The sequence below is a fragment of the Sphingobacterium sp. MAE genome (assembly GCF_056711605.1).
In genome coordinates this window covers 2,479,875-2,537,545 of sequence record NZ_CM160044.1, presented here as the reverse complement: position 1 = coordinate 2,537,545, position 57,671 = coordinate 2,479,875, and the positions used below count along the sequence as shown (strand labels likewise).

Sequence of the window (57,671 nt, the reverse complement as noted above, 5' to 3'; positions counted from 1 at the left end):
AAGAGAGTGCAAAGCTATCCAAACCTCACCAGGGGTTTTTCAATCAGTTCAAGATGGAGACTATCCAGGACTTTAGGATCTTAACTGATTAAATTGAAAATAGCCTTTACCGGATAAACCTGGTAAAGGCTATTTTTATTATTTTTTTTCAATGATCAGCCGCTCATGTTCAGCAGGTTTTAATGATAGCTGAAGACCATATGGCAAAAGCGCAACGTTTATGTCTTCAATTGAATTTGTTTCATAACAAAATTCAATATCAAATCTTTTTAGAAATCCAGTCTGATCCACAATGGGCCATTTTGCGTATCTAAATATAACCGATTCTAAAGTAGTGCGAAAGCTGCTCATATCACAATTTTTGTTAGAAACACAGTTACCGTTTACTTTAAATTCACTTAATCTGGATTTGGAGTCGACCACATAATTTTCGATATCATTATTGATTTTTTCTAGTACCAGACAACTGTCCCTTGCTACGATTACTTTTGCAGTAAATTCAGGCACTGCAATTTTCAGATCCTGTTGCATCTTTTCAAAAATATGATCATCTGCTGATACGATTTCATAGCAAAATGTTCTCTTTTCTATGATGGGCATTGCCGCCATTCCCGACACGTTAAATCGTCTTACCAGAGTGTCGTTAGAAAGAATATCGACAGCTCCATCATTAATATATGTCCTCATCTTACCATATGCCATTTTATACAGTTTCACCAGATTGATATTCGTATTGGTGATACGCTTAATGTTGCCCAAAGAATCCCATTCTAGAGATGTACCTCCACTATAGCCCAGTTCTGGAATAAATTTAGTGAATATGGAATAATTAACCACTTTTCCCTTCTGTTCCCTTTGCTGGGGATTATTTAGAAATTGAATCAGCGGAGTTTTATCTCTGTCATAATCTGCTTTGATCATATCGATCTTTGTTTGGGTAGTTACCTTTTCCCCTACAATGGCTTTTTTGACCTGCTCCCTATCAACAGACTCCGTAATCGCTATAACAGAGCCATTCCTGATCCATACATAGTGAGGTATCGTATTGTGCGGAAAGAGATTTCTTAATAATGTATCCCCAAATACTTTAGGTAGTTTTGGAACAGGAAAACCATTTTTTATCCTGCCTTTAAAAAAAGTCTGCACCTCTTTTTCACCTTGGTAAGTCACTAACATCACTTTCAATTGATCTTTAAATTCCTGCTGTATACTATCCATTTTAGGTAAAGCGTATAAGCATGGAGCACACCAAGTAGCCCAAAAATCCAATATCAACAATTGATCTTGGCTCATTTGATGTAAGGATGCCGAACTGTAGGTGGCATCTGTTATATCTTTAATCACCACATCGGGAACTTGCTCTCCAACAGCGATATTCACCAACTGTTTCTGCGCCATTAAACCGTTACTTAAAAGCAACATAAAAAGTGTGTATAATAAATTTTTCATAATTTTATTTCTAACGAATATTTTGCTCTATACCAGAAATCTCGATCTCTGTTTGGGGTATTTCAAAAACGTATCGATTACTATTTGCTGGCAATAGAAAAGTTTCATTCAAATAGGTTCTTGAGAGATCTATTTGCGTAGCAGCCTCTAAATTTTGACGTTTCAGATCAGACCAGCGTGTACCTCTACCGACTAATTCTTTATGTCTTTCATTCAAGACCAAGGACAGTGCCTCTTGATCATCATGAGGTGTAAACGTGGGTAGTAGTCCATTTTTGTACCTTTTCTTGAGCAACACCTGTAACACGTCAATCCCTTCTTGCCACCTATTCGTTCTCATCAGGCTTTCTGCTTTTACCAGATATAATTCATCGGTAGCCAGGCCCGTAAAGTGATAGAGAGAATTTCCAGAATACGTACCTATATAAAGTTTATTTCCATCAAAAAGAGCCTTTACCCGCAGATCGTGTTCACTGTAGGTAGATAATAAATCATCAGCCACTTGAACTCCAGCCAACGATACTAAGGATAAGCCCGCATTGGTGAAGAATATAATTTCTGGATTTGTATGATAATTAAACATAGAAAAAGGAAATGCAGCAGAAAAATTAAGATCATTATAATCCAGTACATGATGATCGATATCCAATGCCTTATTGACCTCTACCAGTGCCAGATCATGTTGATGCTGATTCTGATAAATCCGCGCGAGTAAAGCATGTGCCGCTTGCTTGGACGGTCTGGTCTTTATATCTGTTTTTAGTGGCAATTCACTTATTGCCCTTGTTAGATCATTTATTATAAAATCGTAGCATTCCATTAATGCTGCTCTCTGAATTACTTTTGGATATTTGCTATCCGCAATAATGGGTACCCCCAACTGATCTGAGCCTTTGTTAAATCCTGGAGCAAAGTCCTGCAATAGTTGATAATGCGCCCATGCCCTATAAAAAAGTGCGCTGCTATACAATCGTTGCCAAAGTGAGCGGTCATTACCATAATTGTTCATGGCGTCTAAAGTCTCCATGGCGACATTGACGTACATGATCTGCTGATAAGGTAAATCCCAAGGCGAGGTGTTTTTCCCCGTAGGATCAATTGTTTTATTCCACAGATACAGATTACGCTGTAATTCTGATACCGATTTAAGTTTGTTTTCCGTGAATGTCAGATCCCCATCCGAAATCAACCGGAAGTAATCGGTACGATTCAGCACCTCGGCATTGTCCAATAATGCGTTAACATCTTGAAGTGTCTCTACCACAACTTGCTGTTTCTGTGGCTTGACATCTAAAAACTCCTTGCTGCATGCGGTCCATGTCAGGACAAGGGAGAGACTGATGATATAAGTATTTCTATGACTCTTTCTCATGATAGTTATATTAAAAAAAACGATTAAAGGATGATACTAGCGCCCAGACTGAAAGTTCGAATAGGAAGATATTCAACATGTCCGTAATCTGGATCGTATGAGGTGTCAGCCTTCTTCCAGATCAATCCTAGGTTATTAGCATAAACATAAAGACTGCATCGACTGATCTTCTTCATATTCCAACGATGCAGCGGAAGACTATACGCTATACGCACATCCTGTAACCGAACATGATCAGCCCTTAAAATTCGAGCTGATGAGTATGTGTATATTTGAGCACGTGGGGTATTAATGACCTCTTGAAAAGACGGAATGTCGGTGAACTTCTCATCGCCAGTTTTTTGCCATCTTCGATCATAATCACCATGTGTCGTGACGCCATTAAGTAAATCATAATAGCTCAACGTCTCCTTTTTAAAATAATAACCACCCCTATAACTCATGTTAAAAGAAAAAGCCAGTTGTTTCCATTCTATGGTATTTCGAAAAGATGCATAACGTGTTGGCCTCACTGGTCCATGATAAATGAGCGCATCCATGTTCACCGCTTTCATGATCGCCGCATAATCTTTTGACTCTTCTCCGTTAAGATAGCCTATAGGATCTCCATTTTCCGGATCCAAACCACCCCAAGGTAAGCTATACAATGCCCATAAAGGACTTCCTACTATCGGATAGGCTGACTGGCCATCAGAAGCTCCCATGACATTTAAAGCCGATAAAGCTGGACCTTGATAACTTGTCACTTTATCTTTGACCGTATTGAACAGCAACTGATTGCTCCATTTCACGCTTTTATCAATCGGTACCGTGTTCAGTACCAGTTCAAATCCCTGTGCATTTGTTTGCGCATAATTTCCTGTTTTTGTTTTGATACCCGCTGTACCAGGAGTTGGTATCGTACCGATCACATCATCACCATCTTTATTGTAATACTCCGCAGAACCTGAAATTCGAGATCGGAATAATGAAAAATCGAGTCCTATATTCGAAGTTGAGATTTTCTCCCAGCGCAGATCAGGATTTCTTGGCGTAGCAATACTAGCAAATGGCAACTGTGTCAATACATTGGCCTGATTATAATAGGCGGTCGTGTAAGCGGTCAGTGTTTTATTTATATTCCCACTTCTGCCGTAGGTTGCTCTTAGGTGTAGTCTATCAATAGCCTTTACATTAAAAAAACGTTCATTGCTGATATTCCAACCTAAGCCAATCGAATATAAAGGGACACGTTTTTGGTTGGCATCCACTCCAAATAGATTGCTCTCATCAAAACGCAGACTTCCGGTAAAGGTATAACGACGATCGTAGGCATAAGAGAAATTGCTAAAAACAGATCGAAAACGATCGATAGTACCCGTCTCGAGATCCATAAACGGAATCACATTAAAAGTATTATAGGCATTGAAGTAACTGGTGTAATAATCCTTATAATTGACCGCTTGGCTGATCCCTATACGTTCATCATATCCATAAGATCTTGTTTTGTTTGCATCAGCATGCTGATCACGGATTTCATAGCCCATGATCCCATTAATCTCATGCAATGATGCCACTTGAAAATTAAAATCAGCTTGCAAACGCAAATTATGGGCTTGTGAACGGATGTATTCCAGATCTAAGATGCCCCCTTTTGGAATGGCGTAAGCAAGTTGATTGGTCGACAAATTGCGCTGTGTAAATCGGTTGATCATATCACGGGTATAGTAACTCTCCATGCTATTCAACTGCCTATTAGCAGTGTTTCCATTCCAGTACTGATATTGAGCATGTACATGTATTCCCTTCCTGATATGATAACGAATAGCTGCATCCATACGGAGATCGTTGCCTTTACCTGTCCTATCCTGCTGATCACGGTCAAGCAGCGGTTTATAAGACCAATCCAATAGACCATCATTGGCTACAGATTGGAGATAGCCCAAACGGTAATCTTTGGTTACTTCCAGTGGCTGACCACTTTCGTCAGCAAGTCTAGCATAGGGATATATTTTTGAAGTTGGGATATTACGATAACCCATATAATTAATCTCGGACAGTCCATTAAGTTCCGTACGCTGTGCTGTAAAAGCCGCTTGTCCTGTGAGTTCCAGCTTTTTATTCAAGAAAGACCAATGATTACCTATAATACCTGTCAACCGGTTATTGTTGTTGCCGACAACCTCCGTTTGATTACGGTCATATCCCACAGAAGCATGATAACGATTGGTTCCATTACTACCCTGTGTACGAAAAGCATACTGCTGTGTTACAGGCGCCCGATAAAAATATTGTTCATAATCTGACCGTATGTCATATCCTTTCAACTTTTCGATCTCCGCTTCAATAGCTTCTTTTTGTTCAGGATGATCCCGTTGACGGATAAACAGCTCTACTGCCGGATTCAAAGGTGTTCTGCTTAGCGATATTTCGAAATTATTATAAAAACCCCGATCAAACAGCATCCGCTCGATTTCTATAAAATCAGCACTCGAGATCATAGGTTGATAATGTAGATCGGGAGTATTTCCGATGGTTGTATTGATATTTATTTCCACCTGTTCACCCCCTAAGCTATTGCCTTTCTTCGTATTGATTACAATAACACCATTCCCTGCCCGAGCACCCCAAATCGAAGCTGCCGCAGCATCTTTCAAGACGGTCACACTCTCTATATCATTTGGATTGATGTTATTGATATCTCCTTCATACGGAAAATTATCAACGATAATCAAGGGAGATGCATCAGAAAATATGGTATTTTGCCCTCTTATGCGCATTTGGGCAGCCCCGCCTTTACCATTATTGAAGATCAAGCCCGGAGTGACATCCGCTAGTCTTTCCAATACATTGCTCCCCACCTTTCTATTAAAGAGTTTATTGTCGATCTGAACAAAGCTCCCTGTCGCTCTTTCCTTTGGTATTTTCTGGTATCCTGTAGACACTACTTCGACCTCATCCAGTTGATTTTCCAAAGGAGTTAATTGCACATGCAATGGTACATCTACGGTATAATCCAGCTCAACGGTTTTGTAACCGACAGAAGTAAACTTTACTTTGCCATTTCGCTGTGGGACCATGATGCTAAATGCACCATCTTTATTAGTCGAAGTCTTCACCTGATCAGCTTCAACACGCACGGATACAGCCTGTAAGGGCTTCTTATCTACAGCAGAACTGACCTTACCTTGCAGGGTATAACTTGGTTTGGTCTGCGCCTGGCTAGCTCCTGCTCCAAAGGTCATCACGAGCAGTGCGATCATCGAAATGGAAAATTTAGATTTTAACAAAAAATCCTTGCGGCACGTCTTCAAGACATCCTGAATAGATCCAACCTTTTTATTTAAGAAGCATTTTAAGCGATTTGAAGGATTATTAATCCAAAACCACCCAGACGCTTGATAAAATAAATTGGATCGCTTAAAAGTGCTTATTTGAGATAAAGCACTCTTCAGGCATCGATCAAGTATAGATGAAGCATAGATAGTGCGTTGATAGTGCATGGATAGTGTATCAATGGGTACCGTTTTACGCACTATCCATGCTTGACCATTACTTAGCATATGCACTACGCATGCTTGGGAGATACAGGAACAACCGTGTTCCCGTGCTGGTCTAAGCTCCGCCTGTAGATCCTTAGCCAATCTAGTGGCTTGAGTAGCTCTTTGGTATCTTCTCAGTAGCTTCTCCATACATTCTCGGTACAGGATTGGTACAATCCCCGTGAATAGCCCGTACACTAACAGTACACTCTTAGCCACTTTAAAAACTACTTTTTGCATCAAAATCAATAAAAAATACAAAAAGCCTATTTGGATCTGATTCGTACTTTGTTTTAACCTTGTTCGTACCTTGTTTTGAACTTTCCTGTCCCTGCACCGCAGTTGCAAAGTCCCTGCACCGTCCATTTCCCGGGTCAGGGACGGGAAAAAGGCGGTGCAGAAGCGGTGTACAGACGGCTTTCGGTAAAACAGTGTCCGAATCTGTTTAGGAGCTGTTATGGATCTAGTTCCTGCCAAAAACTGCTCCAAAACATCCATTTGGTGTTTTACTGCATTTCTCCCACCTTTCTTCGACCTCTCTTCTAGCCTTGTTCTACCTTCCCCTGAGTCTCCTTCGAGTGGGCTTCGACTCTCCCTGCACGTACGTCGAAGCCCAGTCGAAGCCCACTGGGAGCCGACTCGAAGCGACCTAGAAGATGGGGCGAAGTTGGTTGGGAAAAGACTGGAAGCAAATCCATCTGGACTTTGCCCCTCTGCTCCTGCTTGGATTTTATGCGACTGACCATCGGGCACTTGTCGGGTAGCAGTTGTATCCTTTTCGAAGGTATATGAACTACTGAAATCATCATTAGTTGCTTGTGCAATATTATTTTTTAGTGCATTTTTAGTAGCAAAATATTCAGGTGATATGTCCTGTTGAGTGCACTTGTTTTTTATAGTATAAATGGATTGGAAGATACCCTTGAAATAGGCATGTATTCTCCCATCCCTAATAAAATTCATCATTTTTTAAGGTTTAAAAGAAGTGCTCTCAAATGCCCTACTTATCGTCACAGATACCGATTCAAGATATCTTTAGAGGTCGATAGGAACACAAGATCACACTATCATATGTTGTCATTCATTAACTTCAGATGCCGTTTTAAATCAGGATCACAGGTTATATAGGGCTACGTCACGGACATCAATGAAAAAATAAAAAAACCGGCTTGTCTTATCGTACAACAATAAGTTTTAATGTATACAACTGCTTTTTGATGATATGCCTATGTATGTGTCAAGATAATCAAAGCAATGGTAGATGTCAAAAAGCGGGGGAATTGTAATCATTAAATACAAGCCGGCTAAAACCTGAATAAAATAGACGACAGCACTCATTCAATAATTATTGAAAGATGTATTGCAGCCATTTTAAATGGGTTTTAATACTTTAATATCAGCTTGGTGCAGGGATTTTACTGTGAGCACATTGCTTAAATAGCTGATGGAGATATCCCCAAAGCTTGGTGATATATAGGTTTTCTATTTTCATTTTAGTTTTTTTTGTTTAAAGTTCCCCTTTTGCTACCGAGGGTTGATTTATAATCATGTCAGTTGTGATCCCCTCGGCAGCATCTGGAGTTCACAGGTAGAAACTCTTTTTAATACTTTTCTAATGTTAATTCTTGCTTTTCTCTTACCACTTCTTTGGCATTCATGATCATCATCAGCTGCTCTTCCCAGATCAGCTCCAAAGACTCGCCTGCTATGCTCAATACCTTGCGACTATCTTTTACGATGGTCAACCTTTCTAAGGTCACTTCTATTCCAAAGTGCTTGTTGAGATCGTTCAGTATCCGTTGTCGGTACTCTTCCCTTTCTGTCCGTGCAGGTACCGCCAGTTCATAGCAATATGAAGACACACAATCCCCTTTCTCTGTTGGTATAAACTGCTCCTTATGTTCTCCCAACACCAGTATTTGGTTAATCGGGAAGTTAGCAGGCAGTCCCAGAGCAAAGAGATAAATCTCATATACGGTCATATTGATCAGTGAGATCCGCAGTAAATCGGTATTGTCATTGCGCACAACCATACTGAAAGAATCCGAAGGTTCTAACAAGCGGATCATGAACGAGTAATAACGCTGTTCCGGTCTTTCCTTCATGACATACTTCATCGCCGATTGAGCGGAGCTTTCGGAAATTGGTAACGACACATTTTTAAAGAATCGTTCGGGTAAAAGAGTTATCATAACAGGTTTTTTAATAACTGGAACACGATTTTCACTCAGATAAGAAGACATTTCCTCTCGTAGGGTTAGCGCATAGCTATCCCGATTGCAAGTATTTTGCATTGTCTAAAAGTTTAAATTGGCTCCCTTAAAACCGAACTATTTGGACATAGCTCGCGCTGTAAGGAAACCAGTTAAAAAATAAAATCAAGAAAATGCAATTTTACGTCAGCGTCAATTGGTTATATCATGGTCTTCTTATATTGCATTCTTTGGTTAAAGAACAAAAACCGACTTTCCATTATTGATGTAATTCAATAAAACTTGATGACAATAATTTGCTTTATGACTGGAAAAGTGTAATTTTAGGTTACGAAGTCTAAAATCCGATTCAATTTAGCCTATGCAAGCAATTGTATATCAAAATGAAAGTCGGTAAACATAAGCCATTAAGGATGGTAAGAAGCTGATATTAGCCTGTCAAGAGCTCGCATTTTTTAGTATGAGGTATGGTCATCACACCATGCTTTCTACTATCTGCGCACCTTTTGATTTAGGACTAGCTTTCCCCTTCCCTATTTGCACTTAAGTTTTACTAAACGCCTCATTCTGGCGGAAAGAATTTGTTCTTTATTAAATGGGAATGTGCGAACCGGAGACAATAATCCTGGATTATGTCGTTGTTGGTTCTTTGGGTGGTTTTGAATCGTTTCATAATTTTTAGAGTTATGCAAACAATGTCAATCTCGAGCAAATTTGTCTCTCTTTGGAAAAAGCAAGGGACGGCATCACACTTTAGACCCGAAGGCGAGCTAAGCCCTTGTCACTTCTAAATCTTCGCGAGATTCCTGAAGGACCCATCTAAAGCATTGACGTGAGCCGCCCCAATGCTATATGGTAAAAGTACAAAACTTTTTCATTAAAGCACGGAGCGATCTACACGGTGCTCTCGGTGGTATTTTAGCTCTTTACGGGCCGAGAAAACATCGTTCAATTAGGGCTATGCCCTATTGTATAATCGCTTAGACAAATATATAAAATGGTTTCTATAAAAACAAATATAATTTATAGAAACCAATGATTAGAAATTATGGATGCTATTGAATTACTTAAACAAGATTTAAAAAACTTTAAGGCATATTTGCTTTCAAGAATATCTCTATTAGGATTAACTCACGAAAATTTTGCAAAAAAGGTTAATATTTCAAAAGGAGAAATCAGCAAGATTCTAAATGATAATCGTCAAGGTGTTTCTCTGACATCATTCTATCTTATTGCTGTGAACTCTGGCGATACTATAGAAAATGCAAGAGACTATATTTATCCCCACAGAAAATTTAATCTAAAAAAAGTTAAAATCGATACGAAGGAAAAGAAAAGTACAAATAAGTTCGGATTATATATGAAAGAAAACTTCGATTCGGACACCATTGAATATGTCGGTGGTAAAAACTCCTTTGACATCATCCAGCAAAAGACTGGGATCGAAGAAAAGCGATTAAAAGACATCTATTACAAAACAGGTGCACCAGAGCCTTTCGAGTTCTTACTCATCGAAAAAGCAGTCGGAAAGAAACCAGGTGAAATGATGAAGGACTATATAGAAAAGCATCCAGTAGTTAAGAAGACAAAGGACGAGTAAAAATCATCCTAACTACAAATCTAATGCTTCAAAGGTGGTATTTTTGCCTATGTACACATTAATTAGAATTATGATAGAAACGTTTACTGACCTGACCAATAAATTTATATTGGTAAAAGACATAATAACTAAACACAGTATTAGAGAAAAAAGAGTTGTTTGCAGATTTATGAATAAAAGATTAGGTTTTATTGTAAAATAATTTTAAAATATGAGTGAAATTATTCACAACTGGTTTGATGATTATAAATTAATTGCTCAATTATTATTGCGAAGAACTAGCAATAGTAATTGAGCAAAGGATCTTTATTACCATCTAAAAAACAAAACATTACTCAGCTTTTTAGAAACATTGGCTACTTATGCAAAACATACCTGAAGTTATCACTATAATTTCAACGCGAACATCAACGCAGATACACCAGCATGGTCAACATTTTCTGACATTTTTAAAGAAGCTATGAATAGTGAATACGATTGATTTCAATAAAAGACACTTAAATAAAACCATAGTATAACAAAGATAAAAATACACTTGAATTATGATAGCAAGTCAAACAAGAAACTCAAATGGAACCTACGGTCCTACCAAAAAGGGAAGATTATACTTACCAAAGCCGGACCACCGTACCTGTTCCACGAATCAGGGAAAAAGTAAATGGCTAATAAAGGAGAGCCAAGAGTTATCTATTTTTGAAATAGCTGAAAGCCCAACAAAAGAACTATTTTGCAATGAAAACAATTGCTATTTCGCTCTTGTGAACGATGCAGCAGAAATAATTGGCAGAAACAGTGAGCGCATAGCTAAATTTCCCAGTCCACAAAATACGTCAGATCCTTGGCATGGATATCCTGTAACTTGTCATGAAGAGCATAATTCCCCGTCAGACGATCTATTAGATATTATGGTTGAACAATCTGTAATTTCAAAAACAACCCGTAGAAGAATAGAAAGAAAGAAAATATGAAACCTATCACAATTAAAATATCAAATGATATCTCAGACTCATATTTCTACATGGGAAAGCTGTTTATGTTAACAGGAGATCGAGACTTAAAATTTATTGATAACGACAAGCTATTCAAAAAGTATATTCAAAACGGAAATACTTTAATAAACTATTGGTTGGAAAAGGTTCTATTTAGTAACGATACACTTCCTAGCTACAATGAGTTTAATTCCAAAACAAATAATGCAACTGGTTTTATTTCGTTTTGGAACATGATGGAGAATGAAAAAATTGAATTTCATATTAAAGATGAAGATCTTACATTTATTTGTAAACTTCCCGAAAATGAGTCTTTAGATTTCATCATATATGCTCAAAGAGCTTATTTAGCCAACAGAGATGGACTTTTCGAATGTCAACTTGACATAAATGGAGAGAATGTTACAAGTGCATCAAACGGTTTTCAAAGAATTTTTGACAGCAAATCCATCAATTTGAATCCAAGGGCTGGTAAAGTGTTAATTAGCACAAAAAAAAGACGGTTTATTTGTAGGTTCAATAGATAACCACAACGCACTAATGCAATTAAGTGAAAAACAAATAGCTGTTTCATCTTTAAGAACAGGTTGGGCCGAATACAACTTTATCAACTACGACTCTTCAACTGGAGGCGACTTCTTCGAAAATGAAACGGAAGAACAAACCAATGATGCTTTAAATTTCAGTATAGATGATGGGTCAAATATGAATCGAAAAATAAAAGAAATTGGAACAGAACCAATTACTCTTAATGAAATGTTTTCAAAGAGGAATGATTTAGAAAAAATAGTATTTTCATTTAACTCTTTACGTAATTCTTTTAACATTTCAGAATCTGGAAAAATATATTTTAACTCTTTTTCTAAGACAAATGAATATAAAAGCTTTGGGCAACTATCTTTCGATTTGGAGAAATTAGGATATCCATTGTCAGCCCACACCATCCCCGGAGGTACGCTATATGAATTCTTTGAAAAAATAATTTTCGTAAAAAATGGCCAAATAAACATTTTAAGTGAAATAGAATGCAAACAGATAAGAACTTTCACTTCGTCAAGATGGTTTAAAAATATTGTAATGGCAATATCCGATGATTGTCTAGAAATACATAGTATACCTCCACAGGATTATAATAGATTCCATTAATAAAGAAAACTACAGTAATATACTCCAATTTCGCTAACAATTTACTTCTCTATAACCTAATTAAATATTTGCCAAATAAAATAGTCATACTATAGCCTTACTTTTTAAGTTTCAAAGTAAGGCTATAGACTTCGAACCGATACTTAAATTAAATAATAATGTCCCTTAAACGATAAGCTTCTCTTGAACCGACTTGAATAAGAGCATTAAGCATCAGTAAATAGTAATCCATTGCTGCTTTATTTACCCTCAAATAACTTAGATGGTCATCGTAAACCTGTTTTACGTAAAGTTCCGCTGCCGCAACTGCTTTCACATCTAAGTTCTTAGTATAGGACGCGGTATCAGGAAAACTAATCATGAGCCAGCCAAGACTCTTGGGCTGGTAAGTTGAACCAACTCCGGAAAGAAAACGGAATAAATCCGTTGCCAAATCTCTATCAGCCATTCCTTTTTCCTTGGTTAGTGTTTCGTAAATCATTTGATTTTCAGGTGTCGGAGATATTTTGCGAGCAGTTTCCGGGTGTCGCAAAGAATAAAGAAATATTATCTTCAACAACATAATTCTGGGGCTAACTTCAACAACATAGTAAAGAACAATTTGTAACTGTCTCCAGAATTGAAGTGGATAATCTGTATCATGTGCGATTGCGGTCATGAGTTCATAAACCCCTACTAATAATTTGGGCTGTTTCACGATTAGCATCAATAATTTATAAGCAGAACGAACGGTATTTTCATTTTGATCACTTAACAGATGATCAACCAATAACTGTTCTAATACACTCTTAAAATGTGTCTCTGAATAACTTTCCAGATTGGAGTAACTTTCCAATTGCGTTATCAAGGTTTCCAAAAATGGATAATAATCAGTGGCAAGCATGTTCAACGGAACAGCAGACAATGCCTGGATGAGCTTCAAGCCTTCCGCTTTACCAAGATCGATATCTACAGCTTCAATATCCTGATCATCTCTAATTGCTTTTTCAAATTCCTCAGCATAAGCCTTTTGCTCATCCTGGTTCAATTTATAATTATGGATAGGTTTGAGTGGTGGATTTTTGTAAAATGATTTTTTGAGCAATAATTGGAAACATTGCCTAGCAAAATCAAAATCATTCGTCCATCCACACTCTCGAAGCGCTAATAAAAGTTGTGAAAATGTCTCATCATAACCGTATAGCAATATGGTTTCAATCGTGCTCTTTACTTCCTGGATATTACATTTCTCCGCACATTTTTGGCTGAGTAAAACAGGTAGTATTCTGGTGATAACTCCATCTTCCCGTTCACTTGCTCTTGTAGCGGCAGATTTTGCCGATTCAGTTATTGGCTGTAACTCCGGGATAATCTTATTTAAGCAAAATTCAAGCTCTTCTTCTGTTAACTGCTCAGCAAAAAAACGCAGTCCGGCTGTTGCAAGTTCTATATCGGGGCGGTTAAAAAGCCATACTTGGCTAAAATCTATTGTTAATAATTTTTTATAGTTGACCCGCCATTCATCAACGAGTGGTGTCTCTGACTGTAAATCTTTTTGCAATTTATTTGCATAAAGATGGACGCTTATAGCATTTGTATCATGGTTGTACTCGGCAGCTGAATCCACAACCTTTTGCAGATCCTCCGGCAATGGTTTTGGAATAAATTCTATCCGTTGCTCATCTTCATTAATTTCGGGTTCGGTGTTTCTGATGTCCATGCGGGCTAATGCCAGTCTCCAAAGTAAATCACCCTTATCAGCTTCAGTTAAATGCTGGTCAATAATCTGATTTATACGAGCCGTAAAATAAAGTTGACGTTGGGTAACTAGCATTTCCATATGTCGCTGCCGGTGTAACAACTGATTTGAACGATGGCGTTCTCCAGTATAATAATGATCATTTCCCATCGTGGATGAATGGTGACGCCCGCCATAATCACAAGAAAAACGAGTTAAATCCCAGCTAAAAAATTCGCGTACCGAAAACAACACATCGATCTCGTTTCCGAATGTAAACGGATAAGCTGTAGCTATACTGACCAATACTCCGGTTAGCATTACCGTTTCTGCCTGTAGCATGATTTTTTTAAATACTTCTTCCAACTTATCACCATTGGCCGCTCGTTCTAATAAAACAGTTTCAAGCGCCATTAGTGACGACTGTATCAAATATGGAACTCGGCTTTCACCCCTGTATCCTGAAAATAAATCGTAATTACCTAACTGTACCGTTTCTTGATCATCATCCAACCTAATTATTAACGAGGCTAAGTCTTTCGCATAATCGGAAAGCTTATAAAACTTCATTGCCCGATTGGTAATTTCAATAAGAAAGTCCAAAGCTGTGTCAAAATGATACTTGAACAGATAGAGAAATGGCGTTTGAAAAGCACTTGCACTAAAGTAATCATATGGGTAATCTACCAGCCCGAAGCTGGCTTCCATATAATGAGAAGTTTCTAGACGAGGGTTTTTATTGCTAAACCATTCTGATCGAGCAATCTCGATAATCTTATCGGGAAAATATCGATATACTTTTTCAATACTTTCCGGCTCTTTCAATAATAACTTATTTACAGATTTTACAAAATTCACGGGATAACCACCATCGAATTTACGAGCAACAGTTATATTTTTTATTTCTTCTATGAAAATTCCAATTTCAGGCTCCGCAAATGGGATTACCCAAAACAGCACCTCAAATAAATCATTCAATTTGTATGTAAAATGATCAGTACCAATAGAATTCAAAATATTCAAACAAATTCGAGCAACTATTTCAGACTCGCTTGGTAGTTCATCTTGTGGCTTGAACTGGGCTTTCCAATGTTGCAGTAAATCAAACAACAGGCTATCAAAATCTTCTTTATGTGATTCGTAATGTTTGCCAAGAAATTTGACAAGTGCATTCCAACCGGGTCCAAACGTAACTAATGATATTTTGCTATCAACCAGAGCCTGTGGAAGCGCGTATGCAAGTTTCGCCAGGTTAAATAATTTAGAATACAGCGTCAGATGGTTAGAAATCAACGATACCTCATTTATTTCCATTAATTCAAATGCCTGTTCAGAGCCAAGAATACCGATTAACAATTCTTCCACAAGTGATTGACTTGCATGCCCGATACTAAGTGTTTCCGTAAGAAAGCGGCGTCCTACATCTGGTTCGGCCAACATAAGTTCTTGAACCCATATTCGCAGACCGCGACGGATTACCGGGCTGGTATCAATGTCAGCCAGGAATTGTGCTGTATCGGTTTTTACTTCAAATCGCGCCTGCAAATCGCGACTTACTACGAGATCTTCGAGTACATCATGCTTGGGTGCATACTGATACTGTGAAGGATGTTTCAATAACAAACCATCAGCTGTAAGTTCTTCAGCAAATTCCAGAGCGCCTTCATCACACCCTATAAAAGCCTGTCTTTCAATCGCACGTTTAAGTACAAGCTTGCTAAAAATAGAACCTCGCCTCGCACTTTGACCAAGCTTGCCATGTCCCCTCTTTTCAACTACCCGTTCCCATATAGCTTTTTTGAACTCTCCTTCAGTGATGGTTTGAGCATCTTCAAACGTTTCAGCAAGAAAAATAGCTTGACTAAGGAAGTACGGTAAAGACAGTAATTGTAGGAGTTTCGGATTGGTCAGCAAGCCGGAAATTTCTGGCTTTGCCTCGGCAAATGCATCAAGTTGCTCGTGTGAAAGCGGGCTAACGATAATATTGAATATTTCCTCGTTTTTAATGCGAAACTTCTTCCTTAGCGTTTCAAAGGCATAACTTCGACAAGTAACAATAATTGTGATATTTTTTCGCTCACGAACTTTCCTTAGTAATTCATTGAACGCATCGGAATAATCACTTTCGTATAATTTCTCAAAACTATCAATATAAATAATCAGTTTAGATAGATGCTGCCACTGGCTTAAAAGTGTTTCTATGTCACTGTGCACACCTATTTCGGCTAAACTTTGGGCTATACTGCTTTTGTCTAAAATATCACCCTTTAGTGCTATAAAGCCGATATCACTCCCATATACGCCGTTTAAATAATCCTTAATAACACCTGACTTGCCAGCACCACCTTCTCCTGTAAGCGCTATTATCTGATAGCGTCTTATCGCATCGTCTATCGCAGGAAAATAACTATCACGGCTTATATGATAGTCATCAATATGATTCTCTATAGCTGAAACCAAGCTATGGCTTTTCTTTAACAGCTCCTGTAATTCACCACTTAACTTGTTGCTTTCGTCGGCGCTGAAAAGCGCTTTTACATCATCGGGAACATTCTCAATAGTTAATGTCGCTCCATGTTGATTACATTGTTCCGCAAAATTCAATAAACGTAAAAGTGTGTCATCTGGCGTAATCGCTTGGCGTAGGTGCGGCTTTAAAAACCACTTAAGAACTTCCTGATCTTTACTGGGAATTGCAAGGTAGTCGTAAGCTTTTACATAGAAGCACTTTAAAAACTTCCAAATGTCATCTGCGCCAACAGCTCCTCCAGCCGCTTTGTTAAGGGCATCTTTAAAGTATCCGTATTTGTTAAATTTTGCTTTGTTGAGTTTGAGCTTATTTGCCAAGTCGGTAGCATCTTTGCTGAAACGAGACCAATCAAGCACACCTATGGCATCATCGGCATCAACCTTGCTTAGTGCATCGGTAAAAACAATAAATTTGTCACGGCTTGGGTCAAAAACACCGCTCGTAAAATCAATATATGCTTGCTGTATGACTTTCTCAAATGTTTCATTTTTATTGATTTCAAAGCCTTTTTTGGATTGTAAATAATGCTTATGTTGTCCTGATACATTTTTCAACGTAACGAGCAAATCATCGGTTTCTACAACGTGTTTAGCCTGAAAACCAAGTTCTGTAACTTCTAATCTATCTGAAAATGGTACAGGTATGCCGACTATCAAAGATGCAATATATGAAACCTGCACATAATGTTCTAAGCGGAATCCGACTCCGCTTGTCGATATAGGGTTAAATGTAGTAGTGCTCATTTTAAGGTAATGCTTAGGCTATTTCAAATCATTATTATTACATAATGGTGATGTTGACCGCTCCGCTGAACATACTGAACCCCTCTATTGGGTATTCTTTCAGTCCAACTGATGACCTGACAATATTACTTCTTTTTTCTTACACTTTCGCCTTTAAGTTCAATTCGATATGAACTATGAATTAGTCTATCGAGTATTGCAGACTGGGTGGGTTATTCAGAGATTTTGGAACTTGACGGTTTTAATGCCCTACTTTACAATTTCAAAAAATTTGTCCAATAATTAGAACAAAATCCTGATGAGTCGCAGAACTACAGCATCATATCAGTGTTTCAGGAAAAAAATAAGCACTTAAAAGTTTACAATAAACACGCCACTTCTCAACTGTAAAGTTTTTCTAGGACGACACAGGTATATCTACCAAAATCCTGACACTAGATTCTATATCACATTAACAACCAGCGTCTTTTTTGCTGTTCTATTTAATAATCAAATTCACAGACTTTTATTTTGGCTTATGATCAAATTAAGGAATGCTATTCACAATCAACTACCTATCCTTTGAAACTATATGGTATAGTGAAAGTGACACAAAAGATAAAGCCATATTACAATCATTTGTTACTTTTATAGCTTTTGACCGAGCATTGACCTTGTTAAAAGACTTAAAATTTAACCTTCAGATTTTCTAAGGATGATAGTTCGATCTTTCTTGAATAAATGGGAGAACTTAGCAGCAGAGATAGAGAAAGTAAATGAAAATGAAAATAAAAATAATTGAGATAGTTTTGAACGAGTCTCAATTTACAGGCTCCGGCGACACTCAAACCGTGATCTAGGACAATTTCCTGAGTTAACTGTTTTTGTTGCCGGAGCCCCAACCTTTTTTTGTGATGACTTCTTTTAGGATATCATGGTTCATACTCAGCTCGGCAAACATCTTTTTCAGGCGTGCATTTTCTTCTTCAAGTTCCTTCAGGCGCTTGACATCAGATGCTTCCATGCCACCGTAACGGCTTTTCCAGTTATAAAAGGTGGCTTTGCTAATCTCAAGCTCCCGGCAGATATCATCCTTCTTTCTACCTTCTTCTCCCTCTTTGAGAGCTCTTACAATCTGTGTTTCTGTAAAACGTGTCTTTTTCATCTTATTACTTAAATCTAAACATTTATGTCCAGTTTTAAGCTGTTTGATTTTTTGGGATACTTACAGATGATAGTAACATCAACAGAAGTAGATATAAGATTCTTTTCATAATTTAGTCCGGATTTCTAAAAAACAAAATGGATATCTAGAAATCAGATACAATATAAACTAGAATAAAAAATTAAAAGCAAAATAGCTTTGTAATTTGCGATTGCGCGCAATGATAAGTAATCTTATTATGCTTAGTATACGGGAAACCGTAAAAGGAGATAAAAAGCATATTTTAAATATTTTTCAGTTGCATTTATATTAAATATTTTACATCTTCGTTATTAAATGATAAATTAAACCTCTTAAATGGCCACACCTAGAATATTTGTTAGCTCAACATGCTATGATCTACAAGAAATCCGATTTCAATTACGAAGCTTTATTCAAGAATATGGTTACGAAGCTGTTTTGAGTGAATTTGACGATATATTTTATGATTATGATAAACATGTTCAAGATTCCTGTCTTGATGAAATACCAAAATGTCAGTTATTTATTTTAATTATTGGTAATAATTACGGTAGCTTTTATCATAAAGAAAGCTCTAGAAATAAAGTTCCAGATAGTGTTACATTGCAAGAATTTAGGAAAGCCCTGAATCACAAAATTAACAAACACCTATTTATAAATAAGTTTGTAGATTACGACTACAACAACTATAAAAGAGCACTCAACAGTTATATTTCTGAATTTTTCAGAAAAAACGATATTGACGAAAGTGAAGTTGAAAATCAATCACTTCAGCTCCGTAATGACTTTAATAAAAAATATTATTTTCCTTCAGAATCATACAAATACATTTTCCCATTTTTGGATGTAGTATATGAACTCAATGAAGGAAATTCTCGAAATACATTTGAATCCTTTGCTGATATCAAAAGCAGTTTAAAAAAACAATGGGCAGGTTTAATTTATGAAGCACTTACCTCAAAAAGAAATGCTACGGTTGCTCAAGTAAATAATTTAGAGGTTAAATTAGATCACATAGAAAAAAGTTTAAACAAACTAATAGGTTCTGGAACCTCAAGTGAAGACGGAAATATCACATTGAATGTTAACGATTTAATAATGGATATTAAAATTGATAACTTAGAAAAATTGCAAGATAAACTTCATAATATAATCGATAGTATCTGTAATTATGAAGTTTACAGCGATTTTGACGGAAGTTCATGGTCTCACCAGCGTTTTTATTTTAATAAAAAACCAGATATAAATTTTACAAAAAATTGGTTGAAAGGTCTAAATAAACTAGTCAAAAATTTTAAGTGGTCTAAATTTATAACATTAGACACACTATTTCCGGAAAATCAAATTCAAATTCGAGATAGCCATCACAATGACATTCCCTATACTGTCATATTAGAGCTATCAAATCTATACAATTCTTTAAATGAGGATGAAAAAGAGAGTTTTACAAATACTATAGCAGCTTTATTGCGAAAAAACTATGACAAAAATACAGGATTATCCTCATCGCCACCTACAACTATTCAAGATGATAACAATTTGCCTTTTTAATCAAAAGTTAGTACTATACCTATTTTATTATGGATAAAACAATCGAACAAATTTTCAAGGCATTTAATCACATAGTTAGAGAGCTTCAAATCTACGTCTTAAATGGCACCTTAATACTAATAAATATCTATATCCTTGACTATTTCTATTTTGAATCATCTTTAATGAAAACTCTGAATCCTAAAGAGTTTTATCTACCCTTAATAATTATAGCTTATGTTTTTGGCCATTTTTGTATGGCCATATTTTATTGTATTTTCGAAAGAACTGTTCTGGAAGGAAAAATAAAGGAGTTACTAAAATTTAATTATCAAGTCGATTCCGGCTTACTTCCTAAAATATATAATATTGAAAAAGACACTTATATTCATTTTATTGAGCGTTATGTTGTTTTAGTCATGATGCGCTACATTATGAGTGCAGCATTTTTTGTAATATTTTTGACAAATATATATTTCGTAGTTACAGATAATAAGTGGCAAATTTGTTTAATTACTACTTTTAGTTTTTTCGCATCTCTATCCCTATATATTCTTACTTGTAGAACCGAAAATGATTACGCAGATAGGATAAAATCTATGAGACCCTAACACAGTTTAAGTTACACTCTCTTTGATTTGTATCTGGTTCTTAACTACATTCATGGCAGCTTCTACTTATTGTTTAGGAATTTCCATATACTATTATTCTAGCTCAAATAATAAATAGCCAAACTCCTTATTCATATCTATTTTATCTTCGATTTGTGTAGTAATAATTGAAGTTTTGAACTTGTATTTGTTGGTATATTTTTTATTGTTCAAGTCGTAATATTCGACATTCATTTCAACTTTTGGAAAATCGTCAAAATCAAAATTATAGCTATTCTCATTAATTTCTCTAATTAAGTTATTCTTAAAAATATAATATAAAAAATGCAAAATAGTTATCTCTCTTGGTATTGAATGATAATGTGTATGTTCCTTTACATTTATGGGTGTTATATAATCTGTTGTTTGTACTATCCTCTTTTCATTAATAAATGTCATCTGAAAATTATCATTACTTCTCCTCTTTAAAAGGTAGTATTTCAAAGGTTTATATTCACTAAAGTAAAAATCTTCTGTAAACTCTTTTTCCAATAATTGCAAAGCCTTTTCCATCTCAAATTTCCATGTGACCTTTATATTTTTCGCAATTCCAAAACCTAAGTTTTCAATTTTATACAATGAGGAAATTCCAAATTCTTTTTTTTGAGTCTTATCATCTTTATATTCATTGAAATTTTCCGCTTTAAACAATAGTAATTCATCTGTTTCTAAACACAATGGGCTTTTATGAATAGTTACTAAAAATGATTTTAATAATATTAGGGGTTTATATGTTGAAAGTCTCTGATTTTTGACCTCTAGAAGCGTATAAAGTGCAATTGAATATTCCGCACCATACTACACCACTGTTCCGCTTCAAAGTGCACCAGTTATTACGCTCCAAAGTACACCACTTTTGATGGTTATTTAGGGGTTGTTTGATGGGTACTGTCGTTTAAGATATTTTCTTCGACAACTGCCATTCCGACACAAAGTACACCAATTATTCCGCAGCAAAGTACACCACTGGATATTTTGAGAAAAAAAGATTGCTAAGTTAGGTATCAGTTAGATTCCTAAGATATGGCAAACAAACCTCTAAGTATGCAAAAGATAAAACAGCTATTACTTTTTATGGAACGTGGGTTTTCACAACGTTCCATTGAAAAAGAAACAGGTATCAATAGACGTACAATTGCCGGATATATGAAACGGTTTTCCGCATGTGGAATGAGTATCCAAGAACTGCTTCTATTTGATGACAGTGAGCTATATGCATACCTTAATGCCGATAAGAAAGAGCTAAATAAAGATCCCCGACAATTGCACCTGGAGTCACTCTACGAATACCTGACTTCTGAACTTCGCCGTGTGGGCGTCACCCGGCAGCTTCTATGGCAGGAGTACATTGCAGAATATCCCGATGGCTTTGGGTATTCAAGATTCTGTGAACTGCTGCAGGAACACATCCGTAAACGTAGTGCCACCATGCATTTCGAACATGATCCAGGAAAGCTCTTAGAGGTGGACTTTGCAGGAGATAAACTGCATTATATTGATAGCATTAGCGGTGAACCCGTCGAATGTCCCGTATTTGTCGCCGTTTTACCTTTTAGTGGTTATAGCTACGTTGAAGCCCTGCCTAATGCTTCTTTACCGCAAGTTGTACGTGCACTGAACAATGCTCTGAGCTATTTCGGAGGTGTACCTCTTTCGGTAAAATCAGACAACATGAAGCAATGGGTAATCCGTAGCAACCGTTACGAGCCAACATTTGCAAATATGCTGGAACAGTGGGCAAACCATAACAGTATTGCGCTATTGGCAGCACGTCCAGCAAAGCCAAAAGACAAACCATCCGTGGAAGGTGGAGTAAGGACAACCTATCTCCGCGTGTACGCACCCTTAAGAAATGAAACTTACACAAGCCTCTTTTCGCTAAACGGTGCAATCCGGGAAAAGCTCAATGAACACCACGAAAAAAACTTCCAGCGTAAAAGCTTCAGCAGAAAAGAACGCTTTGAAGGTCAGGAAAAAGCTCTGTTAAAGCCTCTACCGGAAACAAGATATATTATTAAGTATTATACAAAGGGAAAGATACAGAGCAACTACCATATTGTACTGGGTGAGGATTGGCATTTCTATAGCGTACCTTATCGCTATATAGGCAGTAAGGTTACTGTCATCTACTGTACGGATATTGTTGAGATATACAGCGATAACAAGCGTATTGCTCTACATAAACGTAGCTATAAAAAACATGGGTATACGACTGTTGCGGAACATCGTCCCCCGAACCACCAACATATGTACGACAGTTCATTATGGAATCCGGAGGATTACATTACAAAAGCAGAAAAATATGGAACTGCAACCGTGGAATACTTTCAGAAGGTCATGGACAGTAAACTGGTCATAGATCAGTCCTATCAATCCTGTCAGGGGCTTCTGCGCTTAGCTTCACTTTACCCAGATCGCATAGAGAATGCCTGCCGAAGGGCTTTGAAAGGACATCGTTTCAACTATATGGTCATCAAAAATATTATTGACAATAAGATGGATCTGCTGGAAAACGACAATAACAGAAAATCACAGTACAGTATTCCCGCGCATGAAAACATCAGAGGTGCGGATGAGTACAGATAAAAAAAGAAACATATGAATATAGATCAGACAATCGAACAGCTGAGATCGCTACGTTTGGCCGGGATGGCCAAACGTTATGAAGCGGTCGCTTTTTTACCTGTACATGAGCTACAGGACATCCATGAACTGCTTGGCTCAATGGTACATGCAGAAGTTGAATACCGAGAACATGGAAGAACACAAAAATATCTAAAAGCCAGTCGCTTGAGATATAATGCACTACCTGAGGAGATACTCTGCAGTTCTGAGCGAGGGATAACCCGAGAAATGATCCTCAGGTTATCTGACGGAACATTCATACAGAGAGGAGAAAATGTCCTGATAACCGGTTCAACAGGATCGGGCAAAAGCTTTCTGGCATGTGCGCTTGGAAGATCTGCCTGCTTGCTTGGTTACAGAACGCTATACTTTGGAATGAACCGATTCATGGATACGGTAGTTCAGACAAGATTAGATGGAACCTACCTGAAATGGATAAAGGGTATTGCAAATCAAAAACTACTCATACTGGATGACTTCGGGCTTAAGTCTATCGATGCAGACACTAGACTTGCACTTCTGGACCTTTTGGAAGACAGGTACGGTAACAGCTCTGTAATTATTACATCACAGCTACCAGTCGAGGCTTGGTACAACTTTATAGATGAACCAACTCTTGCGGATGCTATAATGGACAGATTGACAGCTTCATCTCACAGGCTACCGTTACAGGGCAAGTCTTTAAGAAAGAAAAAAAATAACTAAGTTTGAAAAAGTTAATATAAATCCAGTGGCATAAGGCTCGAATTATTGGTCTTTAAAACTGGTGCACTTTCACTCGGAATGGGTGGTGTACTTTCTCCGGAATATTTAGCAATTATCGCAGATATAAACGTGCCGATACTAGCAAGTAGGTTTAATATTTCTTTATGCTTAATAATGAATTCACTCATTTAAGTTTTGTTTATTTTTGGCTATCACTGGTAAAATTGCTTTATCAGTAATAATTTACTAAAGTATGTCTAAAATCATGTTAAATGTTATCAATGAAATCATCTCGCAGTTCTTGTTCAATCTCGTCTTTAAGATAATGAATTCGATCTTCAACACATTTAATATGCGCAAAATAATCCAATAAATCAGGTAAAGATTTAATCATTGTCAATAAATTAATAGAGTAATCAATCTTTTTCTGCAACACAGGCACTTTACTTCCTGTCCACTCCTCTACCCTATCGAAATTTATATCATTCAAGATCTTTACGTCATTATTTAAAAGCAAAAAAGATTTTAAATGTTCAATAAACCTATGTCGATCCACCCTATAGATAACAGTTAATAAAAGTACCATTTGATCATGATTACTGTTGTATTTTTGTATATAATGATGGAAAAAATCGTTCCTTTTTAATTCAAAATTTGAATCTTGTACCTGAAAGATAAAAATACGACAAGCACTCTCATCAATTGATAGATATTTATGTTGTTTTAAACATGATAAAAATAGTTCTTCAATTATTCTTTTATAATCTAACAAAGACCAAATTGGATCTAATACTAGGTTTTCGAAAGGAAAATCACCTTCTCCAAAATTTAATCCAAAAAAACCATTTTCCACACATTCAATTACAAATTCTGGGGCATATTTTAAGACAGCCTCCAATTCTTTACCATCATGATCATAATTTTCGCCGTAATTTACTTTCAAATAGAGATATGCTGTTTTAAACAAATCGATGTGATTTTTGAAATATGACGTACACTCCTGACAAAATTCATAACCTAAATAAATACTAAATTTATTACTTTTTTTCAAAAGTATGTCAGTCAGATAAGTAATAATATTATGGCCAATTGCGTTGCTATTATTATCCCGCAATTTATATTCTTTAAACACCTCTTTATATCGAGCATAATTTGCTATATTTATAATCGGTAATGGAGTAGAAGAATTTTCAAATATATCCATTAAGAGTTCTAAACACTGCAAGTCAATTAATTCATCTGAAATATTATCCAATAAAATAATCGTCCAATAATTCTTGCTTTCAATACTATAACAACTAAATATTGTAATCAATTCTGCAACAGAAAATATTTTATCCTGTAAAATCCGAGAAATCACCCAACTTTGTAAAGTTGACACAAACTGCCCCTCTCCATATAATTCTAATGCTCTTTTTAAATGAAGTGGATTTTTAATAGCTCCAAAAACTAACGATAGAGCATTCTGAAATTTCCATATTGACGTCTGCTGCTGTTGATCATATAAATCATCTACTCCATAAATAAACTGCTCTAATTCAACCCATTCCACCTTACCAGAAACTATTGTTTGAATTTCCAGACTTTTAAGTTCTGCAGCTTTTACTCTATCAATTGCCTTTCGCTCATAACTATAATCGAATAAATCGGCTAGATTCATAATATCAGATTCGACCCATAGTTTCCAGTTTAAGGGATAATCACCCTGTATCTTTTCAATTTTTATTGATATCTTTTTAACAAAACTACAATGAAAGTAATTTTTTTTACTTAATTTATCATCAATCAAACTCTTGTAAATAGGTAGCTCATCCTTATAAATATTATCATCAATCTTAGCTCCTGGTTCTATTATTTTTCCCAGAAGATTATTCGTTAATGCATCATCGAAATCGAAATTTCGATATAAATAATCTAGAACCTTTCCCCTTAATGTCATCAATTGGTTATTATAATATAAATCAAAATTTAAAATTGTAAATTTTGATCCCTTACCAGATTGTATTTGACTGAAATGCCAACCTAAAAATTGTTCGCCAACTTTTAATAAAGTACCCTTAGCAATCTTACCTTCTATATTATCGTTGTCATATTTTGACAAACCGTCAATTAGTAAATGTTGTCGTTTAAAACCTCCGTGTATATCCTCTATTTTAATTTTAAAATAATCATCAATATATTTCAGAAATTCAGGCAATCTATTAGGCTTCTTAATAACTAACTCTATGCCTAATTTTACAGCAGTAAACATCAATTCATCAGGATGATTCCAATATTCAACAAGTAGGTCCAATGGCCTCAAAGGACTGAAGTGATGGTTACGTTTATAAAGAAATGATAATTCTGCTCCCTGCTTTTCTTCACCTTCATTAAGAATATCAGATTGTATAAAAATCAATGTATCATAACTTAAATAATACCAAAATGTGGAGTAAAACTTATACTTGCTGTCGTCGTCACTAAGCGATTTTGACACAATATCTAGATGAGGTTTTACCAAATCACTTACATGTTGGTATGAAAAAGTATTATTAATATCGACTAAGGAAAGTTTGATCCTATAAATATGGCTTCCCATAAAGGCTAAGATCCATTTTGCATAATCAATAGTTTGATGTTTTTTATCCACGAAACATCTATAAAATGCATAAGTACCAAGTACTTGATCTGAAACCTTCACTAGATTATTTGAATGCAATTCAAGTAATTCATGGTAATGTAGAGATTCAATATTTGTCCAGATATCATTCCAATTCAGACCAAAATCAGTTTCCAATATTTGTTTCTTTTTGGTATCATTTCTATCTAGAAAACCAAAAAAGTAAATAATAGATAAGACTTGCATTGCTATAGATTGAGAAAATGAATCCAATTCATTAGAAATTTTTTCGAAATAACGCTCATATAACGTTACAGGATTTTCTAAATATTTAATGTCAGCATGCGATCTAAGTGAATTTGCGGCCATTAGTGCTACTCGTGCATTTCCTTTTGATAGACCTATTATCTTCTGTCTAATTAAATAATGATTTGCCAAAGGTGGAATAACCGATACAATTATTCTTTTGATGTCTTCTTCCGAAAAAAAAGAAATATACACTTCTTGAAATCTTATATTTGACAAAGAATTCATTATCTGTCCTTTTACATAGTCTCGTACAGTAATAATCAGTTTAATTTCAAAGTTTTTGGGCTTTTGGATAAAGTCAAGAAGATACTCAACATTCTTAAGGGACTTATTGGCATCATCAAAAAGTATTATATAATTTTTCCCATTTTGAAAGAGATATGTAAAATCATCCCATAGTGGAACTGCGGAACCTTCGATAACAATTGGTACATAATCTATTGAGAAATGTTGTAATATTTGTATAGCTAACTTAGACTTTCCTGTTCCTGCAGCACCAGTAAATAATAGGATATCATTTCTTTCTAGATATCCAATAGACATCTCCAATTCCTGATCGCGCCCTATAAAAGGGTTAATTAGGGATGGTTGTAAACCTTTAGTTGTTTTAATTAAATAATCTTGCAGATTAAAGATATTCCCCTTAATGGTGATAATCCGCAAATAATTTTGACAAAGTATAGGGTAACTGGATATTTCCAATGGAAGATTCTGGATATTGAAAATTTCGAGTTCTGTGTTGTGATTAATAGAACTTACTAATTTTCGTAAGATTTGGTCATCATCAGCACTTATCTTTTCATTGCAAGCAATAATAATTTTCCCTACTTTATCTATCGTGATCTTGGTTTTATTTTGATCAAAACAATGTTCAATATCGTCCTGTAGCTTATTGATAAAAGTTTTTGAAGTGCCAACTTTCTGCAATGTTGTACACTCAACAAAGACATATTTATCTCCATGAATAAAAAATGAATCAGGAGCACCTTTACTTGTCTTCTCCTTACCTACCACAGAACCAGGTGCCCCGATAAAATCATAACCTTTTAAAAATAAAAAATGATTAATAAGATCTTGAAAGTTTGCCTGGTTAATAGTTATAAGTGCACCTTCAATTTGTTTAACAAAATTCATAACTTATTTTTACATTATCATTTAAAACCATTGTTTTCAATTTTTAATCTAAAATCCCGATCCTTTTACAAGATAATAACACTAAATCAAGGGTATGATATGGATTAATTTCTACAATATCACTTTCACTTGACTCTTCAATTGTAGCTTTAGAAAAAGAAAAGGATACACAATCATAATCATAGATCTCTTTTGTATTAAAATGAATATACGCTTTAACTAAGCTGCTGTAGGAAACTTTATTTACATGATCTTCCCAAGTTCTCTTGAAACCATGATCATTATGTATAAGAAATGGAATACACATAGAAATAACCTCAGTGCCAAAACTATTTCTATAGCTATTATTGCGAGAATGAATTCGATTTCTATCATATAAGCTTGCTAAAACATTCAATTTCTCACTTAAAATCTCTAAACTGGGATAATATCCTAATAATACTTGAAGCAAAAATATAACGGGATAACCTTTAGCGGACAACTTTAATCGCGAACTTGAAATATTTATTTCAATGTCTTTAATATCGACAGAGGAGACTTGTATAAGTGATCGTAAATTAAGTTGGCGATTATTTACTAAACTAATGAGAATCCATTCAAAAACAGCACTTATACTATGCTGAAAGATGTCGTTTTCTTCAAAACCCTTAACTTTACCAAGTATGTGATGAACATGATTATTTATAAATATCCGGTTATCAAAATCAAATGGTTGTTGTGAGTAAAATTTATCTAAATAACCTTTAAAATCCACTCCTGCACCATATTTATGTCGGTATATTTTTCTAATATTCTCAATATCACAAACAAATAGAATTCGGTCAAATCCAAACTTATTATAACTTGAACTATGTTCACCAATATTTTCAAAATGTGTAGAAAAAACATTGAATAATCGAAAAATATGATCAGGATCTAATCTATCCAAATCATCTATTACTAGTATAACAGACTTATTTGTGTTTTCTTTTAACCTGTTTACAAATTTTTTTGTCATTTGGGATATAATATCCATTTCAATTGCAGAACCTGGACTATTAATGAGTTTATCAACAAATGCATCAATATCCTTTACCTCATTTAGTTGTACCTCCTGATGAAACGCTTCAAAATCTTGAATTGTTTTTTTCATTGCTTCAAGAAAACCCTTTGCAGACTTCCCAATGGATCCAAAGCATCCTAGTATATTTTCCAGCCACGGTACAAAATTCATTTTATCCCTAATGAATAATTGAGCAGTAAGTATCTTACTAAAATCTTCGTTTTCAAGATTGAGTTCATCTCCATAAAAACCAATTATCTGAGTTAGTATATCAAATTTGATAAGCTCAAAAACATCTTCATTTGAAGAAACAGCGTAATTAACTGGGTACAATTTAATAGTTACGTATTTGTCTCTCTGATCCTGAAATACTTTATCTAAAAAAGTTGTCTTTCCTTGGCCAAATGGTCCTGAAAATAATATTCTGTAGTTATTTTCTATTTCAAGGTGATTGTTAAAACTTTCTTCTAATGAACCTTGTGGTATCTTTAATATATCTGTTGTCTGCATTGTAGTGTTCATAATTATAAATTCACATCTCGCTAATTTTCATAGTGAAAAAAGAGAGATAAGTGTAAAAAGTATTCGATTTTTATGTTAATGATTGATATAACTCTATCGATCGCTTTAAAGAAAATCCTTTAGTTTTAGTGCTATAAAAAGCCTGACTAAATCGTTCATGTCTAAATCGAAGTGAATGAGCGGCTTTTTCATCTTCGAAACTTGCTGCTATTGATATAACCTTTTCAGAAACTTCTAAGAAGAATATTTCATCATTTTCCGAAAGAATTTGCAACCAACCAAATATTACTTCATTGACATGACCTGTTTCAAATCGTTCTGAATATAACTTTCGTTCGTACGATTTTACCAAGGCCTCAAGCAATAAATTTTGTACAATATCTTTTGGCAATAATTTTAGGCCCTCTGTAACTGTCCCCCAATCATCACCAATAAATGATATTCCTTTATTTAAAAAACAGTCATGCCAGTAACAAAATGCATCAATATAACCAAATGAAATTAACTCCTGAGCGACTACCATTTTTGAAAATGACTCTTCACTTTTATCAAAATAACTTATTAATAACGCTTTAACATTATCAGGAAAATCTGTCTTTAATTCTTGAACTAAATACCAACCCCAAGAAATTTTAAAGCTCCACTTATCTTTATTTTCTTGAAGTACTAAAAAATGTAAAAAATCAGAAGATTCACCTCCAAGTTTTAAATAATGTTTTGTTAACTCTATTTTATCCGAATCGGAGGCATTTAATAATGTTATAATCAAGTTAAATATGTCGGGCAAAATTTCTGCGAAACCAAGATCAACACATAATTTTATATGACTGTATAAAACATATCTTGTTAAAGCTCCTTGCTGTATATTCTCAATAATGGTAGTTTTTAAAAGTCCTTTATCTTTTACACCAGAACTAACCATAAGTGACAAAGATCCTTCTTCATCAAAAAAACCAGAATGATCTGCAACAAGCAATTTTAACCATAAATGGTCTGAAAGTTTTAAATTTAGTAATTGAACTACCCTTAATACAATAGATTGCTCTTCTTGAACCGAAAAACTACCATCATGGTTATCAGTATAAGTTTTCGTAAAATCTAATGTTGCAACTTTATTAGTACACCAATTTTCAATAAAATCCAACAGGCGAGCATCTAGTACAGATTTTTTATTCTCATCCTCTAATAATTCGATTATACACGATACCCTAAACCACTCCCATTCTTGATTTGTATACTGCCTACATATACTTCGAAAAGTTCTTCCCGGCCCATTAAAGGAGACATATTTTTGAATGGCTTTATATGCAAAGGAATCACTGTAATGAGAGAGCTTACCTTCATACAAATCATTATCTTCTATTTTCGTAACTTGATCCAAGTTAAACAAAACCTGTATCTCAGCAAATAAACTTTGCTTGTCTAATAAAATTTCAATGTTTTTAGCTTCGATATATTCCTTAATCGTAACATGGTCTGGGAAATAGATATCATCGTCGGTCTTAATTTCAACAGCAAATTGATTTACAAGATTATCAAAATAGAAACTTATCTCTTTATTATTTATGGTGGACCAGTACAAATAATTTCTCAATTGATTGCTGGCAATATGTTTATCAAGATATTCATTAACCAAAAAATCACAATTATCTTTATCTAAAAAATGGCTTAAAACAATAACATCAGGATTCCACTTATAAAGGCTGGTAAATATTCTTTGGGAAATATTTACTTCCTTAAAAAATATGGCAAAAACTGATATCAGATTCTTATTACTCCATTTAAAGGCAATCTTTCTAAATAGCTTATATAATAAGAGAACAATTAATTCATCTTTATAAATTACCGCATTTTCTAATATCTTAGCAATATGACGCTCTTCAAACTGAAATCCTTTAGAAGATGATGTCTTTACTCTTTTCGGATTATTTATCAAGTAGTGTAAAGTTTTGACTATTGAGGTCTTAGTGTCAAAGCGTGAAATGAGTTTTCGAAGAAATTCATTAACTCCTCCATAAACTACCTCCTTCTGCCCCTCTTCAAAAACTATGATGCTTTCAATAATATAATCAGCATACTCATTATAATAATTTGTTCCATTAAGTAATTTTATACTGGCTTTTCTTATGTAAAACCCGGTTCCTATTTTTAGATGAGACAGTATATTTTGAAAATCTACTCGATCTGTTATTCCCAAATTTAAAAAGACTGAAATAATCTCACCCTTGATAAAATCATCATAAATATCATCCGCTAAAAACTTCAATAATGTTGACCTAACTATGTCTTTTACAATATATGGTTTGTTCACTTTACCAATAAGATGAAGTGCATCATAAGCATGATCACCCTGTAAGGTGCCTGACAACTCTTGTAAAAGAAATTGTACTACATTGGCGTCTACTTCTACAAAAGTAGCCAATTGCTCTAAATTTAATTGCTCTGACACACGGAATGGTAAGCATTTTACATCCTTGTAATTGTACCAAATCTTCTTAAATATGGATTGTCTTTTTTCTTTTGTCAACCTATCTCTTTCAAATCGAATTAAAGCTTCAGGTTCATTTTTTATCAACCAATCTAAAAGTTGAGTAAAAAGAGTGGATTGTGGTTCAAGAATTTCAAATAGAAGAGATACGGTATTCAAAAATCGAGATGCAATCTTAGTTTTCTGTCCATCAATTGTTATCGCGTTGATAATTTTATCTATGGTGCTAACTGCCAATGCTTCTGCTGTCAAATATTCCTGAATATTACGATGTTCAAAAGACCATGAGGCATTCTTCGTCATCCGTTTGCTGACCGCACAAAACTTACTAAAGTTATTACGGCCCTCTACTTTTGGAATAATTTTTTTAAGTTCAGTATCTGGAAAATATGTCCAACTCATCGTAGTCATGGAAAATGCTACTTTCTTAGCTAACTGGAACAATACGTCTATTAATGAATTATCGCGATATCTTATACCCTCCTCCTGCAACCTTTCAAATAAAATATCTTTAAGTAATTCTCCTTTTGTTTTTGGAAAATCATTTCGTTTACCCACTAAGATTTGTTTTTGTATTTTCAATAGTCTAGATAAATAGAATGGATTCCCAATGTAATCGGAAAATCCAATTCGTTTTATTTCAGTCCTAAAAAGATTTAATTTTTGCCCAAGAGATTTTATTAGAAAACTCTCAATATCTGAACTTGTTAATTCATCCAAGGTATAAAAGTCAAACCCTCTAATTTGAGAATGCTCTCCTGGTGCTAAGAAATTAAATCGCGACGATATAACAACATTTACTTCGCTATTATCTTGTAAAAAACTATTTAGCGAGTTAATAAATGGTTGAAAGTAATCTTCAATAATTTCATCCAATCCATCAAGAACTAAAAGTAATCTGTGTTTTTCTATATTTCCCCAGTTCTGTCCAATTATTTCAAATAGTATATCGCTTATTGATTGACCATTATAATCTCTTAAGATAAAAAGTACTGGATATAAAAAGCAATCTGTACTTGAACAAGTTGCAGATAATTGACTGAGCTCTGACGATTTACCATAACCTGCCATACTAAGCAAGGCAATTCTTTTACCTTGATTAGTAATTCTATTATTGTTTAAAAGAGATAATAGGCTAATACTTTTAATTTCCTCTAAACTATTATGACTGGATACGGTACGATCAACAAGTTCTAAATTAACAGCGTAATCCTTTTTCGGTATTTTATTGAGACTTAAAATATAGTCCGACCAAATATTTCCATAAAATGCGATCGCTACCTCTGAACCGAAATAACGATGAACAAGTGCAATGTAGCTTGAGACATGACTAAACTTTCTAAAAATTACCGATATACCACCTTCATCCCAAATTTCTAAATCAATATCATATACTCTTAACTTTTGGCGTACTTGCTCCAATATGCTTTCTTGTCTTTCAGTTTTACCTAAATTCTGATTTGTACAGATAATAAATCGTTTTGTGTCGGACACAAATTTACCTTCAAGAAATAAGTCGACAATGTCGATTATTTGCTTTGGACCTAGACTCTCTACTAGCTTACATTGTATTACAACCTTTTTGGAAGTTTTTGCTTCAATAGCATACACATCGATCCCGTCTTGCTTACTACCTCTTGAAAGATAATCTCTAGATTCGATTACCTTTTCTTGTAAGCCTAAAACATCTTGAGAAAAAGTTTGAAACATTTCCCAATCAAGAACCTCATAAATAGGTAGTTTACTTAAAGCTGTTTCAGCAATTATAACTTTTTTCATTCAGTATTATTAATGCCTATGCAAAAACAGTAGATCAAATTTTGGGCATAAAACATGGTCAATTAATTAATTCACTTCTTGTCTCTAAAATACGAGTTTAAAAATTAATCAGGTCAATTAATTGACCTGATTATTAACATATTTAGGCGATCTTCTTAAACTCAATATCGACCTGCTCAATAGCAGCTTTAGAATCCTTAAATGCAATTGCTATCCGATCTGCTGCATACTGTATCCATTGATAAGAATGTTCTGCTGTATTATAAACATAGATTTTCACCATACTGGAATCATTAAGCTTCATATACTTGGCAATCCAATATTGTTCGACAGGAATACGCAATGTACTTGCAAAATTGTACTCTTGTTCTGTTAAAATCACTCCACAGTATTGCCCCTCTTTATTTTGAAAAATAGCGCAGCTTTGCCCTCCTATGGAATTGTTATTTCCCATGTCAATTTTTATGATGGAGAAATTCTTTAAACATTGTAGTCCTTCTTCTTGTATGAAATCTTTGAAATTGGACAATACCAATTGACAAGCCTCTCTCCTTTTAGCATTTTTAACATTGTTGGCAAACTCATCGCACAGCCTTATATCTAATAGATAAGAAGCATCTTTGAATGTCACATTACCTTTAGCATAGGATAAACAAATCTCTTTTGTGACTTTATTGAAGCCACCTCGCATAAAGCCCTTTGCTTTTAAAGCTTTTGCCATTTCCTTGGGATTTTGAGATGCAAAATCCAGTTGATTACTTGATAATTTCAAAGTTTCCTCCTTTTTAAATTGTTAACGATTGAACCTGTTCCGCAAGTAAGGCATGCAGTGTCCCCTTTCCCTCAAAACCTAGTTTTAAGGAATAAGATGTATTGTTTAGATACGTCATTTAATGAAATAAGAGTCAAGAGGTTACTCAACTCTCTTTATTTAGGGAACCAAACCAATTGTCATTTTTCAAAAAGTATTTTCATATAATATTTTTATTATACTACTATATTTATACCTTTGAAATGTTATTTGAGACAAGGTCTGAACCTGTTCCTTTCATAAAGCCACATTGGCGTGTGGCTTTATTTCTTTAACAAAGATCAAAATTATATTTCGAAGCTTTAATTTGACTTATCCACAGTGGTGGAAAAAAGTGATCAATAAATGGGTTTTAGCATGCACAATATATGTATCACACTGGTTATCAATATTAGTTTAATGTTGATAACTTTAGCAAATAACTATTCAGACAAGAAAATTTACTATTTTTATTAGATATATTTTAGCTTTATGTAGCTATTAAAGTCACTTTATATCGGAATAAAGGACATTTAAGAAAATTCTATATTAAAATATTTCTTAAACAGCCTTTAATCATTTTTAATACTAATCCATTAGAAAAAATTTTGCTAGCAGTTTTGCATAAAATTTGCTATATTGAATTAAATAAATCAAATAGTGCTAGCAGAAACATTAGTTTTGTTACTTTTGCACTGCTTTTTAAATATCAATAAATATCATGAGTCAACAAGATTACATAAAAGACATTGCGCGGTTTGGGTTGGAAAACGACCAGGACAAGCTATTGTCTACGTTGAACGAATTTATTGAGCATAATAAGAGTACCAAAAAGATAAATTTTGCCTTGCAATTGCAATCTCTTTTGAAGGACTCGATCCGTAAGCAAAATAATCAATTGATGAAGGTAGGCTCTCCTACTCACTATCAGAGTTTACAGGATAGAGAAACGGATGAGCTGATCCTTGAGAAGTTGACTTCGGACTATTCGCTGAAGAATCTTGTATTGACTGAACAGGCGCATGATCAACTTGCTAATTTCTTGGAAGAACATCAGCAGAGCGAGTTATTGAAGAAGTATAATCTTCCGATCTCGAATAAGCTATTGTTACACGGTCCTTCGGGATGTGGTAAGACTTTGGCTTCTTATGTAATAGCTGGTGAACTGAAGAAAATGATGATCGTGGTCAATCTTGGTGCTATTGTTTCTTCTAAGTTAGGTGAAACCAGTAAAAATCTTGCAAAGATATTTCGTAAGGCTGCGCAGGAAGATTGCATCATATTTATCGATGAATTTGACTCTCTGGGTAAAGTGCGTGACTACAGCCAAGATCATGGTGAAATGAAACGTGTGGTGAATACCATTTTGCAGCTTTTTGACTACCTACCTCAAAGCAGTATGGTCATAGCTGCTACAAACCAAAAGGAGATGTTAGATGAAGCGCTATTGCGTCGATTTGACTTGTCTATCTCATTGGAGCTGCCGGAAAAGGAACAAATCGAAAAATTGATCAACCTTGTACTAAAGGAAGACCAGTTTGGGTTTGACAAAAAGGTATCACTCACTAAATTGATTGAGAGTGCTAAAGGGCTCTCCTACTACAGCATACAGAAAACATTGATCAACGCGATAAAACGGAGTTTGTTTGCTATGAAAACAGTCAAGGCGCTGAAACCGAAAATAGATACACAGATCTGGAAAGATCTGCTTGAAGAAGAAAAAAAAGCGTTGGCAGTTTAATAACTACCGACGCTTTTTTTATATTTTAATTCTATTATTTTAATACTTAAGCTTCTGCTTCCAAATCTTGATCTAAATCTGCCAAATTATTAGTAACAACCTCTGTTTGGTTATATGCTTGAAGATTATCATAGAGGTTTGCACCTTCAATTTTCGATTTGTCCTCTATAAATAAAGCTAGGGAGAATGGATGCTCTTTTGTGATCCTAGCCCACTCTTTCAAATCAACTGGTAAATTTTCTTTTACAGCACATCGTATTACGATAGCAAGTTTATTACCAATTTTTTTGATATCATCCTTGCTCATGGTTATTGAATGCTGTTGTCGATTTGACAACGGTTTATTTACTAATGGAAAAAAGTCTTCTGACCACTCTTGAATTGTTGATTTAACACCTGCTTCTTTTTTTCTTACTTCACCTTTCAACCTATTAAATTCTTTATTTTGTTCTTCACTCAGTTCACGATTATTTTTTCGTTTCTGGAGTTCAAGCATTTCATCCGTCCAATAACGCTCATAATGAACATGATCACGATCGGCTAAAATATCTGCCAATTCATCTAATGAGTCCTTCACAATAGAATTTACAAAGTTGAAGGATATATGTAGGGGGTTATAATCAACATGATTGCCCCATGCTGGATTAGCCTTGAAACATAATGTGGCTTTAATAGCTAATCGTTGACTACCATCTCCTTCTAATAGATATTCGGGAATATGCAATAAAATAACTTTGTGTTGATCTGGTTGAATGATATTTTCAATAAGCACGGATACCGTATCATTTTTTGAATATAACAATCGCTCAACATTAGGCTTCCCATATCCGGAAAGATTTTGATGAAGATCTTTTGCTGAGATTACAGCCTTTGAAATACTTGCTTTTTCACTTTTAAACAATTTGTTAAAGTCTTTTCTAAATATATCTTGGGATAAAATATCTTTTCGTTCTGCTATCATTTCATCCAAATAGGATGATGAATAGCTTTCAGCAGAATTAATCAATAAAGCTTTTACTGATTGAAGTGCAAGATCTGGATATATATTTAATAATTTGGCTGCAAGATTTGCTGCTAAAGGAGCGGCCAAACTAGTCCCGGAGTCAAAAGCATAAAAGTCTGTACCAACGTCGCCAAATCCAACCACCTGCATACCTGAGCTTGAATCCAACAGATCTCCACCTGGCATAACAATATCGGGTTTAAAGAGATTCTTGTTGCTGTGGTTAATACTTAGCAGTCCACCATTAATAGGTTGTTTGAAATCATAATGGTTCTTACGTGAATAATATGCTGGTAAATTTTTATCCCAACTTAAATGAGGTTCTGTGTCCGCACGATAGTTTTCTGCTAGTGCTCCAACAGTGATATTATTCATACTTTCAGCCGGTGTACATATATTGGTATGTACGCAATTGTGATATTCAGTGTAATCTTCTGGTGGATTGTAAAAGTGATAAGGATAATCATGGCGTTTACTAGGTATTGCTTGCAATGAGTTGATATCATCATAAGGCATATTCCCTGCTGCGATAAAAATTAATATATCCAATTCGTAAGTCAATTTATCTAATAAATAGGCAAAGTGAGATGGAGATTCGTTATACTGTTTACCCTTAGTGCATACTGACAGGTTAAATAGACGTATCCCGTGCTTTAAATGGGCTTCCCGAATTGCTTCTACAACATTAAGAACATCAATGTAGCCATCCATACTTTCCAATATCTTGATTGAAAAAATCTTAGCATCTGCTCTTAACTCTCGTTGTCCTGAGAAAAAAGCTTCTCCGACTGAAGCTAAACTCGCAACAACAGTTCCATGCGTATGGACAGCATGATGTCCATTTCTTGTTGGTGTAATATCTAATTGATCATCGACTATTACCGATCTCAATGGATCAATTTTTCTTACGCCATTATCGATAATACCAATGATAGTATTTCGATCGGCAGGAGTTACATTAAAACCCCATGATAATTCCTCAAAATTATACTGATCAGGTCTGACCACTGTACTACGTAATGAATGTGCTTGAGCAAGTATGTCAAAATTATTCACCAGTGTTTCTAAAGCTCCTTCCTCAATGCCATTTAATTGGAGTACTTTCGCATTATAAAGATCAAATTTAAAATCTATCAAAGTTCCCTGATCTTTTAATTCTTCTAATTTCCCTATTAATAACTGTTTCTGTTGATCATATTGATGTATGATCTGTGTTGTACTATTAATTAGCTCAAAAATCACATTAGTATTGCAGTAATTTTTAATATCACCAGCTGTATGGTACTTAATATCATAGATTGTGGTCATAATAGCATAAGGAGTGTCTTTTGGATTTTCTTGGTGGCTACTATTGATGTATTGATGTAATAATTGATCAAATATTTTAAATTTTTCTTGATTTTCTACTGCAAATAAAACAGTGCGATTAAAATCTTTCTGTAAAACTGCTGATAATCCAAATTGTGCTAGAAATCTTGTCTTCGTATCAAATAGGACACCATCACTAAATGGAATCAGAAACTTAATCTCAACAATTTCTATTGTTGCTAGATCCAATGTTTTATTTTCGAGTCGAGCTTCCTTATCCTGTATTAATTTGCTATAGGACGCATCAAGCTTCTCTTTATGTCTTCTATAAGATTCAGGATCTTTATCTTCTAACTCGTTCTTTTCAATACCTCGAGATTTATCAAATTTTTGGACATGTCCAGGAATATTCCTTAAATAAAGATGTGGTAATTTTTGGCTCATAATCAGTTTACTTGGTGGCAATTACTAATTTAAATAAATTTACTATCATTTAAAAACTATATAATTTTTCATCTCTAACAAGAAGGTTATAAACAATTTAAAGAATTAGGGATTTAAAAAAATGAGACAGGGTATTTACTTACATAGCAGATTAAATATTATCAAATAAAACCACCACTTAAAGCTGATCTTAGTGGTGGTTTTCTCTGTTAAAATACGTAACCTAATCTTAATCCTTGGGTTTATGTTTGTGTGGTTTTAAAATTGGATGTTTAGGTTTTGACTCGGCTATATAGGGCTCTTTATACCTCATCCATATTTTGAACAATGAACTTTCTTAAATCCATCGTTAAATCAAAATCATTGGTGATTGATTTTACTAAATCAATATAATGACGAATGCAATCTCGCAAGTGGGATTTGTCCAAATCGGCCATACAATATTCTAACCAAGCCGGTGCATAAAACCTACTATATTGAACTTAATAAACTGAATTGTGCTAGCAACAGCATTAGTTTTGTTTCTTCTGCACGCTTTTTTTTAAAATCAATAATTATCAAGAGTCAACAAGAGTATACAAAAGACATTGCGAGATTTAGGTTGGAACAAACAAAAAAAGCAGTATTTCATTTCAATAATTCTATAGCCTTTTCAAATATTAGATCCTTTTTCTCAATTAATTCATCCATACTATTTTCTACAAAAATATCTGGTTCAATACCAATAATTTGAGTTTCTTTTTTACTAGGAAAAAGAACTCGGATACTTGAATATCTAAAATTTACCCCACTTCCTCCACCAACAACAGGAATTTGCAGTACATTTCCATTAGCTCCAGCAGTATTTCTGCCTACCAATATTGTATTCTTGTTGGTTTTTAATTGCAGACTCATAAATTCAGCATTGCTTATAGATGATTCAGATATAAGAACTATAATCTTTTTTCCTTTATCGTAAACTGCATCGACAGGAGTATGCATGAAAAAACTTTCTAAATAACCTGGAACTTGCGTAGAACGTTGTAGTAGCGAAAACGGCACATTAGGTGGAACTAGGTTACTTATATCCAAATTCATCTTTGGATATTCTCTCAGATCTATTACTAGCTTACTACTACTTTTTAACAGTTCAGCATCGAAAGAATCTTTTAAGTAAGTTGGATTGATATACAAAATATCTTTTTTAACATGAAAAAAACCCGAGTTTTGACGTGCCAATTTTATCGTTTGTGTTTCGGAATTAGTAACTTTAAAGGAAGATTTATAGTACTCCTTTTCATATATAAATGCTTTATTTTCTGTTGAATTATTTTTATTCTTTACTTGAACAATTACTGAATCTGATATCGCTATAAAATCCAACATTTTATTGTTGTTAATGAAATAATCTTTCATTTCACGTCTCTCATCAGCAATATAATATGCAATCTTTTCATATCGATCTTTCATAGAAAGACCATTAATTTGTATAATTTCATCACCCACAGTGATGTTAGTTCTCAATGAAAATAAAGAATCAACATTTGATACATAAAAAGAGTTTTGATGTTTAACTATATGTACAGGTAGAGGTTGGACCGGTTGCTTATTGATGTAAAATAAGGCTTGAATTGGAGATATTGGCAATGGACTGTGTCCGTCACTTATAGATGCATTCAACCTTAACAGAGCTAAGCCATAATCATTTGATGTATTGGCACCTATAAATATTGGAATCAATTCAGTTAACTTTTTATCCCAATCTTTTAAAGTATATTTATAAGGTGCATAATACTTGATAACATTATGAAATCTAAAAAGAGTTAAAAGTCTCTCATAGACATTGGGTAAAGAATTAGAATGTATAGGATCTTCTACAAGCTTAATTGTAATGTTATTATATTCCTTTGGTGTTTTAATATATTTGTTTTCAAAAGGAACATATCTATTCAACATTTTTAGTAATGTATTCTTTTTCTCTTTATCTACAGCTAATTTATCAATCCAATTATGATCAATGTTCACGCCATCTAAGTCCTTTAATACAGTTGTTTCTGCGTTCTCGATATTGGATAAATTCATCTTTGACTCCTTTATCAATTGGTTAAAAGACATGTTAATATCTTCTCCAGATTCTATATGCTTAATTCTATCAATTAAAATTTGATCCCAATCAACATTATATTTTGAAATACCTGCACAATAATATTTTAACAAACCCCATGTAAGTGATAAATCAGTAAGCTTAGAGATAATTGAAGATCCCCCCCTATCATTTCTTAAAAACTTTTCTTTCCATCCTTGAATAAATTCACCCTCAGTAATTGAGGTTTTTAGCTGAATTGATTCACAATTGATCTTGCCTTTAGATAAAAAATGTACAGCAAGAGAATCCAATTTTGAATCAACTGGTATTAAAAGTTCAAAAGATGTATTTTCATTTAAAGTAATCGATTTATTGTAGTAGATCTTTGCAACCTTATTATAAAGACCTATAGCAATAATCTTAATTTGAGAAGAGCTATCTACGTGCAAATTTTTAAAATCCCCTTTTACTTCAATTTGCCCACGCTCAAAATCCTTGAACTTTGATTCTTCCTTAAATGACATAGAAGAATCTGTATCAATATTTTTTAATGTCAGTACATCGTAAGCTACTGGAGAATATTTACTGTTAATTTCTTTACATACCCAACCTGAAGTCGATCGAATCTCTTGGCATAGAGTTACTGTGCCAGTATAAATCAAGAGTAATAATAGATATATATATCTTATGTTTTTCATTTAATTTTACTTAAACGTATATAATATTTTTCTAGAAAATTACAAGCTTTCAACTCTTCAATAACGTACTCGAGTCACGGCAATATCCCGCATTCTTAAACGTAGGAAGTATCTGCACGCTTACAACTTTTGTAATACCACATGGATCTGTTCAAAAGTGAGATCTGGCAGCCCCTGCTTAAGGATACTCAATAATCGGAAATCAAGCCTTTGACTATTTTACGACGATGGAAAGGCTTTCAATACTTTTATTCATTATTGTCTGTTTTTAATGGGTGCTTGATAGCAAAAGCAATCTGTGCCTCGGTAAATTTCGATCTTTTCATCGTTTTTCCTCCTATTTAAAATTAGTAATTCTGGTCCGAATTCTATACTTTTAAAATGTCCAATTTTTGGGAGGAGGTCATCTGGTAGACTTACCTGTTTTTCAGACAAATTAAAAATGTTAAATTAGTTTGTTTTATATTATGAAGAAGAGCAAGTTTTCAGAACATCAAATCATCAATATTCTCAAGGAATATGAATCAGGAAAAGCTACCAAGGATATTTGTAGAGAGCATGGAATTTCAGCTCCTACTTTCTATCAATGGAAGCAAAAATACGGAGGTATGGATGCTCAGCATCTTAAAGAGCTAAAGGCTCTTCAAGAAGAAAACTCCCGTCTAAAACGAATGTTTGCAGACTTAAGCCTAGATCATCGTATTTTAAAAGATATAATAGAAAAAAAGCTCTAAAGCTCTGTGAACGTAAGGAACTGGTTGATGGGGCAATAGATGAGCAGGGAATCAGTATTCATAGAGCCTGTAAGATTGTTAGCATGAGTCGCAGTATGTACTACTATACGCATAAAAAGGACGATCAATCTGTTATATCAAAACTAATAGATCTTGCAGCTAGAACAAGTATAAATAGAAAAAGCTTTGGATTATTTAAAAATACTTCCATAAATGCTAAGACACCAATAACTAACAACCATACACCATATGTTAATAAAAAGACTTTATCTTTTTTTAAAGCAAAATAGAATATTGCGACAAAAAGTAAGGTTAGTAAAAGAAATAATACGGCTAGCATCTTACAACGGTTTAATAATTTATTATAATTAATATATTCCTAAAAGTAGTAAGATAAAGTATCTAAAAAATTGATCTATGGCAATTAATGAAATTAATTAGCAAATTTCTTTACGAATCCGACTTAATGAGGAATTTGTTATCCCCAGATAACTTGAAATATGCTTTAAAGGTATATTGTGAATAACGTCTGGTCTTTCTAAAAGTAATTTTAAATATCTATCCTTTGCACCATCAGTTATGATTGCCAGTTTGCGTTTTTGAGCTATAGCATATGAAGACACAAGTCGATTTCTGCATTCATTTCTGAATTTTTCAATTTGATTAAATAATATTTGAAAATTTTCATAGTCTATTTGCCAGCACACACAATCACTGAGAGCTTGAAAATTTTCCAACGTTGGATTTCGGAGAAAAAAAGAAGGCCAGTCAATAACAATATTTCCAGGAGTATAAAGTTCTGTTGTAACATCATTACCTTCGTGGTCATATACATACGATCTAATATGACCAGTTTCCAAAAACCAGTAAACAGGAACAATTTGACCTTCTCGTAACAAAAAATCATCCTTTAAAAATTTGACCTGCTTAAACTTTGATATTATATGCAAGAGATCGTTATCAGAAAAATTCTTTTCGTCAAAAATATTTAGGATAAAATGGTTCGTAATCATTAATAATAGTATAATTAATTTTAGTACAAGCTGCAAATATTATTTTAAAATTCCATATGGTTGATAAAATTTCATGGGTAGGAATTTTTAGATAGCATTAAGATCTCTTGTAACAGGTTTCGCGAATATCACTCTTCTGGAGTGTAACTGTCCTACCAAGTACATATTGATCAGATTTATAACCTACGTCAATAATATTCGATACCTTAAGTCGAATTGATCGCAATGATAAGTTATCATATAATTCTGATTATACGGGGAACCGTAAATTAAAGGAAAAAATCTTTATCGATCCATATAGTTTGATTTAATAAATAGTATAAGTTAGGTTGTACAAAGTGTTAATTCCGGAGTTCTCAATATTACCACAGATTAAAAATATTCTTGATCTATTGACTTAAATTATTGATCAGTTTTAGTAGTTTTAGGGAACTAATCACCAACGTTATAAATTGTTAAAATGAGTGCAAATGTACCTATTGTTAGAACAGCATCGTGGCTAGCGGTTATAGTCATCATCCTCGTATGGATTATTTTTATGGCTATTTTTACATTTTTTTTCCAAATTGACGGTATTTACATCTGCTCTATCCTATTTTTTATATTAATGGTGTCATTACAAAGGCTAATACCCACTAGTCTTATAAAGGGAATGAAAGCGATCAAAAAAAATGATTTCAAGACAGCATTGGAATTCTTCAATCAGAGTGGCGATTTTTTCACACAATATGACTGGGTAGATAAGTACAGTGCGATCACACTACTGAGTGCCGCAAAAATGTCTTATCGAGAAATGTCTCTTTGCAATATGGCATTCTGTTATTCGCAAATAAATGAAGGTGAAAAAGCAAAGGATCTTTATGAACAAATCCTGAAAGAATATCCCGATAACGGTATTGCTTATTACAGTTTAAATTCAATTAATACTTTTTCAAACAAAAGTGATTAACCAGTTCAAAAACAATATGATATTCTTATAAGAATATTGAACGTTAAGCAAAAAAACATGAAACAGCCTCTAAATGAGATTTATATACTGGAATCGGATCAAAAATTTGATGAGGCATTTTCTCTTTACAAAATACTTCTAAAATCAGAACCACTTAATTTTGAATATTGGAAACATTACTTCTTTTTTCTTTGGTCAATGCTTGAGGATGGTATTGAAATTTTTTCAACCTTAAAAAACGAAGAACTGCATAAAGAGTTAAAAAAAGAATTACAATATGGACTTGATAATTTTGAAAACATAGCCGAATTTAATCTTATTGCAGGTTATACAATTTCTATCTTTCCTTATGAATTTGGAGACTAAACGGAACTAGAAGAAGTAGGTAAAACATTACTAAAAAAAGCTACTGAAATAAATCCTCAAAATTTAATTTTCAAAATGATCCTGTTAGGTAGTTATGAGAAACCTACACATAAAGAAAAACTCGAATATGAAGATTTGAAGCCAAAAGTAGCTAAATTGATTTTAGACCTATATTCGGAAAAGAAAGGACTTTTAAATGAATACTTCGTACAGCTATTTACAAGAAAATAAGACATTTCTGGATTTATGGTTAGGCTTCCAATAGATCATGTATCCACGGCCATCGCGCAGGCTGCTATTATATAAACTCCAATGACAACAAGACTTATGTGGACAGAAAGATAAAACCCAAGGTACACTCGTACCGGCTACGATACATGCCCTTCTGATTCGAACCAACTTGGTTACCTTATAACCTGCTTTATACTTTTTGTCCTGATCCTATTGACTTGAAATAATTGCTTCTGCTTTAATAAAGAAGTAATAGTGTTGTAAAAAGATCGATTCTCTTGATCCAATTTGTTGCCGCTGTTAAATCCTTTCTACTTTGTCATGAATATCTGCATTGGAGTTGTTACCTTTGAGTGTAGACAGTTTGCTCCTTACTTGTATAGTAGGCGAAATTTTTGTCTATCGACTTCTTTTATAAACAATATTCGTAGAATATGAAAAACTCTGTACCCAATAGTGTCGAACTAATTGATAAACATTTAGACCTGTTTTTCGATGAAAATGATGACATTGTCGTCTTTGATGAAATTGAATCAGATGTCATTCATAGAGATGTGTATTTTGTAAAAGCAAATGAAGACAGGCCATATCATATTTTGTTAAGTTGTGGCATGAGCGCTTTGCCCATGAAAATTCCTGAAGACATTGATTCCTCTCCTTATGCTGAGGTCATGATTTTGTTACCTAAAGAATGGAACTTAGAATATGACTCCTTTAAGGATGAACGAAATTATTGGCCAATTCGCTTGATGAAAGAAATAATGATTTTGCCTCATCCTGATGAAACTTGGCTAGGATTTGGCCATACCTTTGCTCATGAGGATGATGAGGAATTTGCGGAGAGAATTGGTTTTAATTCGGTGATGCTTGCAAATTCTATGGAGCTACCTGACGATTACACACAGATCGAACTTGATAATGATGAGTTCGTGACCATTTTTACTTTAATTCCGCTTTATAAAGAGGAGCTCAAATTTAAGAAACAAAATGGCGCCACCGCTTTATTGGAGCGCTTTGACCAATTTGGGGTTGAGGAAATCGTGAAAGTTGGCAGACCAAATATTTGTGCTTAAATATATGCGGAAGACCATTTGTATAAGATAATTCTGTAAATTATAGGATTTAAAACACTGTCTTTGCACCATAATTTAGTTTTACTAAAACAAACTGTAGCATTAGCCTCTTGTGCGGAGCCTACTATTTGCCTACTGTTTCTATAGAAAACTTTAGGAAAAAAGTAGACATGTCCCGAAACTGTAACAAACAAAGGGGAAATAAAATGTAAAAATGCCATAAAAAAACCGCTTGGAATCCCAAACGGTTCTGTATATTTTAGAACGATATTCTATTTAAGTTTTTCGATCTCTTCAATGGAAAGTCCGGTAGCCTCAGCAATTTGTTTTACTGATAAACCTATCTTTGTAAGTTTCAAAGCTGTCTCCATAGCTTTCTTATGCTCCCCCCGGGCTTCAGCACTTACAACTGCTTTTTTAGCTTCTTCCAATTGCTTTTCTAGTCCTCCCAATTGTTCCTCTAATCCTTCTTGATACATCCGCACTGCTTCAGCATCCCACTTACGTTTTAAACTAATATCATACATAGTCCGTTCCTCCTTTGTCAATTTTGCGTAGCTGGCCAACTGAAAGAAGCGCTGAAATACTGCCGATTTCATAATCCTTGGCAAGGTCTTTAACGTAGACATATTCTTGAGCATAAAAAATACTTTATCCAGTTCGTCTTCAACCTCAGCTTCGCTTTTAACAAAGTTAATAATTTCTAAATAGATAAACCCCAAACCCTCGTAAAAAATTTGTCCTGAATCTCTATTACACAGGCAGGTATCGTGAAAATAGGTTTTATGATCACCTCCCGGCATATGAAAACCGTCCATCAGGACAATGGTATAAACCTCGGGAATGGCATACCCCCAGGCTTTACGGTTTCCTTTGGGTGCTGTGTCTGAAATGACCTTGCTGGCATAATACAGCATACGTTGCTTCAGGTTGATCTGTGTACTCGTCTGCATCTCGATGATGATCTCTTCTCCTGTACTGGTTTGGACTACAAGATCAAAGATAACTTTACCGATCTCTTCAGTTGCTCCGATACGCTCAGTATCCCGATAAGTAAGATCGGTGATGGTCTTTCGACCACGAAAGATGATGTTTAGAAAGTTGATCAGGTTGACTTTGTCTCCAAATAACCGCTTGAATCCTTCATCGGTGGTTGGATCAATAAATACGGGTTCTGCATGTGCTAACATAATTTTAGGATTTACTTAAATAATCTATTACATAAATCAAATATGATAAAAACTAAAAATATTAGCCGGTTATTAAACGTTTGTAGTCGTTTCTAATCGTTTGCTGTCGGCTAGCACAAATTGGATCAATATTTCGAGATACAATAGAAAAAAGAAAAACCGCGTCTCGCGATGCGGCTCTGACTAAACATATGCATTCTAACTTAACTTACTTATACGTGTTGATGGATTGGGATACTTTCTAGTTGCCTCCATCATTGACCAATGTGATTAAATCGGTCTTGATAAATCCTTCAAATTGTTGTGTTACTTTTGCTACCATATAGTCACTTGACTGCTCAACAATGGTAGTGCTTGTTTTACAGTTCAACTACTCTCCTTTTTGCTTTTTCAAGAAGGAAATTACTTCTGAACGGCAGTTGGTCTTTTCCGAACAAGATAAAAATAGAAAAGTTTGCTTCCATCCATATCACCGAATAAGAATGAGGAGGCAGATTCCTGCTTTCTAGATCGTAATTTCTTTTCAATGTTCCTTAATTCTGATATTATTTTATCCATAACATCTTAATTTTGGGGACTAGATAATAGATCACTGCACATAAACTTATAAATCCAATGAATGATACCAAAATGTATGATTTTAAAAAGAGGACTCCTTCTCCATATGCATCTTGCATAATTAGAAATGGATAACAATACACATTTAAATAACTATATTTCCACGCTGTCAGGAAAAAAGAAAAAAACAATAGCATCAAAAATGGTAAAACCGTAATTAAAAAATTATTAAAAAAGATGTTAATTAATATTTGGATACTTAAAATGAAGAAATTGACAATTATAGAGGCTATTGCGAAGAATATGATAAATGTTGGTTTATAAAGTATAAATTCGGGAATATCATAGATTGCTCCAAAAGTGTATCCAATAATCAATAATAGTGCAGTTGATGTTACAATGCAGAAAAAAAAGGAAAAAACAAAGTATCAATTGTTTAGATAAATAGAAATTTCTAATTTTTAAAGGTAGAATGATATGACTTCTAAAACCATGGTACCGATGTTCGGAATCAAATATTACGAATGGTAATACGATCGCGTACAGAGAAAATAAAAATGACAACATCACAATGGAATCTTTACAAAGAATAACCCAAACATCATAGCCACTTTCACTTACTTTCAAAAGACCTTCTTTTTGATTGAAAAAAATAACTAAAACCAACATTAAAGGCAACCACAAACTCACTAATAACAACTTGTTACGTGTTATTTTATAAAAATCGGCGACCAATATATTTTTCAGATTAATCATGTGGTACAATTTTGAATTTCGAAATACAATTCCTTTAACGAATAGGTTTTTTCTTCTAATATATCTTCACATATAAAGAAGTCCTTTTTCACATTTATTACTTTAATCTCATTGGTTTCTTTTTTTCTATAAAAAGCTTCACTCTTCACCAATTGAAGGTTTTTAGGATGATCTGCTATTGTAGTTATTAAAAATGAGTTTGAATGCTCTTTTGAGAAAGTTAGAATTAAAGAACCGTTTTTGATCATTAAAAATCTAGTACAGAGTACTTCCAGTTCGTTGAGGTCATGACCCGAAATAATTATAGTTAATCCCTTCAGTTTATTCAGTGATAAAATTTTACTGGTCAAAAATTGACTATTAATCGGATCAAGAGCAATCCATGGTTCATCTAAAAATAAAACTGACGGATCATTAAGCAGGGCTATAACAATACGCAATCGCTGTTGATATCCTGAAGAAAGCTGACTTACTTTAAACTTTGTATATTCAGTCATACCAAACTCATCTAAGAGATCAAGGCCATATTGGATAGGCACATTTAGCAATTTGCAGTAATAATTAATGTTCTCGACTACGCTTAGCGTTCCATATGTTGCAGAACGATCCAAGACAGCTGCTATATTCGACTTCAATTCTATTAAATTCTCTTTATTGTCATACGACTTAAAGAAAACATTTCCGGAATAATTTGAGTAAACACCTGTCATTATATTGATCAATGTTGATTTTCCAGCACCATTTTGGCCAATTAGACCGACTATATCCCCTTCTTCCACATGGAAGCTTATGTCATTTAATATTTTGTTTTTCCCAAAAGAAAAACTCAAGTCTCGAATATTATATATATTTCCCATCAATAATGTGTTGGAGTCATGTGTGGAATGAAAATAAAAGCATCAAATTCTTTGAACCAAAAATTTTCCAAGTTGTTAAATCCTAAAAATCGCATTACACTTGATTTATTTTTCAAAGCATCATTAGTGTAGAAAATAGTTGCATCAGAATGATTGTTTTTCAAGAAATATTCAACAGTAGTACTAGTCGCGGGATTATTTCGCTGAATATTACTAGTAGCAATATTAGTTGAATAACCGTCATAAGAGGTTGTCATGATGGTAAACATTTCGTCTTTAAATTTATTTTTAAGGTAATAACCAAGATTCTTACCAAATTTACTGGTATTTAAAATATGCTTGTTTGCTGACCACAAAACAAATTTTTCATCCGGAAATTGTTCCATTTGAAAAATGGTGTTTTCAAACATAACAGAATCACGGTAAGCATTATATTTATCTCCTTTTAGAAACATCTTTGCGTAGTAAAAATCATAAATATTCTGCAGGTATCTTATATACAGTTGTTGCTCCCCATTGGTTGATGTGAATTCGGAATTTATTAAATCAATAAGTAGTTTAATTTCCCGCAAACACGCCTCTCTATTCTTATCCATTTTACTTGATTTTGAATTGAAATAAAGTACTGGACCATAGCCATTTTTCAATGAATGCCAAAAATGACGATAGTGATATTGCTCAAATGATGGTATAGTCTTTAAATAACGAACCAAATCTTCATGAATTTTTTTCTGAGTAAATATAGTTGATATCTGAAAATCGATCCCTCGCACAATAAATGGATCAGAAGTTTTAGCAGATTGATATATATGCTGTCTTAATTCCTTTGTTTCTTTTGATTTAGCCCAAAATGGATTTAAGGCCACGCTGAAATCTATGTTTTGAACATTCCGTAAGCTTTCATTTAATCGATAAGTCGGATAAAAATTACTTTCAAAAAAAAGAACATTAAAGCCATTTTTTTTAAGGAACATGACTAATTCTGAATTAAGAGCCTGGGTAGCACCATCACCATGTTGCTGCTCACCAAGTAATACCAATTTTTTTCCCTTTAAGTTTTTAATCAAACTGGAATTTTCCAAAACATTGAAAGCGATCTTGTAATTTTGTAAAGAATCTGCAATAATACTTTGCTCGGTTGATTTGCTTTCTATAGATTTATTCAAATTCCAAGTAATGACACCGAAAACCGTAACTACTATTAAAAACAAGAAAACCATTATCAACAACAGATATCTAAACCTCATAAAAAATCCTTTGTATCAAATCTTGTGTTTCTTGCCGGCCTTTACCTCCCAAAATTTTCTTTAAAACTTCAAACGGAACTTCTACATCTTCATCTGAATTAATTTTATCGATGTTATATCGATAGGTGCGACGACATTTGTCATACTCAATCGGAAAACCTAGTTCTTTCATCTCTGACAAGTTTTTCAAAAGAGCAATAAGAGATAAACTCATCTTTTGTACAAAACCTACGGGATCCCCGGTCCTTTTCTTCTTGATCAGAAAATGTATTCTACTCATCCTACTTATATAACTATACAAGCTCATATTTCACAAAAAATTAATTACAATTTAATTTAAGATATTTCACTCTAAGGTATAAGGTAAATTTGAGAAATAAAAATTTTTACAGAAATAAATATGAGTCCACATATAAAAGACTTTAACTATCTATCTTTAAAGTGTATTTTAATATGTTATATGTATATAATTTAATGTCATAAAAAAAATGAATGTAAAGAAATTACGTTTTGACAAGTTATCAGAACTTAATTTGAATCAGAGTAAAGAGATCAAAGGTGGAAATGCAGCATGGACAGGAGGTTGTTCAGATGGTTGCCCTTCTTTCTTGGAAACATCTTTAAATTGTACAAATGGGGGCTGTACAGCTGACTGTTCTGGAGAATGGAACTGCTTCACAACAGACTTATGTACAGGCTATTTGTAGGAAAAAAAAGCGTTTCCTTGCTTAGCAATTAACTAAATCAGTAAAAGGAGGATGTCAAGTTTATTCCACATCCTCCTTTTTAAAACGTCACTTTTAAAAAGTAATAAATATTTAACAACAAATTTACATGAATAATATTTTCACTAAAAACATGCGTACTAATAATTTTACAATAAAATAAACATAGTTAATAAAAAAATTTAAAGGTGTAAACATTTATTATAAAAGAAATATTTTAATATATATGCAAAATCCATATTGATACAATTGTGCAGCTAAGAAATTATAAAAAAAGACTGAATTATAAAGAAAATCGATTTATTAACAGTTTTATAACAATTTATTATTACAAAGGCTATGTTATTCATGATACAATCTTGAACAAAATGAAAGTTTTTCAAAAAATGAATCTATATGTTTAAAATATGTGTGATTATGGCAGCTGGTCAAGGAACCCGTTTAGCACCACTCACAGCTACAAGACCGAAAGCTATGTTACCGGTGGACGGAGCACCGCTTATTTCAAAAACGTTGCTTCAGCTCAAAAATAAAATTAAAAATATAGTAGTAACAGTAGGAGAACATTCAGAAGATTTAGTAATATACGTCCTTGAAAATGGCGGCACCAAAGTACTGTCTACATTATATAAAGGAAATTGCTGGTGGTTATTCAACTCTGAAATTAGAGAGATTGATGAGCCGGTTCTGGTTTTACCTTGTGATAATATCACCAATCTTAATTTACCCTTTATTTATGATAATTACCAGCAACTGGGTTCCCCCCCTGTATGGTTGTCCCTATTTCACCTAAACATGAGATTGAAGGAGATTTTATATCATCTAATAATGGAATTGTAACTGCGATTTCCAGAAATGTAAAACAACCAATTTATTGCTCAGGAATTCAAGTAGTTAATCCAAAAACAGTCAATAATCTTTGTAAACAAAACGAAGATTTTTCAGATGTTTGGAATGAATTAATATCAATACAAGTGTAAATCGTCAGCATAATTTGGACATAATTCAATAAAAACTAAGAGAGTGTTTTCCTGAAAAATTTTTAACTTTAATCATTATGGGAAGACCAAAAAAAACTACCCCCGAAAACTTTATCAAGGATGTACGTCGCAGTACACGAAGAATCTTCACTGCCGAGCAGAAAATTTTGATCGTTATGGAAGCGTTACGAGCGGAGAATTCTATTGCCGAGATCTGTCGTAAGCACAGTATTAACGAGTCTCAGTTCTATAAATGGAACAAGGAGTTTTTGGAGGCAGGAAAAAAGCGACTTGAAGGCGATGTTACCCGTGAGGCGACCTCAGATGAAGTTGCCGAACTTCGAAAAGAAAACGCCAGACTTAAAGAAATGGTTGCCGATCTGGTTCTACGCTATGATATCGTAAAAAAAAGCTTGGATCTGCTGGATTAACTGATAAATACAAAAAGTATATGCGATTATCAGCGGGAGAAAAAATGGAGATTATCGAGGCTGTTACCCGATCTGAGCTTGGCGTGAAGCGCACCTTAACTGAATTTGGTATTTCCAGAAGTACATTTTACAGCTGGTATGACCGGTACCTCAAAGACGGCTATGAGGGGCTAGAACTGAAAAACAGGGACTGCAAACAACAGTGGAACAGTATTCCAGAACAAGTTAAAGAATTTGTTGTAGAGGTTGCCCTGGATAAGGTTGATCTATCGGCCCGCGAGTTAGCACATCACATCAAAGACGAGCACGAGATTTTCATTTCTGAATCTTCAGTTTATAGAATCCTTAAAAACAAAGGTCTGATAAGTGCTCCGACCCATATTTTGATCAGTGCATCCAATGAATTTAAGGATAAAACCGGTTTTGTGCATGAAATGTGGCAGACAGACTTTACCTATTTCAGAATAAAAGGCTGGGGTGATTATTATTTAAGTACCATCCTGGACGATTTCAGCCGCTACATCGTACATTGGGAGCTTTGTACATCCATGAAGCATGAGGATGTGATACGTAATGTGGACATGGCAATAGAAAAGGCAAAATTAAAAACAAAGGTTAAGCCTAAATTATTGTCAGACAATGGATCCTGTTACATCTCCAAGGAGCTGGGAAAGTACCTGAACGAAGAACTGGAAATGAAACAGGTGCATGGCAGACCAGCACATCCACAGACTCAAGGAAAAATTGAAAGGTATCACAGGACAATGAAGAATGTGGTCAAATTGAACAATTACTATTCACCAGAAGAGCTAAAAGAAGCCCTAGAAGAGTTTGTAAATAGATATAATAACGAACGCTATCATGAGTCTTTAAAAAACCTCACCCCGGCTGACGTATATTATGGTCGTGGAGACCTCATATTAAAACAAAGAGAAAGCCTAAAAAAACTGGCCATTAATAACAGAAAAACAGAATATTTAAAACAAAAATTAATAGATTTATAAAACTAAAACACTCCTTAAGCATTTGTCCAAATTAGTTTGAAGACATACAGTACAGCATGCGTTGCTTCAGATTGGTCTGTGTACTCGTCTGCATCTCGATGATGATCTCTTCTCCTGTACTGGTCTGGACTACAAGATCAAAAATAACTTTACCGATCTCTTCGGTTGCTCCGATACGCTCGGTATCCCGATAGGTAAGATCTGTGATGGTCTTACGACAACGAAAGATGATGTTTAGAAAGTTGATCAGGTTGACCTTGTCTCCAAATAACCGCTTGAATCCTTCATCGGTGGTTGGATCAATAAATACGGGCTCTACATGTGCTAACATAATTTTAGGATTTATTTAAATAATTAATTACATAAATCAAATATGATAAAAACTAAAAATATTAGTCGGCCATTAAACGTTTGTAGTCGTTTGTTGTCGGCTAGCACAACTTGGAGCAATCTTTAAAGATACAATAGAAAAAGAAAAGCCACATCTCACGATGTGGCTCTGACTAAACATATGCATTCAAACTTAACTTACTTATACGTGTTGATGGATTGCGATACTTTCCAATTGCCTCCGTCATTGACCAACGTGATTAAGTCGGTCTTGGTAAATCCTTCAAATTGTTGGGTCACTTTTGCAAGCATATAATCACCTGATTGCTCAACAATGGTAGTGCTTGTTTTACAGTTCAACTGCTCTCCTTTTTGCTTTTTCAAGAAGGAAATTACTTCTGAACGGCTATTGATCTTAGCTTCTGCTGCCTGTACTTTTTGATTAAAATCTGATGTAAACAATTGCTCTACTCCTGCCGATTGTCCCTCTGTCATAACTGCAACGTAATGATCAATGGCTAGATCTGCTGTAGATAAATTAACGACTGCTTTCTTAGAGTTATCTCCTGCTGGTTTAGCTGCTGCCATCGTGAATGTTGATACTGCGATCAAGGCTGCTGCTGCGAATGTTTTTGCTAAAGTTTTCATAATGTCTTTATGTTATATTGTTAGTTTATTGTTCTTAGTTGTTCTTAGTTGTTCTTAATTGTTGATTCAAAAGTAGGGTGTAATTCGTCCCTACCCTATGGCAATTAGACTAAACCAACTAAAAACTCGGTAAATGGTGGAAATGGCTAGGTGAAGTGGTTGAACCTGGAATGGGGTTATTCTGCTGCCGTCCACTTGTCAATAACAAAGGCACAAAAAAACCGCTTGGTCATCCAAGCGGTTCTATATATTTTAAAAATATGTTCTATTTCAGTTTTTCGATCTCTTCTATGGAAAGTCCGGTACCCTTAGCAATATCTGCTACAGGTAAACCCATTTTCTTAAATTCTAATGCAATAGCACGCTTTTCAGCCTTAAGCTTAGCACGCTCTTCCAAACGACCCTTCTCAATGCCTTCTTTTTCTGCCTTATCTAATAGATATTCTTGAGTGCCCATTATATTACTCCTTCCTAATTTTTTTTTAATTTCTGACTCAAATATAGTTAAACTCCCCTGATTTTCAAAGCCTACGTAATACGTTAAAAAATTATAGAGACCCTGACGCGTACTCTTATCCATTTTACGACTCATCATCTGTTCATAAAGATCATGCTTAATATCTTTCAACTTATCATCACTGATATTTTTATTCGTGATAGCCAATAATGTAGTTAAAACTACGACTGAAAAGGGATTACTATTTGAACGTAATGCTACCTCATCTTGATGTAAAACCTTATAACTATTAAAGCGGTAATGGAGAATAGTGCCCATAAACTCCTTAATATACGCAGATGGATGATAACTTCGGCTATCGTCGGTAAGGATAGCAATGGCAGAAATTGGAACTTGATACTTATCGGATATTTTATAGTAATACCGAAACATGCGCTCTGCAAGATCTCCCTTGCCTCGACTGGACTGTACCTCAATATGGCATAGCACAAACTGCTCACCGCCGTCTTTCAAATAGACTTTGACCAACTTATCTACAAAACGCACACCCTTGCCGTTGGGTTCTGGAGGGAATAAAGACTCAAACTCTTTATCTAAATAATCAAAAGGTTTACTCAGATCGAATATACCTGCTGCATCTTCAAAGAAAAACTCTAAAAAATGTGCAAAAGTCTGTTCTAAAATAGACTTCCATAGCTGATCATCAATGCGGCTGCAAGATTTACTCATAATAAACTATTTATAATAAGGTTACTATAGTAAAGATACAAAATAAAGAATAGTAAAACTAATATTTTTAGTAATCAAGTTTAATTGCTTACTAATTTGTACCACACAAAATGATCCTACAAAAGTAATTTGATAACTATCATTTCTTTTAGACTCCTGACATAAAGCGTCACTTTTCAAGTATAAATTTGCGTCATTAATTAATTTTTAAAAGAAAACGTTCGGAGTGGGAAATAAGAAAGGCCTTCTGCTTCAAGGCAGAGGGCCTTTTTTGAATAGCTCTGGTAAATTACGTGACTACTTATCAAAAAAATTCAAATTTAGCTGTGCTATTTTAAATTTCAAATTAAACATAATTCTCTGGATCCTATGGTTTACATCATACTTCTGGCCTCATCTGCGGAAATAATAATACTTCTTGTATGGCCGTTTGGCCGGTAAGTAACATGGTTAATCTATCCATACCAATACCCATCCCAGATGTGGGAGGCATACCATATTCTAATGCACGTAGAAAATCTTGGTCAATGTACATAGCCTCATCATCGCCTTTTTTCTGAAGCTGAAGTTGTTCTTCAAATCTTAAGCGCTGCTCGATCGGATCATTTAATTCTGAATAAGCATTACATAATTCTACTCCATTGACGATAAGCTCAAATCTCTCTGTTAATGTGGCATCATCACGATGACTTTTGCATAGTGGCGACATCGCTACGGGATAATCAATGATAAAGGTCGGTTGCACGTATTTCTTTTCACTGGTTTTTCCAAAAATTTCATCTATTAGTTTGCCTTTACCCATACTTTCATCTTGATCGATATCGAAGGCAATACAAGTACGACGTAATTCTTCTTCGGTCATATTACTGATATCCACACCCGTATTTTCTTGTATGGCACCAGCCATGGTTACTCGTCGATAAGGTGCTTTAAAATCGATAACAGTATCTCCCACCAATACTTCAGTTGTACCCAAAACCTCAAGACATATCCTTTCCAATAGTTGCTCTGTGAATGCCATCATCCAGTTGTAATCTTTATAGGGGACATAAATTTCCATGACGGTAAATTCGGGATTATGGGTACGATCCATACCCTCATTACGAAAATTACGTGAAAACTCAAATACGCCATCAAATCCGCCGACAATCAATCTTTTCAAGTACAATTCATTGGCAATACGCAGATATAAAGGTATATTTAATGCTTCATGATGAGAAACAAAAGGTCTTGCACTTGCACCACCAGGAATGGACTGAAGAACTGGTGTATCAACTTCTACATAACCTTTCGTAATGAAAAACTGGCGCATTGACTGAAAGATTTTCGTTCTTTTAAGGAAAACTTCTTTGACTCCCTGGTTAACAATAAGATCAACATACCGTTGACGGTAACGCTGTTCAGGATCAAGAAACGCATCGTATGCAACGCCCTCTTTATGTTTTACAACAGGTAAAGGACGTAGTGATTTTGACAGAACCTGCAACTGTTTTACATGAATGGAGATCTCACCAGT

41 protein-coding genes and 1 pseudogene (2 of these 42 cut by a window edge) are annotated in these 57,671 nt (G+C 34.4%); 17 read left to right on the top strand and 25 right to left on the bottom strand.

Annotated elements, in window-relative coordinates; translation table 11 throughout:
• Window positions 1–76, top strand: the end of a protein-coding gene (locus tag AC06G9_RS10670; RefSeq protein WP_248753754.1) for a hypothetical protein. It extends 206 nt beyond the left edge of the window; 76 of the gene's 282 nt are visible here — the last part of the coding sequence; its start codon lies beyond the left edge, outside the window; it ends in the stop codon at window positions 74–76.
• Window positions 77–138: 62 nt separating this feature from the next.
• Here AC06G9_RS10670 and AC06G9_RS10665 read toward each other — a convergent pair whose 3' ends face one another.
• The 4 genes from AC06G9_RS10665 to AC06G9_RS10650 form a co-directional block, all read right to left on the bottom strand.
• A complete protein-coding gene (locus AC06G9_RS10665; protein WP_480958120.1) occupies window positions 139–1,449 on the bottom strand; it encodes a TlpA family protein disulfide reductase in 1,311 nt (436 codons plus the stop codon).
• A gap of 10 nt (window positions 1,450–1,459) precedes the next feature.
• Window positions 1,460–2,821, bottom strand: coding sequence for a RagB/SusD family nutrient uptake outer membrane protein (locus AC06G9_RS10660; RefSeq protein WP_480958119.1), 1,362 nt, complete (start codon window positions 2,819–2,821; stop codon window positions 1,460–1,462).
• Window positions 2,822–2,844: 23 nt separating this feature from the next.
• A complete protein-coding gene (locus tag AC06G9_RS10655) occupies window positions 2,845–7,308 on the bottom strand; it encodes a SusC/RagA family TonB-linked outer membrane protein (RefSeq protein WP_480958118.1) in 4,464 nt (1,487 codons plus the stop codon).
• Between the two features lie 635 nt (window positions 7,309–7,943).
• Complete coding sequence (locus AC06G9_RS10650) at window positions 7,944–8,636, bottom strand: hypothetical protein (RefSeq protein ID WP_480958117.1); 693 nt, start codon at window positions 8,634–8,636, stop codon at window positions 7,944–7,946.
• A 967-nt stretch (window positions 8,637–9,603) separates the two neighbouring features.
• On the opposite strand from AC06G9_RS10650, the gene AC06G9_RS10645 reads away from it, so the two are divergent.
• The 4 genes from AC06G9_RS10645 (at window position 9,604) to AC06G9_RS10630 (ending at window position 12,290) form a co-directional block, all read left to right on the top strand.
• A complete protein-coding gene (locus AC06G9_RS10645) occupies window positions 9,604–10,155 on the top strand; it encodes a hypothetical protein (protein ID WP_480958116.1) in 552 nt (183 codons plus the stop codon).
• Window positions 10,156–10,697: 542 nt separating this feature from the next.
• On the top strand, window positions 10,698–11,123 hold the full coding sequence (locus tag AC06G9_RS10640) for a hypothetical protein (protein ID WP_480958115.1): 426 nt from the start codon (window positions 10,698–10,700) through the stop codon (window positions 11,121–11,123).
• A complete protein-coding gene (locus AC06G9_RS10635; protein ID WP_480958114.1) occupies window positions 11,120–11,671 on the top strand; it encodes a hypothetical protein in 552 nt (183 codons plus the stop codon). The genes AC06G9_RS10640 and AC06G9_RS10635 overlap by 4 nt, the downstream gene beginning before the upstream one ends.
• Window positions 11,672–11,684: 13 nt before the next feature.
• Window positions 11,685–12,290 (top strand): hypothetical protein, encoded by a 606-nt coding sequence (locus tag AC06G9_RS10630; protein WP_480958113.1) that lies wholly within the window; start codon window positions 11,685–11,687, stop codon window positions 12,288–12,290.
• 148 nt (window positions 12,291–12,438) lie between these two features.
• On the opposite strand, the gene AC06G9_RS10625 is transcribed toward AC06G9_RS10630, so the two are convergent.
• From AC06G9_RS10625 to AC06G9_RS10615, 3 genes and pseudogenes are all read right to left on the bottom strand, one after another.
• Window positions 12,439–17,280: an NACHT domain-containing protein gene (locus tag AC06G9_RS10625; RefSeq protein ID WP_480958112.1), complete on the bottom strand. Its 4,842-nt coding sequence runs from the start codon at window positions 17,278–17,280 to the stop codon at window positions 12,439–12,441.
• A gap of 125 nt (window positions 17,281–17,405) precedes the next feature.
• Complete coding sequence (locus AC06G9_RS10620; protein ID WP_480958178.1) at window positions 17,406–17,477, bottom strand: hypothetical protein; 72 nt, start codon at window positions 17,475–17,477, stop codon at window positions 17,406–17,408.
• Window positions 17,478–18,163: 686 nt separating this feature from the next.
• Window positions 18,164–18,424: pseudogene (locus AC06G9_RS10615) on the bottom strand (transposase); the annotation flags it as partial.
• Between the two features lie 357 nt (window positions 18,425–18,781).
• On the opposite strand from AC06G9_RS10615, the gene AC06G9_RS10610 reads away from it, so the two are divergent.
• Window positions 18,782–19,996, top strand: a complete 1,215-nt coding sequence (locus tag AC06G9_RS10610) for a DUF4062 domain-containing protein (RefSeq protein ID WP_480958111.1) — start codon at window positions 18,782–18,784, stop codon at window positions 19,994–19,996.
• 29 nt (window positions 19,997–20,025) lie between these two features.
• Entirely contained in the window at window positions 20,026–20,586 is a 561-nt protein-coding gene (locus AC06G9_RS10605; RefSeq protein ID WP_480958110.1) for a hypothetical protein, read from the top strand.
• Between the two features lie 93 nt (window positions 20,587–20,679).
• Here AC06G9_RS10605 and AC06G9_RS10600 read toward each other — a convergent pair whose 3' ends face one another.
• Window positions 20,680–21,303: a hypothetical protein gene (locus AC06G9_RS10600; RefSeq protein WP_480958109.1), complete on the bottom strand. Its 624-nt coding sequence runs from the start codon at window positions 21,301–21,303 to the stop codon at window positions 20,680–20,682.
• A gap of 366 nt (window positions 21,304–21,669) precedes the next feature.
• On the opposite strand from AC06G9_RS10600, the gene istA reads away from it, so the two are divergent.
• On the top strand, window positions 21,670–23,211 hold the full coding sequence (gene istA / locus AC06G9_RS10595) for an IS21 family transposase (RefSeq protein WP_480958108.1): 1,542 nt from the start codon (window positions 21,670–21,672) through the stop codon (window positions 23,209–23,211).
• Between the two features lie 12 nt (window positions 23,212–23,223).
• Window positions 23,224–23,955, top strand: a complete 732-nt coding sequence (gene istB, locus AC06G9_RS10590) for an IS21-like element helper ATPase IstB (protein ID WP_108159660.1) — start codon at window positions 23,224–23,226, stop codon at window positions 23,953–23,955.
• Window positions 23,956–24,223: 268 nt separating this feature from the next.
• Here the strand turns inward: istB and AC06G9_RS10585 are convergent, their stop codons facing one another.
• From AC06G9_RS10585 to AC06G9_RS10570, 4 genes are all read right to left on the bottom strand, one after another.
• Entirely contained in the window at window positions 24,224–27,997 is a 3,774-nt protein-coding gene (locus tag AC06G9_RS10585) for an nSTAND3 domain-containing NTPase (RefSeq protein WP_480958107.1), read from the bottom strand.
• Window positions 27,998–28,040: 43 nt separating this feature from the next.
• Window positions 28,041–29,561 (bottom strand): P-loop NTPase fold protein, encoded by a 1,521-nt coding sequence (locus AC06G9_RS10580; protein ID WP_480958106.1) that lies wholly within the window; start codon window positions 29,559–29,561, stop codon window positions 28,041–28,043.
• 70 nt (window positions 29,562–29,631) lie between these two features.
• On the bottom strand, window positions 29,632–33,828 hold the full coding sequence (locus AC06G9_RS10575; RefSeq protein WP_480958105.1) for an NACHT domain-containing protein: 4,197 nt from the start codon (window positions 33,826–33,828) through the stop codon (window positions 29,632–29,634).
• 142 nt (window positions 33,829–33,970) lie between these two features.
• Window positions 33,971–34,600 carry a hypothetical protein gene (locus AC06G9_RS10570; protein WP_480958104.1) on the bottom strand — a complete coding sequence of 210 codons (630 nt, stop codon included), beginning with the start codon at window positions 34,598–34,600 and terminating at the stop codon, window positions 33,971–33,973.
• Between the two features lie 739 nt (window positions 34,601–35,339).
• On the opposite strand from AC06G9_RS10570, the gene AC06G9_RS10565 reads away from it, so the two are divergent.
• On the top strand, window positions 35,340–36,359 hold the full coding sequence (locus AC06G9_RS10565) for an AAA family ATPase (protein ID WP_480958103.1): 1,020 nt from the start codon (window positions 35,340–35,342) through the stop codon (window positions 36,357–36,359).
• A 46-nt stretch (window positions 36,360–36,405) separates the two neighbouring features.
• Here the strand turns inward: AC06G9_RS10565 and AC06G9_RS10560 are convergent, their stop codons facing one another.
• Entirely contained in the window at window positions 36,406–39,114 is a 2,709-nt protein-coding gene (locus AC06G9_RS10560) for a S8 family serine peptidase (RefSeq protein ID WP_480958102.1), read from the bottom strand.
• A gap of 627 nt (window positions 39,115–39,741) precedes the next feature.
• Window positions 39,742–41,877: a S41 family peptidase gene (locus AC06G9_RS10555; RefSeq protein ID WP_281047191.1), complete on the bottom strand. Its 2,136-nt coding sequence runs from the start codon at window positions 41,875–41,877 to the stop codon at window positions 39,742–39,744.
• A gap of 467 nt (window positions 41,878–42,344) precedes the next feature.
• On the opposite strand from AC06G9_RS10555, the gene AC06G9_RS10550 reads away from it, so the two are divergent.
• Complete coding sequence (locus AC06G9_RS10550) at window positions 42,345–42,611, top strand: transposase (protein WP_206367827.1); 267 nt, start codon at window positions 42,345–42,347, stop codon at window positions 42,609–42,611.
• Window positions 42,612–42,735: 124 nt separating this feature from the next.
• Here AC06G9_RS10550 and AC06G9_RS10545 read toward each other — a convergent pair whose 3' ends face one another.
• Complete coding sequence (locus AC06G9_RS10545; RefSeq protein ID WP_480958101.1) at window positions 42,736–42,951, bottom strand: hypothetical protein; 216 nt, start codon at window positions 42,949–42,951, stop codon at window positions 42,736–42,738.
• Between the two features lie 97 nt (window positions 42,952–43,048).
• Window positions 43,049–43,624, bottom strand: coding sequence for a Crp/Fnr family transcriptional regulator (locus tag AC06G9_RS10540; protein WP_480958100.1), 576 nt, complete (start codon window positions 43,622–43,624; stop codon window positions 43,049–43,051).
• Window positions 43,625–44,084: 460 nt separating this feature from the next.
• Here AC06G9_RS10540 and AC06G9_RS10535 point away from each other — a divergent pair, with 460 nt between their 5' ends.
• The 3 genes from AC06G9_RS10535 to AC06G9_RS10525 all read left to right on the top strand — a co-directional run bounded on the left by AC06G9_RS10535 (window position 44,085) and on the right by AC06G9_RS10525 (window position 46,243).
• Window positions 44,085–44,573 (top strand): hypothetical protein, encoded by a 489-nt coding sequence (locus AC06G9_RS10535; RefSeq protein WP_480958099.1) that lies wholly within the window; start codon window positions 44,085–44,087, stop codon window positions 44,571–44,573.
• Between the two features lie 57 nt (window positions 44,574–44,630).
• Window positions 44,631–44,939, top strand: a complete 309-nt coding sequence (locus AC06G9_RS10530; protein WP_480958098.1) for a hypothetical protein — start codon at window positions 44,631–44,633, stop codon at window positions 44,937–44,939.
• A 665-nt stretch (window positions 44,940–45,604) separates the two neighbouring features.
• Window positions 45,605–46,243: a suppressor of fused domain protein gene (locus tag AC06G9_RS10525; protein ID WP_480958097.1), complete on the top strand. Its 639-nt coding sequence runs from the start codon at window positions 45,605–45,607 to the stop codon at window positions 46,241–46,243.
• Window positions 46,244–46,515: 272 nt separating this feature from the next.
• Here AC06G9_RS10525 and AC06G9_RS10520 read toward each other — a convergent pair whose 3' ends face one another.
• The 5 genes from AC06G9_RS10520 to AC06G9_RS10500 all read right to left on the bottom strand — a co-directional run bounded on the left by AC06G9_RS10520 (window position 46,516) and on the right by AC06G9_RS10500 (window position 51,131).
• A complete protein-coding gene (locus AC06G9_RS10520) occupies window positions 46,516–47,433 on the bottom strand; it encodes an Rpn family recombination-promoting nuclease/putative transposase (RefSeq protein ID WP_480958096.1) in 918 nt (305 codons plus the stop codon).
• Between the two features lie 241 nt (window positions 47,434–47,674).
• Window positions 47,675–47,803, bottom strand: coding sequence for a hypothetical protein (locus tag AC06G9_RS10515; protein ID WP_262507189.1), 129 nt, complete (start codon window positions 47,801–47,803; stop codon window positions 47,675–47,677).
• A gap of 940 nt (window positions 47,804–48,743) precedes the next feature.
• Window positions 48,744–49,604, bottom strand: a complete 861-nt coding sequence (locus tag AC06G9_RS10510; RefSeq protein WP_480958095.1) for an ABC transporter ATP-binding protein — start codon at window positions 49,602–49,604, stop codon at window positions 48,744–48,746.
• On the bottom strand, window positions 49,604–50,815 hold the full coding sequence (locus AC06G9_RS10505) for an erythromycin esterase family protein (protein ID WP_480958094.1): 1,212 nt from the start codon (window positions 50,813–50,815) through the stop codon (window positions 49,604–49,606). The genes AC06G9_RS10510 and AC06G9_RS10505 overlap by 1 nt, the downstream gene beginning before the upstream one ends.
• A 25-nt stretch (window positions 50,816–50,840) precedes the next feature.
• The gene (locus tag AC06G9_RS10500) at window positions 50,841–51,131 is read right to left on the bottom strand and encodes a hypothetical protein (protein ID WP_480958093.1); all 291 of its coding nucleotides are present in this window, start codon (window positions 51,129–51,131) and stop codon (window positions 50,841–50,843) included.
• A 208-nt stretch (window positions 51,132–51,339) separates the two neighbouring features.
• Between AC06G9_RS10500 and AC06G9_RS10495 the strand changes: the two genes are divergently transcribed.
• The 3 genes from AC06G9_RS10495 (at window position 51,340) to AC06G9_RS10485 (ending at window position 53,991) form a co-directional block, all read left to right on the top strand.
• The gene (locus AC06G9_RS10495) at window positions 51,340–51,558 is read left to right on the top strand and encodes a hypothetical protein (RefSeq protein WP_480958092.1); all 219 of its coding nucleotides are present in this window, start codon (window positions 51,340–51,342) and stop codon (window positions 51,556–51,558) included.
• 435 nt (window positions 51,559–51,993) lie between these two features.
• Entirely contained in the window at window positions 51,994–52,416 is a 423-nt protein-coding gene (locus AC06G9_RS10490) for a sugar phosphate nucleotidyltransferase (protein WP_434440687.1), read from the top strand.
• Between the two features lie 217 nt (window positions 52,417–52,633).
• A protein-coding gene (locus tag AC06G9_RS10485; protein WP_480958091.1) for an IS3 family transposase occupies window positions 52,634–53,991 on the top strand; the annotation gives its coding sequence in 2 pieces (ribosomal slippage) (window positions 52,634–52,969 and window positions 52,972–53,991; 1,356 coding nt in all).
• A 31-nt stretch (window positions 53,992–54,022) separates the two neighbouring features.
• Here AC06G9_RS10485 and AC06G9_RS10480 read toward each other — a convergent pair.
• The 4 genes from AC06G9_RS10480 to lysS form a co-directional block, all read right to left on the bottom strand.
• Window positions 54,023–54,322, bottom strand: a complete 300-nt coding sequence (locus tag AC06G9_RS10480; protein ID WP_480958090.1) for a PD-(D/E)XK nuclease family transposase — start codon at window positions 54,320–54,322, stop codon at window positions 54,023–54,025.
• A 197-nt stretch (window positions 54,323–54,519) separates the two neighbouring features.
• Window positions 54,520–54,969, bottom strand: coding sequence for a nuclear transport factor 2 family protein (locus AC06G9_RS10475; RefSeq protein ID WP_094771983.1), 450 nt, complete (start codon window positions 54,967–54,969; stop codon window positions 54,520–54,522).
• A 265-nt stretch (window positions 54,970–55,234) separates the two neighbouring features.
• Window positions 55,235–56,155: an RpnC/YadD family protein gene (locus AC06G9_RS10470; protein ID WP_094771982.1), complete on the bottom strand. Its 921-nt coding sequence runs from the start codon at window positions 56,153–56,155 to the stop codon at window positions 55,235–55,237.
• 379 nt (window positions 56,156–56,534) lie between these two features.
• Window positions 56,535–57,671, bottom strand: partial view of a lysine--tRNA ligase gene (lysS, locus tag AC06G9_RS10465; protein ID WP_094771981.1) — the 3' portion only. 360 nt of this gene lie beyond the right edge of the window; only the last 1,137 of its 1,497 coding nucleotides appear in the window; its start codon lies beyond the right edge, outside the window — the gene reads right to left on this strand; it ends in the stop codon at window positions 56,535–56,537.

Coding starts and splice junctions, on each gene's coding strand:
- AC06G9_RS10665 (WP_480958120.1), bottom strand. CDS start 1,449: ATGAAAAATTTATTATACACACTTTTTATGTTGCTTTTAAGTAACGGT.
- AC06G9_RS10660 (WP_480958119.1), bottom strand. CDS start 2,821: ATGAGAAAGAGTCATAGAAATACTTATATCATCAGTCTCTCCCTTGTC.
- AC06G9_RS10655 (WP_480958118.1), bottom strand. CDS start 7,308: ATGATGAATTTTATTAGGGATGGGAGAATACATGCCTATTTCAAGGGT.
- AC06G9_RS10650 (WP_480958117.1), bottom strand. CDS start 8,636: ATGCAAAATACTTGCAATCGGGATAGCTATGCGCTAACCCTACGAGAG.
- AC06G9_RS10645 (WP_480958116.1), top strand. CDS start 9,604: ATGGATGCTATTGAATTACTTAAACAAGATTTAAAAAACTTTAAGGCA.
- AC06G9_RS10640 (WP_480958115.1), top strand. CDS start 10,698: ATGATAGCAAGTCAAACAAGAAACTCAAATGGAACCTACGGTCCTACC.
- AC06G9_RS10635 (WP_480958114.1), top strand. CDS start 11,120: ATGAAACCTATCACAATTAAAATATCAAATGATATCTCAGACTCATAT.
- AC06G9_RS10630 (WP_480958113.1), top strand. CDS start 11,685: ATGCAATTAAGTGAAAAACAAATAGCTGTTTCATCTTTAAGAACAGGT.
- AC06G9_RS10625 (WP_480958112.1), bottom strand. CDS start 17,280: ATGAGCACTACTACATTTAACCCTATATCGACAAGCGGAGTCGGATTC.
- AC06G9_RS10610 (WP_480958111.1), top strand. CDS start 18,782: ATGGCCACACCTAGAATATTTGTTAGCTCAACATGCTATGATCTACAA.
- AC06G9_RS10605 (WP_480958110.1), top strand. CDS start 20,026: ATGGATAAAACAATCGAACAAATTTTCAAGGCATTTAATCACATAGTT.
- istA (WP_480958108.1), top strand. CDS start 21,670: ATGCAAAAGATAAAACAGCTATTACTTTTTATGGAACGTGGGTTTTCA.
- istB (WP_108159660.1), top strand. CDS start 23,224: ATGAATATAGATCAGACAATCGAACAGCTGAGATCGCTACGTTTGGCC.
- AC06G9_RS10585 (WP_480958107.1), bottom strand. CDS start 27,997: ATGAATTTTGTTAAACAAATTGAAGGTGCACTTATAACTATTAACCAG.
- AC06G9_RS10580 (WP_480958106.1), bottom strand. CDS start 29,561: ATGAACACTACAATGCAGACAACAGATATATTAAAGATACCACAAGGT.
- AC06G9_RS10575 (WP_480958105.1), bottom strand. CDS start 33,828: ATGAAAAAAGTTATAATTGCTGAAACAGCTTTAAGTAAACTACCTATT.
- AC06G9_RS10565 (WP_480958103.1), top strand. CDS start 35,340: ATGAGTCAACAAGATTACATAAAAGACATTGCGCGGTTTGGGTTGGAA.
- AC06G9_RS10560 (WP_480958102.1), bottom strand. CDS start 39,114: ATGAGCCAAAAATTACCACATCTTTATTTAAGGAATATTCCTGGACAT.
- AC06G9_RS10555 (WP_281047191.1), bottom strand. CDS start 41,877: ATGAAAAACATAAGATATATATATCTATTATTACTCTTGATTTATACT.
- AC06G9_RS10550 (WP_206367827.1), top strand. CDS start 42,345: ATGAAGAAGAGCAAGTTTTCAGAACATCAAATCATCAATATTCTCAAG.
- AC06G9_RS10545 (WP_480958101.1), bottom strand. CDS start 42,951: ATGCTAGCCGTATTATTTCTTTTACTAACCTTACTTTTTGTCGCAATA.
- AC06G9_RS10540 (WP_480958100.1), bottom strand. CDS start 43,624: ATGATTACGAACCATTTTATCCTAAATATTTTTGACGAAAAGAATTTT.
- AC06G9_RS10535 (WP_480958099.1), top strand. CDS start 44,085: ATGAGTGCAAATGTACCTATTGTTAGAACAGCATCGTGGCTAGCGGTT.
- AC06G9_RS10530 (WP_480958098.1), top strand. CDS start 44,631: ATGAAACAGCCTCTAAATGAGATTTATATACTGGAATCGGATCAAAAA.
- AC06G9_RS10525 (WP_480958097.1), top strand. CDS start 45,605: ATGAAAAACTCTGTACCCAATAGTGTCGAACTAATTGATAAACATTTA.
- AC06G9_RS10520 (WP_480958096.1), bottom strand. CDS start 47,433: ATGTTAGCACATGCAGAACCCGTATTTATTGATCCAACCACCGATGAA.
- AC06G9_RS10510 (WP_480958095.1), bottom strand. CDS start 49,604: ATGGGAAATATATATAATATTCGAGACTTGAGTTTTTCTTTTGGGAAA.
- AC06G9_RS10500 (WP_480958093.1), bottom strand. CDS start 51,131: ATGAGTAGAATACATTTTCTGATCAAGAAGAAAAGGACCGGGGATCCC.
- AC06G9_RS10495 (WP_480958092.1), top strand. CDS start 51,340: ATGAATGTAAAGAAATTACGTTTTGACAAGTTATCAGAACTTAATTTG.
- AC06G9_RS10490 (WP_434440687.1), top strand. CDS start 51,994: ATGGCAGCTGGTCAAGGAACCCGTTTAGCACCACTCACAGCTACAAGA.
- AC06G9_RS10480 (WP_480958090.1), bottom strand. CDS start 54,322: ATGTTAGCACATGTAGAGCCCGTATTTATTGATCCAACCACCGATGAA.
- AC06G9_RS10475 (WP_094771983.1), bottom strand. CDS start 54,969: ATGAAAACTTTAGCAAAAACATTCGCAGCAGCAGCCTTGATCGCAGTA.
- AC06G9_RS10470 (WP_094771982.1), bottom strand. CDS start 56,155: ATGAGTAAATCTTGCAGCCGCATTGATGATCAGCTATGGAAGTCTATT.